This is a genomic window from Exiguobacterium undae DSM 14481, assembly GCF_000620805.1.
Lineage (GTDB): Bacteria > Bacillota > Bacilli > Exiguobacteriales > Exiguobacteriaceae > Exiguobacterium_A > Exiguobacterium_A undae.
On record NZ_KK211187.1, the window covers coordinates 110,565 to 168,235 of the forward strand.

The window sequence follows — 57,671 nt, forward strand, 5'->3', positions numbered from 1 at the left end:
AGATAATAAGAAGTTAGGTGATTGGTTTTCGTTATTTGGATTAATATTAATTTCTTATATAATTTCGGTTGTCATAGTATACATAGCAACTATATTTTTACTTACAGGGGTGAATATAAATGATTGATTATAAGGAATTATTTACTATAGTAGCAATTGTCATAAGTATGGTGTCAGGAATGATGGCAGCAGTGCTTTCAGTTCAAAGTACCAGAAAAAAAAGGCAAGAGGCTAAAATGCAATATGATAATTTACTTAAAAAAATTGAATTAGAACAAATGAGACAAGAATTAGAGAATAAAATTTATGATATAAATTATAAACTTTCAGAAGATAATATTAGATGGAATAAAATAAATCATTTAGTTTACGATGCACAAAAAATGAATTTTGAAAAAGACTCATTCATGAAAAATAAGTATTTCGATATAAAGACTTTTATAGAAAATATGGGAATTGATGAAAATACTTTAGAATTTAATTCAGAGTTAGTTTTCATGGTGACTCCATTTCAAGATTTAGAATGGGAAACTTTTGTTACGGTAAGGGAAGTGTGTTTAGATTTATCTTTAAAATGTATAAGAGGTGATGAAAAGCACATTAAGGGTGAGATATTGCCAAGTATAATTAAATCTATTTTAGAAGCAAGGATAATAGTGGTTAATTTGAATGGTAGAAATCCAAATGTCTTTTATGAATTAGGAATAGCACATGCTTTAGGCAAAAAGACAATTTTAATATCAAAATTTGGTGAAGAATTACCTTTTGATGTTAAATCTAAAAATGTGATTTTATACAAGGAAAATTCGGAGTTGAAAATAAAGATTAAAGAGGCTTTATTTAAAGCAGTGTTATAGAAATTTGTGAAATCCTAACATTTGAAATGATGAAGTATTAAATGAATTGAAATTAGAGGGAGATAACTTGTCACCGGACGAGTTTTCTCCCTCTTTTTCTGTTTTAATTGCAATTTAAATCAAAGGAGAAATAATATGGAATATTCATATGAGAGATTTTCAAAAAGGCATTAAAAGTTTTACGGGGGAATCGATATTAATAGCTGACATCGGTTATAAAACGATAGAACTTTATAAATAAGGGGTAGATGAGCATTATTTTACAGAAGAAGAGTACAATGTTTTACCGAATGTTTGTATGGTCACAGCTATTAATTACTTTAATGAAAGAGGTGATGATTATTTAATGATGGATGTATATGACAAGTTATATCAACGGCATGTTAAAACTATTCGGGTTATTAACGGTGAAGTACGTGGCATTGATGTTTAGAAGCTGGTGAGTAAATGAATCCAAAATCATCTATTAAAGAATATTTGTCAGGATACGCAAAATTTACATACGTTTTACTACATCTTATAAATAGGTAAGAATAGGAGCAGATATATAGAATGTGAAGGTTGATGTTAAAATTTTTCTAAAACCCTCACTTAGAGATATTACGGTGAGCGGTATCATAAGTAAACGTATAAATATTATTCTGAAGCGTCAAAGCACATCCTAAATGTCTTTGACGCTTTTTTCTGTAAGTCCATGTTTAAATTAATAAAAAAGACATGAAAATCGCGGAGGTGGATAATAGATGGGAGCTTGGGGAGTAGCAATATTGTCTGATGATATAGCAGAAGATATTAGTTTTAGATATAAGGATTTATTAGGCAATAACTTTACGAATGCAGAAGCAACGAAAGTTGTTGTTGAAGAATACCTAGATGAGATAGACGATGAAGAGATTACAGCTTTTTGGTTATCTTTTGCCTTAATACAATGGAAATTAGGAAGACTTCAAGATGAAGTGAAACGTGAGGCATTGCGTATCATTGATAGTGGTGTTGACCTTGATCGTTGGGAAGAAGATCCTACATTGAAAAAGAAACGAGAAGTCATCCTTTATAAACTGAAGGAGAAACTTAACTCTCCGCAGCCACAAGCTAAAAAAGTACCAAAGAGATTTATAGCTGAAACAAATTTAAAGACCGGTGATGCGATTAGTTACCAATTACCATCAGGTGATTTCATGATTCTTAAGGTCATCGAAATCATTGAACAATGGACGAAGGATCGATATCCTCTTTTTGAAATATGTGATTGGATAGGAAAAGAGATTCCTTCAAAAGATCAAATCGATCTATTAGATTTGAGGAAAGAAACGCAAGCAGATGGAGAGTTATTATTTGATAAAATAGCTGTTTATCCTGCAGGAAAAAGATACAATCCAGCTAAACGTATAAAAGTGATAGCAGAAAATATCTCTATAAAATTAGAGGCGGGAACTCCATATACTCTATTAACGTGGAAAGACTTAGAGGAATATTTAACGTGGAATCGTTACATAGAATAAACATTAGAAATGAGTGAAGGACATAGTGATTATTCAGGTCATTGAAGAGGAAACACGTAGTCAGGTCAAAGCCTTTTTTAATGAGCACTGGGGCAGTTCACAAATGGTAACGTCGACAGGTGTTCATGATTGTAGTCTGTTAGAAGGTTTTTATGTCACGAACGATGATCATGAAATCATTGGACTTGTCACCTATCATATCTCTTCGCAGACGTTCGAAATCATTTCACTGGATAGTCTTGAAGAAGGTAAAGGAATTGGTTCACGATTGATGCAAGTGGTAGAGGAAGAGGCAACACAGCAACAATGCAACTTGCTGACACTCGTTACGACGAATGATAATGAGCATGCGATACGTTTTTATCAACATCGGGGATATACAGTATCAAAAGTGATTCCGAATGCCGTGGACCTTGCACGCAAAATAAAACCGGAAATCCCGTTATACAATGAAAAGGGAGTTCCGATTAAAGATGAGATCGTCTTGATAAAACATCTATAATTTACTTATTCGTTGTTGATATTAGAACTTCTAAATAATCCTTCTCACTCTTGAATTGATCATTCACAATCAAATCCGGTGAAATCAAATAGGTTCCGGCATATTTAATGTGTGTAATTTTAAAGTAGCATGTCTTAGGTGCGAGTAGACTTTTCGATTGATGAATCTGCTCTCGTGATAGTGGCGTCCAACCTGATTGATTTTGTGAATTAGCGAAAGAGACAACAATCGATTGATCAGCTTGAATCAATAGTACAAGATTGTTGTCTTGTAAACGTGATGGATTGATGTGGGCGAGGATCGGGTCGGCAGATTTAGCGATAAACCCACCAATAGTAGCGTGTGCCTGCTGTTCATTCGTGAATTGTTGAATCATAGCTATCCTCCTGACTGAACAAAATTTACTCTGACTTTTCTTTCGTGATGATACCGACACCACAACCAAACAGCATGATGATGCCCGTAACGAGTAACGCAGGCACGTGACTCTCTAATGCCATGTAGAGACCTGCACCACTTAAAATGACGCCGGTTGGAATCAAAACGTTTCGCAGGAGCTATTCCTCCCTAAAAGGATAATGACGTTGTTCTCACTATACCGGATAGAACGTCAGATAAAAACGCATGCTTTAGTAAATAATGATAATCTGATTCTGAATACGCGAGAATGAAGAAGACGCTGCCCATTGATTGGGCAGCGTCTGTTTTATTATGTTCGTTCCAGTACATTGACGAGCATCTGATGGATGACGTCATGATCCCGGACGTCATGGACAGGATAACTACCGGGGTAACGTATAGACGTCTATCGCCCCGATATAAGTAATCTTCAGTTCTAACGTTCCGTCCTCCTGACAGGTCGTTCGGAGTTCCAGTTCACCGCTGATGACACCATGTGTAGCGGTAAAAGTAGAGGTTTTCTCGTTTCCATCGAATCGACTCTTTTTTAGTATGTACATATGTTCAACATCGTCTGTAGGGCTGTTTTTTCACTCGACTGTAAGCTGAGGTTCCAGCGGCTCTTCGTATTAATCCAAATCTTCGAGTAAGCACAGCTCGCACCTGCCCGTGTCGGCTTCCATGTCGATGAATCCTGGTTCCCTTTTGAACGGTTCGAGCTTGCAAAAACGGCAATCAATTTTGGACCGTTGAAGTCGTTTGCCAATGGAACGCTTGATGGGTTGTCATTATCCAGCTGCCTCGGCTTACAAAGTAGTCTTAATACGTGTTTTAGGATTCTGAGATATATTCCTATTACAGCGTAAAATTCAAATATTATTGAGATAGGCGAATTGGTATTCAAGAAAGCACGTTGATATGGAGTTTTAAATAACGAGGATTATCGGATGCTGCTACGTAACATGCAGTAGTTTTAAAGAGGATGATTTGTTTCCAAAGTGTTCGTTCGTATAAGATTAAAAATATTACAGATAAATCACTATTAGTATTAAATAATAAAAATCATTGTAAATTTAAGGAATGAAACCGATAATTATTGTGAAATGCTATCTTTTATTAGTATAGAAATTAACTTAAGAATCGGGGGAAATAACGTGTTACCTATTTCTATTTCAGAGTTAGACCGTATTAAAGCAGAGTGTAATGCAATGGTGAATAAAAGAGCATCGGCTTCAGCCGCAGCAGCGGTTGTCCCCATTCCCGGAGCAGATGTAGGAGCAGATGTCGTCATCATGATGGAGCTTCTTCCCGCAATTAATCGAAAGTTTGGATTATCCCCTGAGCAGATTGAACAGCTCGATTCTGAAATAAAAGGAAGACTCGCGATTATTATTTCTTCAGTCGGTAGCGAACTAGTAGGTAAGTACATTACAAAAACAGTAGTGGCACAGTTACTGAAAAAAATGGGTGCTAAAATGGCAATTAAACAGGTCACAAAGTACGTTCCTTTTGTAGGTCAGGCCGTCTCGGCCGGAATTAGTTTTGGTGCGATGAAATATTTAGGAAATGCACACATCGAAGAATGTTATGCAGTATGTAAAAGATCCATTGAATCCAAGCAGTATCAAGAAGTATGAATTGGAGAGATGATGTGATTTATAGCGATCACACCATAACTCAAGTTTAGGTATGTTCTCTATGCTAGAGATTTAATGATACATAGTTAAGGAGATTGTAAAGATGAAAAAAATAGTTATAAATATATTTGCGCTTTTGGTGATTCTCGGAGTAATCGGTGCGGGAGCTGTTTTCTATTTCAAGCCTTCTTTCATTTCAACAACTCAAAGCTCTGATACCGCTTTAGTAAAAGAACGGTTGGTAGAATTATCTGAATGGACTACTTTGAAATATGAGTACAGCAAGGTAATAATCAGTCGAAGCAGTAAAAATGTACCTTTGATTGATCTTAAATTAGCTGAAGCAATCAAGTTAATTGAATACGATGGTTATTTGAAAGCAGGTACAGATTTATCTAAGCTACAACTGTCTTATAACGAGACAACAAAGCAATTATTAGTTAAGGTACCGAATTCAAAGATACTTGATAACGTAGCAGATACAGACACAGCAAAGGTAACGGATGTTAAAGGTGATCTATTTTCAGATTATCAATCGCAACAAATTTTTGATGATATCAACAAAGAAAAAAATAAAATTGAAAAGAAAAAAATCGAGCAAGGATTTTTAGAAGAGGCAGATGAAAGAATTCAAAAATTATTAACGTCTTTCCTTAAGACAAATGGATATAGTAAAGTAACAATCGAATTTTATTAAATGAATTATGCAAGACGATCATGTGTTAGATGATCGTCTTTTTTAAACGATGAATAGAAATAACGCAACAAGAGAAATCTCTTATTCATAATCAATAAGGTTAGTAGAAAATTTCTCATCCTTGGAGAAAATCCTTCGATGGTACAATCAGTCCTCCAGTATATTTTTGCTTAAAAAGAAGCATCTAGTAACATTCCTTGAGCGAGAAAAATTGTTCAACTGCAACATAATCTATCTGCTTCAAAAGGAGAATTACCAATGAATATCTCGAATGAGCTCCACAAATTGTAGAGAGAAGAATTAGATAATTCGAAACTACCGGGTAATAAAAGGAGTAGTTTTCTCAGCAAAAAACTATTAAAAACAAAACAAACACTGTACTGGAGGTCGCTCATGAACTGGAATGAACTAAAAGAGGAATCAGAAATTAGGGAATTACTTGAGGACTTTGGTTATTTTCATGACGGGTGTTTGAAGGAAATGCATATGTGGACCGAAACGTATATTGATGAGAATCTGACGATGGCTGCTCCAAGCGGATTAGATACAAACGTCAAACTGTTATTTCAACGTCAGTTCAAAAACCCGTCTGCGATTGAATTATGGTTTGAAGGTGTAACAGGAATTCATATCCTTCCGACACCAGAAAATTTCCCCTCGATACTTTTTGAGGCTGTCATTTTAAAACAGCATGATACTTATTACTGGTCAGATGATGTTGATTTTGATCCGAGCACTATTGAACAGAACGTAAGTTGGATATCAGCTAAAAAACTTAGATGGAGAGAAAGAAATGATTGGATGGGAAAACAGCATCGATATGGGAGTAAGGGATAAAAATGAAGTACCTTTTGTTTTAGGGTTTCATCAATTACATTTAGGTCATATTCAAAATCAATACTAAATAAAAAGTCCACTTGAAAAAATAACCGGTGAGGTGAGAAGACATCATGTCATGGAAACACCAGATGTATTTACATATTTATGCTCAGCATACCAATCATCAGGAGTCCTTTATTGTTGGCAATAAACAAGCATTATTGAAATTAAGAGATCTGATCGATGAAGCGCTGGTTGAAACTACAGCTGCTGAAGGCGGCTTTTTCTCATCAGATGATGAAGGGTACGAAGTTTACATTGGTCTGGTCAAAAATGAGGAAGTGTTTCAGTCATTGGAAATGCCCTATACGGAGCAGTTTGGGGATTGGAATGATCAAAGACATTTTATCAACTTGAAAAATGATCCTAATGCACCTTATGATCCGATCATTCTTTTCAAAGAAACGAAGCAAGCAGAAGAATGACACGTATTCTTCTGCTTTTTTCTTAACTAAAATGGACTTAACAGGCACAAATCATCAAATGATTGCCGTCGAGATCTTTAAAATTGAACCAGTGACCGTGTTCAATTTCTGTCGTCAATTCGATGCCTTTGTTTTTCATATATGTATAAGATTGTTCGATATTATTTGTATTAAAATGAAAAAGTGGTGTACTGAGAATGTTGTCTTTTGAAAAAATTTTACTGTCTAATACGATGTCTACACCATTCATCGGAATGACGTACAGGTGACCAAACAAAATCTCACCGTCGGATGGTAAGCCGAGCAGATCACAGTACCAATCCCGGGATTTTTCGACGTTGCTGACGGGAATGAAGATGGTCCCGACCTGATTTGAAATCGGATTCATAAAGAACCTCCTTATTTTGAAAGCACTATACCATCTAAATAGTTCCGCTCATTTGAAAAATATTCGTTTGCAATCAAGTCACTCGAAACTAAATATGTTCCGTATAGTTCGCCCCGCTTGATGCCAAAGTAACATGTGTTCGGAGCTAACAGACTGGTTTGTTTCTTGAGGTTTTCCGGTGAGAGTTCAATCCAGTTCAATTCGTTTTCTGCAAGAGGAATGCGCGCCGCAAAAATGGAATGATCTTTGTGAATGGAGACAATCGGGTCTTTGGTCTTTAATAAGCCAGGATTGACATGGGCTAAAATTGGGTCAGCACACGTTGCAATAAATTCACCAATCGTAGTAGATTCAGATGCCCGCATTAATTCATAAATCATGGCGTTGCCTCCTTCTACATAATGGTCATTCTACCTTCTTCTTTTTCGTTAACATGGCTACAACTGCACCCAAAGTCACTGTAATCATACCGATAAAACCTTGTGGGATGTGTCCGTACAACAACATGAAAATACCGGCACTGCTTAACACTACACCTGATCCAATCAAAACTTCTCTCATTGGAAACTTCTTTCGAAATCAAAATGTATATTTCCTTCACTATAATGAATATTTTTATCAAACAGCAATGAGCCGATTTATAAAGATAAGTCATGAAAAATACAGAAATGAGTGTCCACCTACATCAAAATTTCTCCTTATGTATGTTAAAAATCAAAAACACATGTCGAATGGACAGTGGAGTCAGTTCAACATGTGTTTTTGTGGAAATTTCAATTCTTGTTATGTCCGTTCTAGCACCGTCGCGAGCATCCGATGCACGACTTCGTGATCGCGGACATCATGCAGCTGATAATCCTTGCCGGGTAATGTGTAAACGTCGGTTGAGCCGACGTAGGAGATGGCGAGTTCGAGTGTGCCGTCTTCCTGACAGGTCGTTCGTAATTCCAGTTCGCCGCTGATGACGCCGACTTCATTCGTCATCACACCGTGCGTGGCGGTAAACGTAGAGGTTTTCGTTTCCATCGAATCGACTCCTTCTTAGTATGTACAGGTGTTCAACATCGTTTGCAGTGCTGTTTTTTCAGAGGATTGGAGACTTAAGCCCCAACGACTTTTCGTGTTGATCCACATCTTCGAGTAAGCACAGCTTGCGCCGGCACGGGTTGGTTTCCATGTCGATGGATCCTGGTCACCCTTTGAACGGTTCGAGCTTGCGGAGACGGCAATCAATTGCGGACCGTTGAGGTCGTTTGCGAATGCCTGACGTGTCGTTGTCGTCCAGCTGCTTGCACCTGAACGCCATGCTTCCGCGAGCGGCACGACATGATCGATGTCGAGATCGGACGGGTTCGTGAATGTCAGTCCATCATAATAACTGTACCATGAGCCGGACGTGACCGGACAGTTGCCGACGTAAGAATCCGCATCGCGTTTCAAGACGACTTGACGGGTATCACAGCCGCTTCCTTGGCTGCTCCAATGGGGGAAGAGATCACGGGAGTAACCGGTCATCGTACTTTCGGTCTTGACTGTCAGTGCGTTGAGCTCAGATTGAGCCGTCGCTTTTGACGGAATGCCGGACGGTAGTGCGGAAACGGGTGAGAGGTCGAACTGAAACGCAGTGAGAAACAAAACAAACGATACGGCGAGTAGCTTGATTTTCTGGAACATGAACTGCCTCCTCTTATGTAAGTGTGATGAGAGAATCCTCTCAACTCACTCAGTATGCCATCGAATATTTTGGATAGGGTTAAAATAATGTAAACATTACAAAAGTTGAATATTTTTTACCGGAAATATTTTTTGGGAATTAAGCCTAAAGTAACAGAGAAATAAATTACTTAAAAATTAAAATCAATATCGGATAAAAACGAAGTGAATGATTTAAAATTACAGAGATTTTTAACATAAAAAAAAGCATCCGATCATAGGATGCTTTGGTTACAGACTTTTATCGTGTGCTGATCGTTTTTTGAAAAAATGGACGACTAAAAAAACTAGAACAATATTTGATAAAAATCCAAACGAATCAAAGAAAGCATCTAAGAGCGGCATTTTTTCCAGTGAAATGCGTATAAAAAACAAAGCAATCGAGCTTACGAACACTACCAGAAGGATGGCAAGAAGAGAACGATTGGTAAAAATCAAGCCGAGAACCAGGAAGACTGACACGAGACCGATGATTTGAGTCACCATGAGACACCTGCTTTCTGTTACATGATCTGTATGTATGATTTTTTCCTTAGTTGAACTTTTCTTAAACAAATTTCCAACGAATCTGTATCATCCAAGAAGGATAATGGGGAAATCTGGAACTTTACATAAGAAAAAACGTATGAATAAAGGAAGGAGCTGAGGGGATGAAAAAAGGATTACATACGTCCATTACACCAAGTTTTATTTTAGCAGGACTGCTCGTCTTGATGATCATGACACTTGTTTTTGTTCAACGTCATCTCAATACGGTTCAGATTGAATCCATTGTTGAGCAGGCAGACGAACGAGGTTTTGGCTACGAATTGGTGATCCATGAACCAATCACGAACTCCTACAGTTTTAGAGCATTCGAACAGGAGTAACAAGAACCAAATCGAAAGGAGAAATCCGTTGAAAGCCATCAGTCTATTTTTACTGTTTTATGCCGTCACGGTGATGATTATTTATATCGTGTCGATTTTTCTGCCGGTCGCGCTAAATTTCATCGTCTACTTTTCCATCGCGTTGCTGATTGTTCTTGTCGGTTATCTGATCAAACATTATTTATTCAGTTCACGGGCGAAGAATTGAACTCTGTCAGCGAAGCTGATTCAAATCTTGTATAGTAAAGGGGTACCTCTGTTCGATTTGGACAGGAGGCACTCCTTTTTTAGGAGCCACGAGGAATTCAAACGTCAAGGAGCTGAGACCGTACCATGAACAAACAAGACATAAGTGATATCCGTCGCCATTTTAAGGTCGACTCGGAACTACTTAAAATCAACGAAATTTATAATGTATATATCCGCAAGGAAACGAGTGAAATCTTCTATGAGGAAAGCCGGCCGTTCGCCTTTCTTGAACTCGAGCAACAGGAATTGTTCCTCGCGAACTTCAAGAAAGTCCTGACCGGGAAACTCGACATCAAGCTGTTTGAGGTCAAGTTCCAGCAGCCTGAAGAAGGCGCGACCGGACATACGCAACAACTGTTGTACGAAGGCCTGTACACGGAAGAGACGGAAGACTGGACGGAACAGATGCAACAGATTGCGCTGAAGATGGTCCAAGACGTGCAGTACGAAAACGATATCGTCGTCACGTTCATCCGGGGACAGTATTACAAGACGACGAAACGGCAGGCGGACGAGACGGAAGTGGATAAGAACGATGAAGTCTATACGACCCCGTTTATTCTGAGCAGTCTCAACCAGACGGAACTGCCGAAACAGTCGCTTGTCTTTGACTATGTCGATCTCGAGTTCAAGTCGAACCTGCTGATCAATCCGGTCATCAAACTGGCGTCACCAATTGGCGGCTTTTTATTTCCGTGCTTCACGGATAATGCGGCGGACGTCAACCGTGTCCTTTACACAGCAAGCAAACCGAATAAACCGGACCTGCTGTTCATTGAAAACGTCCTGAACGGTGATCAAATCGTGACGGCGGAAGAAGACAAAGCGGTATTTGAAGAGATTGTCAAACTGGTCATCGGCGAATCAGTCGATTCAAAAACGCTCGCGGGTGTCTATGAGGAAGTCAATCACCTGCTCGTCGTTGAGGACGAAAAGGAAGACGAGCCGGAAGATATTCCGATGCTGGACGTCAAAGAAGTCGAACGGGTCTTAAAAGCGAGCGGCATCGAAGACGTCAGTACGGAACAGGTCGAACGGGCCTTCAAGACAGTCATCGATGATACGACGTACGAAATGAAGGCGAGTAACATCGTCCCGAACTATGAAGCGAAATCAATTAAAATCAATACGAAAGTCGCAAATATCTCCGTCAGTGCCCAAGACTTGAAGTACATTAAGCAGGTCAATTACAACGGCAAACAATGTCTGTTGATTGAAGTCGAGGAAGACACGGTCATCGACGGGTTCACGCTCGTTTCAGAAGAAAATATCTTAAGCTAATTCAAAAAAGCCACTCGTTTCACGTCATTCCGACAAGGAAAACACGTGAAAGACAAGTGGCTTTTTTTGAATCATCCAGAATGATTGATTAATCGGATAAAGATGCGTATGATTGGTTTTGTAAGCGGTCTCTTTTAAAAACAAAGGACACCCAAAATTTTTTTAACGATTTACGAAAGCGGTTTCGATACTTATTTTTACAAATGAATGATCTCTTATAAGTGCGTAAAGAATTCGGTTAAAGGAGGCAGATTCATGGGACAGGATTATCAGCAATTGGTCGATCGGTTAGCAGAAAAAACGACTGGTGAACTGCAAGATGGTGTTGAAGTCGTCATCAAATCGGTACCGGACCGGAGGGAAAGCGGCGTACTTGATCCGCGCGTTTTGGAAGTCAAGATGCAGCAACAACATGACAGTTCGCCGGCAGCACCGTTTTCGCTCGAAGCGGCGCGGGCCGGGATGGGTTGGGTCAATACCGATCTGACGACGACACCGATTACGACAGAAGCGATTGAGATTCCGAGTCCTGAGCAACCGATTCCGGCACGGATTTACCGTCCACGATCGACGGAACCGTTACCGGCAGTGGTCTACTTTCACGGCGGCGGCTTTTTCGGCGGGACACTTGATCCGGTCGAGTATCCTTGCCGGTTGCTGGCAGAACGGGCCAATGTCGTCGTCATTTCGATTGATTACCGGCTCGCACCGGAACATCCATTTCCGGCCGGTCTGAACGATTGTTTCGCGGCTGTCACATGGATCTATGAACAAGCGGAAGCACTCGGCATTAACCACGCACAACTGGCTGTCGCCGGCGACAGTGCCGGCGGAAACTTAGCGACCGTTTGTGCCCTGCTTGACCGCGAACAACAGACAAAGATGATCCAGTACCAAGTCCTGCTCTATCCGGTCGTCAATCTTGCCGCTTTGCCGACGGATGATTTCAAGTGGCGTCTTGACGCCTACGAAATGAACGAGAATCGGGAGTTGCTTGAAGGGATCGTTACGGCTCTTGCAGACACAGATGGCTTGTTGAACCGGTTATACCTGCAAGGAACGACGGATGTGCAGGATCCACATGTTTCGCCACTCTTCAGCGACAAGCTGGCAGGACTGCCGGAGGCGCTGATCATCACGGCGGAATATGATTATCTTCGTCTCGAAGGCGAAGCGTACGGGCGGAAACTCGCGCGGGTCGGCGTCAAAACTAAACGGATTCAGTATAACGGCATGGATCATGCCTTCATCGAAAAACTTGGACAGTATCCGCAAGCGGAAGATTGCATCACAGAAATTGCGAACGGTCTTCAGAATCGGTTTGCGGCAATGAAATCTGATACGAACACTATAGGGGGATAAGCAGATGACGACTTATACATTAGATTGGAACGCTTATACGGCACTGGCCCGGAAGACGGTCGCAGAAGGGGCAGTCCTGTTGAAAAATGACAAGCAGACGTTGCCGCTTTCAGCAGGGACGACAATCTCAGTTTTCGGACGCAATCAGTTTAACTATTATAAAAGCGGAACGGGATCGGGTGGGATGGTCAACGTATCGCACGTGACAAGTCCACTCGAAGCTCTGCAACAACATCCGGATCTGACCGTGAACCAGTCGTTGCTCGATGTTTACGAAGCCTGGCTGCAGGATCATCCGTTTGATAAAGGCGAAGGCTGGGCGGCGGAACCCTGGTCGCAGGAAGAAATGCCGGTCACGGACGAAGTCGTCGCTCAAGCGGCGGGGCAGTCGGATGTCGCGATCGTTATGATCGGTCGGACGGCCGGTGAAGACCGTGATAATACGGCAGACCCGGGCAGTTACCTGCTGACGGACGTCGAATTAACCTTGATCGAAAAAGTCTCACAGGCGTTCCCGAAGACCGTTGTCTTGTTAAACGTCGGCAATGTCATCGACATGCAGTGGGCGCTTGATTTTGATCCGAGTGCGATTTTGTATGCGTGGCAAGGCGGGATGGAAGGCGGAAATGCCTTGATTGATCTCTTGACGGGAGCAATCACACCATCCGGAAAACTGCCGGATACGATTGCCCGTTCACTCGACGCGTATCCGTCGACGCCGTACTTCGGTCACGAAGACCGGGCGATTTACAAGGAAGACATCTACGTCGGGTACCGCTACTTCGAGACGTTTGCGAAAGACGACGTCCTGTATCCGTTTGGGTTTGGTTTATCCTATACGACGTTTGATGTCGCGACGGAAACGATCGACATGACGGAGCAACAGGTCACATTGACCGTCACCGTCACGAATACAGGGACACGCAGCGGGAAAGAAGTTGTCCAGGTGTATCTCGAGAAACCACAGGGACAACTCGGCAATCCGGCACGCGGACTCGTGACGTTCGCGAAGACACAACAGCTGGAACCGGGTCAACAGGAGACGGTAACGTTGACGGTACCGCTGACGGAATACGCGAGCTACGATGATGCCGGTGTGACGGGGCATAAATCGTCTTACGTCATCGAAGCGGGAGCGTATCATCTGTACGTCGGCACGGACGTCCGGACCGCGGCGCACGTGGCGACACAAACGATCGACACGTTACGTGTCACCGAGACGTTAAGCGAAAACATGGCACCGGTCACGGCGTTTGACCGTCTGAAGCCACACAAGACGGAAACCGGTTATGACGTCACGTACGAAGCGACACCGCTGCGGACGATCGATCCGGAAGCCCGCCGCCTCGCCGAACGTCCTGCCGCGCGACTGTCTTCGGAAGATCAAGGTCTGACACTGAAGGATGTCTACGAAGGCAACACGTCCCTCGACGTGTTCCTCGATCAATTGACGGATGAGGATCTGGCAGCGATCGTTCGCGGCGAGGGGATGAACTCACCGCGCGTCACACCGGGAACAGCAGCTGCCTTTGGCGGCGTGACCGACCGGCTGACAGCATTCGGCATTCCGGCGGCCTGCTGTGCTGACGGTCCGTCCGGGATTCGGATGGACATCGGAACCAAAGCCTTTTCGCTTCCGAACGGGACGCTTGTCGCGTCAACGTTCAACGTCGAGTTGGTGGCTGACTTATTTGAGATGACAGGGCTCGAACTCCGGAAAAACGGCATCGATACGTTGCTTGGACCGGGGATGAACATCCATCGTCATCCGCTCAACGGACGAAACTTTGAGTACTTCTCGGAAGATCCTCATCTGACCGGGATGATGGCCGTCGCCCAGCTCGACGGGATGCACCGGGTCGGTGTGACGGGAACGCTCAAACACTTAAGTGCCAACAATCAGGAATTCCATCGTCATGATCTCGATTCGATTGTCTCGGAACGGGCCTTGCGGGAAATTTATCTAAAAGGATTTGAGCACGCCGTCAAACGGGGACAGGCGTATGCGATCATGACGACATACGGTGCCGTCAACGGGCTCTGGACGGCTGGATTGTACGATCAAAACACCCGGATTCTCCGTGACGAGTGGGGCTTTGACGGTGTCGTCATGACCGACTGGTGGGCAAAAATCAATGCCGAAGGAACGGAAGCCAACCGGCAACAGACAGCGACGATGGTTCGTTCGCAAAATGACCTGTACATGGTCGTTGGAGAACCGGGGGCGAATCCGTTTGAGGATGATACGCTGTCATCGCTTGCGGACGGTACGTTGACACGGGCAGAGTTGTTGCGGAGTGCGGCGAACATCTGTCAGTTCATCCTGCGGTCACCGGTCATGGAGCGGACGCTTGGTCAGGGAGCGACAGTCGATGTCACCGGATTACCGGAAGAGGCAGATGATCTGAACGAACAGGCCGTGACGCATCAGCAACTTCAAAGCGGTGTCCCGATCGTGTTTGATGAACTCGACACGTCGACCGGAAGCAGTCATGTCTTTGCCGTGACGGCGGAAGAAACCGGGATGTATCACGTCACGTTTGAAGCACGGTCGTATGCCGGTGAACTGGCACAGATGCCGGTGACATTGTTTGCGAACAATATGCCGGTCGCGACGTTTACGTTCAACGGGACAAACGGCGAATGGGTGACACAGACAAAAGACGTCTTCGTCTTTAATCCACACAACTACTTCAAGCTGTACTTTGCGCTCGGAGGGCTTGAACTCAAGAACATCACCTTTACGTTAACGGAATCGTTCCATATGAAAAACGGATAATCACATCATAGAAAATTTAAAAAAGTGTATGAAAAAAGAGAGAAGCGATGTTCAAGCCGCTTCTCTCTTTTGGTGTCTCTATTTTTTCTTAAATCGAAAACGAATTGACGGCATGAATGCCTTCTTGTTCGACGAACTCATCGAGGAGCGCCCGAACATCATCCGTTGAATTCGTGTCCATCAAACGGGCACGCAATTCGCTGGCACCGCGGAAACCACGGACATAAATCTTGAAGAACCGGCGGAGCGGCTTGAAGAGGCGGGGTTCGAATTCCGCTGAATATTGATCGTGCAGGTCGAGTTGCAGACGCAACAGACCCAACAATTCTTCGCTCGAGTGCTCTTTCTTTTCGACTTCAAAGGCAAACGGGTTATGGAAAATGCCGCGGCCGATCATGACGCCGTCGACACCGTACTGCTCGACGAGTTCAAGCCCGTGTTGTCGGTCGTTGATGTCGCCGTTGATCGTCAAGAGGGTTTGCGGTGCGACTTCATCCCGAAGTTTCTTGATTTCCGGAATCAGTTCGAAGTGAGCCGGGACCGCACTCATTTCTTTACGCGTCCGCAGGTGAATCGAGAGGTTGGCGATATCCTGTTCGAGAATGTGGCGTAACCAGTCGTGCCACTCCTCGACTTTTGAATAGCCGAGACGTGTCTTGACGCTGACCGGCAGACCGCCGGCTTTTGCTGCCTGAATCAGTTCAGCGGCGACATCGGGACGGTTGATCAGTCCTGATCCTTTTCCGTTGACGGCAACGTTTTGCACCGGACAGCCCATGTTGATATCGATGCCTTTAAAGCCCATTTCCGCCATCCCGATACTCATCTCACGGAAATATTCCGGCTTGTCGCCCCAAATGTGGGCGACCATCGGCTGTTCATCTTCGGTGAACTCGAGTCGTCCGCGGACACTCTGTTTACCTTTCGGATGACAGTAACTTTCCGTATTCGTAAATTCAGTAAAGAAGACATCCGGTCGCGCTGCTTTCGCAACGACGTGACGGAAGACGACATCGGTGACATCTTCCATTGGTGCAAGTACAAAAAATGGTCGTGGCAGGTCCTGCCAAAAGTTGTTTTTCATCGTATATAAAACCCTTTCCTTAAGGTAATTCGTTTTGCTCAATTAAAATTTCATCAACTATATACTTTAAGCGTATTGAACAAAAAGTGCAAGGAGACAAGCTTTGCAGGCGGGAATATTGAAGCCGTTTGTCGAAACCAGATAAAGGAAGTCAGGGATGAATCTTTTAGTCCGTTCATATCGTAATAGGTGTAACACAGTCGCCAGGAAAGGATGAGATCTCCATGCATACACTGTACATGAAACAAAAAGCACTCAGTTTACGAGGTCGTTTTTCGATTAAGAATGAACAGGAGCAGGATCGGTATCTCGTCGAAGGCAGCTTCATGAAAATTCCGAAGTCGTTTTCGATTACGACGACGGACGGAGAAGAAATTGCGACGATCACGAAAAAAACATTCAGTTTAAGACCGAAGTTTTTTGTTGAGGTCGAGGGACAAACGATGACGATCGAAAAGGAATTTTCATTGTTCAAAGCCCGTTATACGATTGACGCAGCCGGAATCGAGATTGACGGAAACTGGTGGGACATGGATTTCCAAGTCAAGCGGCAAGGCGAAGTCGTCGGGCAGGTTGAGAAAAAGTGGTTGTCGTTTGGCGACAGCTACGAAATTCAGGTGATTGATGCCGCGATGGAGACGATTCTGATTGCACTCGTCGTTGCGATTGATTGTGTGAAGGCAGACGATGCGGCAAACGCATCGTCTTAACAGAACAGGAGAGAAGCATGAAATCACTTTTGATGAACCAGACGATGGATTTGAACCGACGTTTTACGATCCAAAACGAAGCCGGACACGTCACGCATGAAGTGACCGGACAGTTGTTGCAAATGCAGAAAAACTGGCAACTCGTACAGGAAGAAGCCGAGATCGGCCGCGTGACGAAACAGACGTTCAGCATGTTGCCGCATATCCTGGTGGAAGTGGACGGGCGTGTCGTTGCGACCATTCAAAAAACTGGATTCTTGATGTTTGCGGATTACCGGATTGACAGCCGGGATCTGCAAATCGATATCAACTGGGCGACGATGACGTTCAGTGTCACGTATCAAGGAAACAAAATCGGGCAAGGCAAAAGACGGTGGGTCCGTTTCGGAAAACAGTACGAACTGACACTGCTGGATGAAGCGTCGGAGACACTGTTTTTAAGTGTCGTGCTCGGACTCGATCGGGCGAAAGCAGACAAAACAGTCGCAACGCTCTTTTCGGATAATTGGTCAGGAGGGAAGAAGTAAATGGAACGATGGGATATCTATACGGCAGACCGCGAGAAAACAGGACGGACCTGGCCGCGTGGAACAGAATTAAAAGATGGCGATTATCGTTTGGCTGTGCACGTTTGTCTTTTTAACGAACAGGGACAGATGTTGATTCAGCAACGCCAGCCGTTCAAAGAGGGCTGGTCCAACATGTGGGATCTCAGCGTCGGTGGCAGTGCGACAACAGGCGATACGAGTCAAACGGCGGCGGAACGTGAATTGTTTGAAGAACTCGGATTGTCCCTGTCGTTCGCCGGACGGCGTCCGCAGTTGACAGTTCCGTTTGAAGACGGGTTTGACGACTATTACTTAACCGAAACAGACGTTGATCTGACGACCCTGACGTTACAGGAAGAAGAAGTCCAAGCCGTCAAGTGGGCGACGGAAGACGACATCATTGCTGGCATACGGGAAGGAACGTTCATTTCGTACCATGAACCGTTGATCCGGTTGCTGTTCATCTTACGGCATCAATATGGTGCCCATCAAAAATAAAACAACCCCCAGGTCGCGAGCGACTTGGGGGTTGTTTTTGGGATTAGGCTGTTTTTTTCGAAGCCGGCACCGTTTGTTTTGGTTTGGTCTCCGGTAAAAAGAAACTGAACAGGAGGTATGTCGAACAGCAAAGGAAAAAGACGACCATCGAAGCCATGTATCCCATCTGTCCGAGCGTATAGCTCCAAAGAATCGTAAAGATTGTCTGTGTGGCGTACGCAATTGCCCAAAAGAGACCAAATAAGACGGTAATCTTTTGCGGGGTCATGCCTTTCATCTCGTGTGCGAGATTCATGAAAATCGGATACTGAATGTACATCGCAAATCCGGAAACGAAGGCAAAGACATACGAAACGAGTGGCGAGATATTGCCGAACGCGACCGTGATGATAAAACTGCCGATCATGATCAGCCCGCTGGTCAGGAGAATCGGTTTTCGCGGTGTCCCGCGGCTGCCGATTTTCAGACCAACAAAGGTCCCGATGATCCCGGCACCGGATACAAGCAGATTGACGAGCGATCCGTTTAATTCGGTATAGGTGTCAAATACCGGTTTGAGTCCGACGAGCGACAGAATGTAGAGCGTTAAGAAACCGCCGAACGCCAACGCATATTTCCATAAGAAGCTGTCTTTGATCGCATCTTTGTAACCGTAAGCCGTGACGACTTCGTTTTGATCACTTGCCGTATTCAAGTCGAATTCTTCACTGAAGATCAACCAGGCGAGGAACAGGACGGCTGTCAAAGCAGCAAAAATCGTCAATGTCAGTTGCCAGTTGTTCGTGAATTGTGTCGCGAAAAATGTGAACAGCAAGGAAACGACGAACGCTCCGACATTGTAAGATACCGTATTGAGTGCATTGATCCGCAGTTTTTCCGTCGGATCACTGATGTAGCGGGTGACGACCGGATTCATGTAGACGATGACCATCGAGCCACCAAGACCCATGATCATCCGGGCTGCCGTATACGCCCAGTAGTTCGGCAGATAGATGGCGACGATCGACATCATCAGGAACAACAGGGCAAGCATCGGTGCTTTTTTGGGTCCAAGTTTCATCAGGATGAGTGCGGCCAAGATGTTCGCGAAGACACGTGCCGTCGTGATCGAATAGTTGACGAGTTGTGAAATCAACGGATCGACGGTCCGGTCACCGAAAAAATGGGCCGTGATTTGTGGTGTCAAGGAAGACCCGGCGACCCAGTTCATGGCGAACGTCGCATATGCGAACCAGAGAACGGCCATCATCAAGTACCCTTTACGTGCGTGATTAGATTGTGTAGACATAAGATACCCCTTCTTTTCCTAAGCCGAATCTCCCGGTAGACGGGGATTCGAACTACTTCACTTTGTTATCAATTCGTTAAATGTAGCGGAGTTCGAAGGGGAAGTAAAATAGATAATTCTTATGTTTTCCATAAGTTAAAAGAATAGATCGAAAGTAATCGTATGCGTTTGTCGAATACTTGAAAAAATGTCTGTCACCTGTTTACGTTTTGGTTTGATGAAGCGTCATCCGTTCACAGGTCATCCCGTCGGCAGTCTGAACGAGACGGTACACATCAGGGTTCTGCAATTGCTGCCAGTCATCAAAGCCAAAAGTCGAATCGATGGTGTGTAACAACAAAGCCATCGCGTTTCCGTGCGTGACAAGCACCGTATGACGGGCCGGATGCAACGATGCTTCTTTCAGGACAGACGTCATCCGCTCCATCACTTCACGACTCGATTCACCGCCGGGAAAGCGGAGATCGAAATCGACGAATGTTTCTTGTAAAGCGGAACGCCACTCGCTTAATGGCGAGGTGCTGAGGATTCGTTCTTGGAGCTGATCCTCGATTTCAACCGGACAATCATGGAGAGCGGCGACAGGTAAAATCGTTTCCTGTGCCCGGCGGAACGGACTGGATAAAATCCGGTCGACCGGGATGGTTTTGAAAAAACCGGCGAGTGCGTCTGCTTGTTTGTAACCTTGTTTCGTCAACGGAGCATCGGGTGCTTGTCCCGTTGCTTCACAATGGCGAATGACATAATATGTCTTCACGATCAGTTCCTCCTCCTGCGGTAGTCTTTGTAGGAGACTTCTGGAAACGGCATGCAAAGTCCTGTTTCACGTTATGAAAGAAGAAATGAAAAAATGAAATAAAACGGTTGACAAACGATCATAAGATTACTAGTATTAAAAACAATTCAGGTGATTATGTCACCTCAGCAACCGAATAAAAAAAGAAAGCTATGATTGTCATGGGTCACACTATGGCAGGAGCAGCTTCTGGAGAGACCGTGTATACGGCGCCGAAGGGTTCACAATCTCAGGCAAAAGGACAGAAGAGTACTGAATTTTTATTTTTTGTGTTGGCTTTGCCAAGCAAAGGATGATTATTTGCTATTCTGATGATTTTTTTGAGATTGGACACCCGTCCAGTCTCTTTTTTTGTTGGACTGACAGAACAGTCTGACCGGGGGAAACAGAGAGATCATCAAAGGAGGAGTTCAGGTTTGGAACAGCAAGGATTAAAACGGGATTTATCGAATCGTCACGTCCAATTGATTGCGATTGGTGGAACGATTGGAACAGGGTTGTTTTTAGGATCGGGGAAAGCGATTCAGCTGGCCGGTCCATCGATTGTGTTTGCCTACCTGCTTGTCGGGATTGCGATTTTCTTCGTCATGCGGGCACTGGGCGAATTGTTATTGTCAAAAGCCGGTTACCAGTCACTGACGGATATCGCGGAAGATTATCTCGGACCACGCGCGGCGTTCGTGACCGGTTGGACATATTGGTTCTGTTGGATCATGACGGCGATGGCCGATATCATTGCCGTTGGTGTCTACGTCAAATATTGGTTTGATATCCCGCAGTGGATTCCGGCCGTCATCGCCCTGTTGATTTTACTCGGCTTTAACCTCTTGACGGTCAAACTGTTCGGAGAACTCGAGTTTTGGTTCGCCTTGATCAAAGTCATCACGATTTTAGCGTTAATCGGGGTCGGGATCGTCTTGCTCGTCATCGGCTTCAAAACAGATGCCGGACCGGTCACAGTCAAGAATCTGTGGCAGCACGGCGGGATGTTCCCGAACGGCATCACCGGGTTCCTGTTGTCGTTCCAGATGGTCGTCTTCGCGTATGTCGGGGTTGAACTCGTGGGTGTCTCGGCAGCAGAAACAGCCGATCCGAAAAAGAACATTCCGTCAGCGATCAACAAGATTCCGTTACGGATTCTGTTCTTCTACGTCGGTGCCTTACTGGTCCTTCTGATGATCAATCCATGGACAGGACTGAATGCAACGGAAAGTCCGTTCGTCAAAACGTTTAGTCTGATCGGGATTCCGCTTGCTGCCGGAATCATCAACTTCGTGGTCCTGACGTCGGCCGCTTCCGCTTGTAACAGCGGAATGTTCTCGACGAGCCGGATTTTGTACAATCTCGGGAATCAAAAGCAGGCACCGAAATCTTTTTCGAAGCTGAATAAGAACCACGTGCCGGCAAATGCCTTGTTCATCTCGACATTGGTCGTCTCGGGTGGTGCCTTATTAAGTAAATTGATTCCAGGACAGGCGTTCAGCATCGTCACGACAATCAGTGCAATTTGTTTCATCTGGGTCTGGGGTGTCATTCTCGTCTGTCACTTGAAATACAAGAAGACGCAGCCGGAATTGCATGCCGCCTCAACGTTCAAAGCGCCGTGGACACCGTTCGTCAACTACCTCGTACTCGGTCTGTTCACACTGATCCTGGTCGTCATGCTCGTCGCGGACGAAACACGTCCGGCCTTGCTCCTGACACCGGTCTGGTTCATCGGATTGTTTGTCCTGTACCAGTTGCGGACGAAAAAACATCAAAAAGCAGAACGACACAGTGCGTGATGCATCAAGGAAAAAAACAAAGACCCGATTCCCTGCCGAACAAAACAGGGAGCCGGGTCTTTCTTGGTGTTGATGAAAACTCAGCGATGGAATTGTCCGTCCGCCAATTGCTTTTTCAACGCCGTCGCTTTTTTACGGATTGCCTGCTGATCCGCTTGGTCCCGCTTCGCCCACTGCCGGTACATCATCGACATCCGTTGGTTGCCGGAGAAACGTTCCTCGTGCCGGGCGATGAAGTCCCAATACAAGGCATTAAACGGACAGGCGTTGTCCCCAAGGGCATCTTTCTGATTAAAGGGACAGTTCCCGCAGTAGTCGCTCATCTTGTGGATGTAGTTCGCCGATGCGATGTACGGTTTCGTCGACAGGAGACCACCGTCGGCATGCAACGCCATCCCGAGTACATTCGGCAGAACAACCCAATCATAGGCATCGATATACATTTCATTAAACCAGTCCGCTGTCTGTTGCGGCGAAATCTCAAACAAGTTGGCAAAGTTTCCGAGCACCATCAGCCGCTGGATATGATGATTGTGCGCCGTTTCGATGACGGGACGGAGCGACTCGGCGACGCAGGTCATCGTCGTCTGACCGTCCCAGAAGAAGTCCGGCAAGTCACGGTCGTGTTTGAGGACATTGACCTGTTCATAACCGGGCATCTCACTCAGGTAGACGGCCCGCATGTACTCACGCCACCCGAGGATTTGGCGGATGAATCCTTCGACGGCATTGAGCGGCGCCTCCTGCTCTTCGAGCGCTGCGGCAGCGGCCTTGATGACTTCGTCCGGTGATAGCAAGCCGATATTGATCGATGAGGAGAGCAGGGAGTGCGATAACGTATCCTCTCCCGTCAGCATGGCATCCTGATAGGTTCCGAATGTCTCAAGCCGTTCCTCGATGAAACGGGCGAGTGCCCGCTGTGCTTCCTGTCGTGTGACCGGCCAGTGGAACGCATCGAGCTGTCCCGGATGATCGGCAAACGTCGTCTCGACTTTGTGGATGACGTCACGTGTGATCTGATCCGGTCGGAAGTGGATCGGTGCTTTAAAATCAACGCCGTCCTTCGCCGGTTTTCGATTGTCGGCGTCAAACGACCATTTTCCGCCGAGTGGTTTGTTTCCGTTCATCAACAGGCGGCGGTCTTTGCGAAGTTGCCGGTAAAAGCGGTCCATCTTCCACGGTTTGTCCCCGAGCAGGGCGACGGCTTCGTCCTGCGTCAATAAAAAGAGTGGAACATCGGAACAGACATCGACGGTGATCGTTTTCGGAAGGTTGTTTTGAAACCGCTCCATGGCGCGACGCATCGGGTGATCGGTGATCGCCGTATACAGCAGGTGCGTCGGTTTATATTGTTGCTGGTGCTGCTTCCAAGCGTCGTCAAACGAGTCCGCTTCCCGGTAATCGACCGTAAATCCTTTGTCCCGGAGTTCGTCTGCGAAATGACGCATTGCTGAAAAAATCAACACCAGTTTTTGTTTATGGTACGTTTTCCAGGTCGAGCGTGAGGTTGCTTCGACCATCAAGATGACATCGTGTTTCGGATCCGCTTCCTGCAGAAGCGGTAACGTGTGGTTCAGCTGATTGCCGAAAATCCAGCGTGTCGCCATGAATCGTTCCCCCTTTTTCTTCTATTAAGAGTATATAGCCGCTTTCCCTGAAAGTATGTCTCGGGATGTGCGCGTTCGATTCAGGGGAAATGGATTTATGTTTAGTGGAAAACACCGGATATTTTAATTTATGAATGACCTGTGATAGGGTTATACTGGAAAGGTAAGTTGTCGTCATACGAGCGGTTTTCAACTGGTATGACAGGTCCATAATATCAAACGGGGATAGGAAGGATATCATGAGCAGTATGCCTAAACAAACAGATGTTATTTTAATTGGTGCCGGAGTCATGAGCGCAACGTTAGGGGTCTTATTAAAAGAGCTTGCGCCGGACATGAAAATTAAGGTGTTCGAGAAGTTGGCAAGTGCGGGGGAAGAAAGTTCAAACGAATGGAACAATGCAGGGACGGGTCACGCTGCACTCTGCGAACTGAATTACACGACGGAAAATGCAGACGGAACGATCGACATCAGCAAGGCGGTCAAGGTCAACGAACAGTTCCAACTGTCGCGCCAATTTTGGTCGCACCTCGTCAAAGAACAAGTATTGCCGAACCCAAAAGAATTCATCATGCCGATTCCACATATGAGTATGGTCGAAGGGGCGGAAAACGTCACATTTCTGAAAAAACGATTGGAAGCGCTCTCAGCTAATCCGCTGTTCAAAGGAATGGAATTTTCGGAAGATCCGGAACAACTCAAACAATGGATTCCATTGATCATGGAAGGCCGGACATCACCGGAACCGATCGCAGCTACGAAAATCGATTCAGGGACAGACGTCAATTTCGGTGCGTTGACACGGATTCTGTTTGATCACTTAAAACAACTCGATGTCGAGATCAACTATGGTCATGGCGTTGAAGATTTGAAACGGGTCGACGGTGGCTGGGAAATCAAAGTCAAAAATGACCAAGACAACCGGATTGAACACCATACGGCGAAGTTCATCTTCATCGGCGGTGGCGGCGGCAGTCTGCCATTGCTTCAAAAAACAGGCATTCCGGAATCGAAACAGATCGGCGGTTTCCCGGTCAGCGGCTTATTCCTCGTCTGTAAAAATCCAGAAATCGCGGAACGTCACCATGCGAAAGTCTACGGGAAAGCCAAAGTCGGTGCGCCACCGATGTCTGTCCCGCATTTAGACACACGTTACATCGACGGTCAAAAATCACTCCTGTTCGGACCGTTCGCCGGTTTCTCGCCGAAGTTCCTCAAAACCGGATCGAATCTCGATTTGATCACATCCGTCAAACCAAACAATGTGTTGACGATGCTGGCGGCAGGAGCAAAAGAGATGGGACTGACAAAGTACTTGATCGAGCAGGTCTTACTGTCGACGGAGCAACGGATGAATGAACTGCGCGAATTCATTCCGAATGCCAAAACGGAAGACTGGGATGTCGTCGTCGCCGGACAACGTGTCCAAGTCATCAAAGATACACCACAAGGCAAGGGGACTCTCCAGTTCGGAACGGAAGTCGTCAGTGCGGCAGACGGTTCGGTCGCAGCGTTGCTTGGCGCGTCACCGGGTGCCTCAACAGCGGTGCCGGTCATGCTGGAAGTTCTCGGGAAATGTTTCCCGGATCAAATGCCGGAGTGGGAAGCGAAAATCAAAGAAATGATTCCGTCGTACGGGACGTCACTCGTCGCGAATCCGGAACTCTTTGATCAAATTCATGCCGAAACCACAAAAACGCTCGAATTGACGGAAGCCCAACCGATTCGTTAACAGTATTCATCCGACACAAAAAAGCCCCGTCCTCTTGAAGAGGACGGGGTTGTTTGTGTAAAATCATCCGCGTTGACGGAAGAAACGTGTTTTCTTCAAGGCAATCCCGACTGGAATTGCGACGAGAATGCCGACGACGTTTTGCGTAATGTTTCCTGGAATTGATAATGCCGGAGCTACCCAGTTGCTGTATAGAATACCTTCACAGATGTAATATACACCGAGCATGACAGGAACAGATGCAATCATTGCGAGCGCGTTGATGCTGACTTTTGTTCCCTTACGACCATACGTCCAGGCAATCCAACCGACGATGAACCCTTGTAATCCCCGTCCAACAAAAGAGAACGGCGCCCAAAGTGTCCAACCTGAAACGATATCGAACAAACCCATTCCGACAGCACCGGCAATCATTGCCGTCCGGGGTCCGAATAAAATCGCGATCAGGAACAACATGGCTGTTCCCATATGGACCAGTCCACCGTTCGCTGCGATGGGTAATTTGATATTGATGAAAAGTGTAGCGACAAAAACAAGTGCAATCGACATTGAAGTGATGACGAGTTGCCGGGTACGAGTGCTTGAATACGGTGCTGCTTTTTGCATGTGCCTGACCTTCTTTATGATAGATTTTGAATACTCTCAATCTATCAGATAACTGGTCTAGCTAAAAGTGTCAATTTCGAACAATTTATAGAGGTCAGTTTGAATCTAAATCTTTCATAATGAAAGCGTTGGCCTAAAAGATGATTTTCCGTGACTTCTACGGGGAAAAGCGCGTTTACGCGCTGTCAGAGGCAGGCGAGACCCGGCTTGAAGACCTGCTGGTCGCAAAAGCCGCGGCTTGCGCTTCGTCCGAGAAAAGCACGGGAAAAATCCTCTTTAGTTGACGGAGATTCTGTTTATGTTAGATTTTGTAATCAAAAAAACGCCTTGCCGAAGCAAAGCGTTTCGATAATCAGTTCCGAATCATGTAATCGAAGGCACCGAGTGCAGCGGTAGCACCTGATCCCATCGAGATGATGATCTGCTTGTAAGCACTGTCCGTACAGTCACCGGCTGCGAAAACACCCGGGATGTTCGTTGCGCCATGACGATCGACAAGGATTTCACCGAACTTGTTGCGTTCGATCGTTTCGCCGAGCCAGTCTGTGTTTGGCACAAGACCGATTTGGACGAAAACTCCTTCAAGCTCGACATGATGCTCAGCACCTGTTTCGCGTTCGACATACGTGATGCCGTTCACTTTATCCGTACCTGTGATTTCCTTCGTCTGAGCGTTGGCAACGACCGTAACGTTCGGAAGACTTGCCAGACGGTCTTGTAAGACCGCGTCTGCTTTCAGTTCCGGTGCAAATTCAAGCACCGTCACGTGTTTGACGAGACCGGCAAGATCGATGGCCGCTTCGACACCGGAATTCCCGCCGCCGATGACAGCGACACGTTTTCCTTCGAAGAGTGGACCGTCACAGTGGGGACAGTAAGCGACCCCTTTATTCTTGAACTCGAGTTCGCCCGGCACACCGATGTTGCGCCAGCGGGCTCCTGTTGAAAGGATCAAACTCTTCGTTTTCAAGACCGCACCGTTCTCAAGCTCCAGTTCAACAAGGTCTTTTTTCTCAAGACGCGTTGCCCGTTGGAGGTTCATGACATCGATGCCGTACTCTTTGACGTGTTCTTCAAGACTCGCCACGAGTTTCGGACCTTCCGTATACTTCATGCTGATGAAGTTCTCGATGCTCATCGTATCCATGACTTGACCGCCAAACCGTTCAGCGACGATTCCGGTCCGGATGCCTTTACGTGCGGCATAAATCGCAGCACTGGCACCGGCAGGACCTCCACCGACGACAAGAACGTCGTACGGGTCTTTATCGGCAAAGTCTGATGCGTCGACGCCTGTACCGAGTTTCGCAAGAATTTCTTCGAGCGACATCCGACCGTTTCCGAACGCTTCGCCGTTGACGAAGACCGTTGGGACAGCCATGATTTCTTTCGCTTCAACTTCTTCTTTGAACGCACCGCCGTCAATCATCGTGTGGCTGATGTTTGGGTTCAGGACACTCATGACGTTTAAGGCTTGGACGACATCCGGACAGTTGTGGCAACTGAGACTGATGTAAGACTCAAAATGATACGTTTCTTTGATCCCTTTGATCTGATCGATCAGTGAAGCATCGACTTTTGGTGCACGACCGCTGACTTGGAGTAACGCCAAGACGAGGGACGTGAACTCGTGACCGAGTGGAATCCCGGCAAACGTGATCCCGCTCTCTTCACCGACACGATTGACGCTGAAGCTTGGTGTCCGGGCTAGTGACGCCTGTTCGATGCTGATTCGTGGTGACATGCTCGCGATTTCTTCGACGAGCTCGCTCATCTCAAGAGAAACAGAGTCTGTCCCGGCGCTGACCGCGAGGACAAGATCTCCTTCCAATAACTCCAAGTATTGAGCGAGTTGTGCTTTAATATCTGCTGCTAAAGCCATCTCAAATCCGCTCCTTAAATTTTTCCGACGAGGTCGAGGCTCGGTGTGAGTGTTGCAGAACCTTCTTCCCATTTCGCTGGGCAAACTTCGCCTGGGTTGTTGCGTACGTATTGTGCTGCTTTGATTTTGTTAACGAGTGTGCTTGCGTCGCGACCGATTCCGCCTGCGTTGATCTCAACCGTTTGGATGACACCGTCTGGATCGATGATGAACGTTCCGCGGTCTGCAAGTCCGTCTTGTTCGTTCAAGACTTCGAAGTTGCGTGAGATGACGTGTGACGGGTCACCAATCATGACGTACTCGATTTTACCGATTGTTTCTGAAGTTTCGTGCCAAGCTTTATGTGTAAAGTGCGTATCTGTTGAAACCGAGTAAACTTCAACGTCAAGCGCTTTGAGTGCTGCGTATTGGTTTTGAAGATCTTCGAGCTCAGTCGGGCAAACGAATGTAAAGTCTGCTGGGTAGAAACAAACGACACTCCATTTTCCACGAAGGTTAGCATCTGTAAGATCGACGAACTCTCCGTTATGGAATGCTGATGCACTGAATGGTTTTACTTCACTTCCGATTAAAGACATGATAAAAATCCTCCTGTTGGGTTCTATTTAAGAATCTGTTCTAGTGCTAAGAAAAAACTGTATCTATCACACTAGAATAATTCTAATCTAATACTAATTTCATATAACCGCTTTGTTTTGTCAAGAGATAACCTGCAATTTCCTATCCTGATAAACAAAGTGTGAACAAAAAAAGAACTCCCATTTCCTTAAATGAAACAGGAAACAGGAGCTGTATAAGTTATTGCCACTCGGTGTGGAACGTGCCTTCGCGATCGGTCCGGGCATACGTATGTGCCCCGAAGTAATCGCGTTGTGCTTGCAGGATATTGGCATTGGAATCAGCCGTCCGGTAGCTGTCGTAGTACGTCAGCGAGGTGCTGAGACATGGAGCAGCGAGTCCTGCCAGAGAACCTTCTGCGACGACTTGGCGCAGTGACGTTTGATAGTCCTGAACCTTCTCGGCGAAGTACGGTGCGAGCATTAAGTTCGCAAGCGATTCGTCCTTCGCGAAAGCCTCACTGATGACGTTCAGGAACTCGGCCCGGATGATGCAGCCGCCGCGGAAAATCAACGCGATTTCTTCGAGGCGTAAGTTCCAGTCATACAATTCGGAAGACGTCCGGTACTGGGTGAAACCTTGCGCGTACGCCGCAATTTTTCCCATGTAGAGGGCTTGGCGGATCCGCTCGATCCAGACGTCTTTGTCGAGTGCCTCGCGGGCTTCCGGTCCAGTGAGGACGGTAGCTGCTGCGACACGTTCTTCTTTGACAGCCGAGAGATAACGGGCAAAGAGCGCTTCCGTAATGATCGAAGAAGCAATTCCGTTATCAATCGATTGCATGCTCGTCCATTTGCCGGTGCCTTTTTGACCGGCTTGGTCCAAGATGACATCGATCAATGGAAGACCGGTTTCGTCATCTTTTTTCCGAAGAATATCGGCTGTGATTTCAATCAGGTAACTTTTCAGTTCGCCTTCATTCCAAGACGAGAAGACATCAGCGATTTCTTCGACATCGAGTCCAAGACGGAACCGGAGGAAACTGTAAGCTTCCGCAATCAATTGCATGTCGGCATATTCGATGCCGTTGTGGACCATTTTGACAAAATGACCGGCTCCTTTTGGTCCGATGTAGACGCAACACGGCTCACCGTTCACTTTGGCGGCAATCTTCGTCAAAATTGGTGCAACCTGTGCGTAGGCTTCTTTTGTTCCGCCCGGCATGATGGCAGGACCGGTCCGGGCCCCGACTTCACCGCCGGAGACACCGACGCCGATGTATTCGATGCCGTGTTGCTGCAATTGATCAAACCGGCGTTCGGTATCGAGGAAGTGGGAATTCCCACCGTCCATGATGATGTCGCCCGTCTCGAGATGCGGGACGAGTGATTCGATGACTGAATCGATCGCACTGCCTGCCGTGACCATCACGAAAATCTTCCGTGGACGTTCAAGGGATTGGACAAAATCCGCGACATCATAATACGGATGGATCGATAACCCTTCGTTATGAGCCATCAGCTCATCCGTTAAATCACGTGTGTAGTTGTAAACAGCGACGTTTTCTTGATGACTTGCCATGTTCAGGGCGATGTTGCGCCCCATGACGCCAAGCCCGATGACTCCGATTGAATGTAGCATATAGACCGACTCCTTTTTTTAGACGACGAGACTGAGTAAGAGGACAAATCCAAGTCCGAAGACGGAAATGATTGTCTCGAGCAACGTCCACGTCGCGAACGTTTCTTTCATCGTTAACCCAAAGTATTCTTTAAACATCCAGAACCCGGCATCGTTGACATGCGAAGCGATCAGACTGCCGGCTCCAGTCGCCAAGACGACGAGTGCCAGATTGACGTCCGATTGACCGAGCAACGGAATGACGAGACCGGCTGTCGTCAGCGAAGCGACGGTTGCCGAACCAAGCGAAATCCGTAAGATGGCGGCGATGATCCAGGCGAGTAAAATCGGTGATAAGGTTGTTCCGTCAAAGATTTCAGCGACGTAATCACCGACACCCCCATCAATCAAGACCTGTTTGAAGGCACCGCCGCCACCGATGATCAACAGCATCATCCCGATTTGGGTGATGGCGGTCGTACAGGAATCCATGACCGTTTTGATCGGAATCTGACGGGCAAGTCCCATCGTATAGACCGCGACGAGCAAGGAAATCAGCATCGCCGTCGAGGCGTTTCCGATGAACTGGATGGCAGCTAAAACAGGTGTATTGTCCCAACCAAGTGTTTTTTGTAATAACGTGATGACGGTTGCGACCGACATCAAGAGAACCGGTAACATCGCCGTGAACACACTGATGCCGAATCCCGGTGTATCTTTTAAATCAAATTCCTTTTGTTCGCCGAGTGACGCAATGTTGCCGGTTTTCTTAAAGGATTCCGGAACAATCCGCTTGGCGACTTTTGTGAAGATCGGACCGGCGATGATGACCGTCGGCACGGCAACGATGAAGCCGTACAAGAGCACTTGTCCGAGATCCGCGCCGTACTCACCGGCGATGACCGTTGGACCCGGGTGAGGCGGCAGGAAACCGTGTGTGACCGACAAAGCGGCAACCATCGGAATCCCGAGGTAAAGAATCGAGACGCGTAACTGACGTGAGATCGCAAAGACGATTGGAATTAACAGTACCAATCCGACTTCAAAGAAGAGGGCGATCCCGATGATGAATGAGGCAACGACGACCGCCCATTGGATGTTCTTTTCCCCAAATTTCGCGACAAGCGTCATCGCGATCCGTTGCGCACCACCAGCATCCGCAATCAGTTTTCCAAGCATCGCACCGAGTCCGAAGATCAAGGCGAGGTGACCAAGCGTTCCGCCGAGTCCGGCTTCGATCGTCGTAACGATTTCATCAAGCGGCATTCCAAGCAGGAGCGCGACGACAAACGAGACGATGATCAGGGAGATAAACGTGTTTAACTTCAACCCCATGATTAAGACGAGTAACAAAACAATCCCGATGGCAACAATGACTAATGGCATGTGACTTCCCCCAAAAACGTTAAATTAAATTTCTTTTTGAATCAAACCCCGTTGATACGTAGCGATGCGCCGGTAATCGGTTTCCAGAACACGCGCCAAGCTGATGAAGATCGGCAACAACTGCCGGTATTCATGCATCGCCTCTTCGTTTGGCACGTGACGGTGCGTATCACCGATCATGTCTGCGGCCACCTCAAATGAATCGACTTCCCCCGTCGCATACAATCCGAGAATACAGGCTCCAAGACAGGAACTTTCAAAACTTTCCGGAATGACGACTTCTGATTCGAAGATATCCGCCATCATCTGACGCCACACTTCAGAACGGGCGAACCCCCCGGTTGCCTGAATCCGTGTGACCGGACCATCCATACATTCGATGAGCGCAAGGAAAACGGTGTACAAGTTGTAGATGACACCTTCCAGCGCTGCCCGAATCATGTGTTCTTTTTTATGCGATAACGTCAAGCCGAAGAACGAACCGCTGACATCCGGATTCCAGAGCGGTGCCCGTTCGCCCGACAGATACGGATGAAACAGTAAGCCGTCCGAACCCGGGCGGACCCGCTCGGCGATTTTCGTCAAGACAGCATACGGATCAATCCCGAGCCGTTTCGCCGTTTCGACTTCCGACGATGCGAGCTCATCCCGGATCCAGCGTAAGACCATGCCTCCGTTATTGACCGGACCACCGATGACCCAATGGTTTTCGGTTAAGGCATAACAGAAGATCCGACCTTTTTCGTCGGTTTGCGGCCGGTCGATGATCGTCCGGATGGCACCGCTCGTTCCGATCGTAATCGCGATTTCCCCTTTGCGGATCGCATTGACGCCGAGGTTCGACAGCACGCCGTCACTGGCTCCGATCAGGAATGGTGTAGAAGGATCCAATCCAATTTGTTTGGCGTATTCCGGTGCGAGATTCGTAAACGAAGTCGTCGTTGAAACCGGGCGCGACAGTTTGGATGCATCGATGCCGGCGACGTGCAGGGCTTCTGTATCCCAGTCGAGTTCATGAATGTTGAACAAGCCGGTCGCTGACGCCAGTGAATGATCGATGGCATACTCACCGAACAGACGTTGGAAAACAAATTCCTTGATGCCGATGTATTTTTTTGTTTGGGCGGCAATGTCGGGATGTTCTTCGACAAGCCAACAAATCTTGCTGAGCGGTGACATCGGATGAACCGGTGTTCCCGTCCGGTGATAGATCGAATAGCCGTATTGTTCCTTGATCCGATTCGACCAGACTTCACTCCGGCTGTCCGCCCATGTGATGCAGGCAGTCAGCGGCTGGTCGTGTTCGTCCATCGCAATCAAACTGTGCATCGCGCTGCTGAAGGCAACGAACTTCGGCTGCTGCGTTGGATGTTGTTTCGTCATCAACCGGATGCTTTCGAGGACGGCATGAAAAATCTCTTCCGGATCCTGTTCCGCCGTTGAACGGTTTGGTGTATGAAGCGGATAACCGATGTTCGTTTGTCCGACGACTTCCCCTGTCGTCGTGAAGAGCACCGCTTTTGTACTGGTCGTGCCGATATCAATCCCTAACATGTATTCAGTCATGTGGCTCGACTCCCTTCGTCATCAGTTGTTGTGACTTCCATAAATCCTCGACTTCCTGCACATCATCAAAGTTCTGATGCAGCGAGGCAATCATTCGTTTCCGGTCACCGGTTTCGATAGCTTCGATGTAGAGGGCGTGGTTCGCGAGGATCCGGTCGAAGTCCTCGATGTCCTCGTCGATACGTTGGCGCATCGACAATAAGATGAAACTTTCCATGACAGGTTTTAGATTTTGCCACATCATACTGACGTAACCATGGTCAATCGATCGGATGATCGTTTCGTGGAATAAGACGTCTTGATAGGAAAATTCGTCCGCATCCTTGTATTTAATGGCGATTTTCATCATCTCGAGCACCTTGCTCAGTTCACGGACCAGCTCTTGCCGCTCCATCCGCACGAGACGTTCGAAGACGAATGTCTCGATTAACAGCCGGACATCGTAGATTTCTTGGATGTCGCGCTTCGACAGTCCGACGACGACAGCTCCCATTCGTTCCAACCGGATGATCCGTTCTGATGCCAGGACTTTCAAGGCATCACGGACCGGAGAACGGCTGACGGAAAAGTCAGCGGCCAACTTATTTTCAGACAAAACTGTCCCGCTTTCGATTTTGCCGGAAATGATCCGCATCCGCAGTTCATAGGCAACACGATCACCGGCAGATGCTTTTGATAACCATTTAATCGGGTATAAAAGATCAGACATAAAATCACCTACTTTGTTTAATAAGTATACTTGTATACAAGTAGTATAAACGACGGAAACTAAAATGCAAGCGCTTTAATTAAATTGTCATCTTTGTCCAATTCGGTCTGATCTGTATGATAGGCTAGACAAAGAACAGCTACTAATGGAAGAAAAAATCAGAGACTCGGAGGTATGAAAATGAAAATTCTAGTTGTCGGAGCAGGGGCAGTCGGCGGTTATTTTGGAGGACGTTTGGCGGAAAAAGGGGAGGATGTCACGTTTTTAGTCCGTCCACGTCGTATGCAGGAGTTGGAACAATCCGGACTCCGGATCAGCAGTCCGCACGGTGATGTTGAGCTGTCGCCACGTTTGATCGAGGCCGGAACAGATGAGACGTTTGATCTGATTCTGCTTTCGACGAAAGCCTACCACCTGGATCAGGTCGTACAGGATATCGAACCGTTTGTCGCGGAACATACATACATTTTGCCGTTGTTAAATGGAATGGCACATCTGGAGCGGTTAACTGAAACATTTGGTGAACACCGTGTGCTCGGCGGACTATGCTTCATCGAATCGACACTGAATGAACAGGGACGGATTCTTCAAACCAGTCCTTCTCACCATCTGTTGTTTGGTCCATTGACGGGGGAACGGACGCAACGCCTGGAAGAACTGGAACGGCATCTGACCGGAACAAAAGCGCCGATCAAGTATTCGGAAACGATCATCCGTGACATGTGGAACAAGTATTTGTTCATCACGACGTTTTCAGGGGTAACGTCGCTTTTCCGTTCGGCGATTGGTCCGATTCGGGAGCAGGCACAGGGGATGGAGCTGATCCGGCAATTGACGGCTGAAGCCAAACAGGCGATGGAGCAACAGGGAGCTGTGTTCAGTGACGAAATCGAACAGGTTCAAGAACAACAGATCCGTCAGATGAGCGAGACGATGAAATCGTCACTTCAGCGCGATATGGAAAAAGGCAACGATGTCGAATCCACGCATCTTTTTCAGACACTGCTCTCTACGGAAGAGACAGCACAACCGCTCTTACGGATGATTCATACGAATCTCGAAATCTATCGGAATCAATTAAAACAGGTTTAAGTATTTGTTATATCGGGAAATCTAATGTGGATGTACAGATTAGAATCAAACGCAGTCAAGAATATGTTAAATTCAAGCAATTCGTTGACTTACTGAATTAAACTCATCTATCCTTAAATGGATTGGTTGAATAAAAAGTAAAATATATTTTTGTGAGCTAATTTTAATGGACAATGAAAACAGAAGTGAGAGGGGAATTACTTTACATGAAACGTATTATTATTCGCGCTGGTATGACACCGTTTGAACAGTTCGACGCAGAATATCTCATGAAACACAATTCAATCGGAGGAAACGTCGGAAACCTGATTTATCAATACAGCATCTTCCGCACATTGATGACAGAAGGCACGACGATTACACCGGATTATTACTACTATGAAGAAGAGCGTGCAGATGAGATCAACGCCAACTTCGACCTGTACGTCATTCCACTCGCAGACGCATTCCGTAAAGAATTCGTTCCGACACTTCGTAAATATACAAAATTGATTAAAAAGCTGAAGATTCCAGTCGTCGTCATCGGCGTTGGTCTACGCGCACCGTTTGAGCCGGACTTAAAAGAAGGTTTTTCATTCGATGAAGATGTAAAGGCATTTGTCAGTGCCGTCCTCGAACGTTCAAGCATGCTTGGACTTCGTGGTGAAATCACATCAAAATATTTGACGCGCCTTGGTTTCCGCGAAGGAATCGATCACAAAGTCATCGGTTGCCCATCGATGTATGCGTTTGGCCGTGATCTGAAAATCCGTGAAACGAACATCACGAAAGATTCGATGATCGGCGTCAACTCGTCACGTCTTGCGCCGCAGAACGTCCTGAACTTCATCACACGCGGAATGAAAGAGTACCCGAACCACTACTTCATCCCGCAATGGATGAAAGAGTTACGCTTGACGTACACAGGGACACATCCGATTGCTGACTTATCGGTCACGAACTATCCAGTCAAGATGTCGGATCCGGCATACATGAACGACCGTGTCCGCTTCTTCTTGAATGCACAGACATGGATCGACTTCTTAAAAGAAGCCGACTTCAGCTTTGGAGCACGTCTTCACGGAAACATCACGGCGACGCTTGCCGGCACGCCAAGTATCCTGATTCCGAAAGATGCACGGATGCGTGAATTGACGGATTACCACCAATTGACACACATCTGGGCAAATGACATCACAGACAGCACACGTTTGTCGGATGTAATCGAGTCTGCAGACTTCCAGAGCCCGGCTCGTGTACAGGCACGTAACTTCGATAACTTCGTCGAGTTCTTGAACACAAACGACTTAGAGCATATCTACAAAGAAACAAACTATCCGGAGAACGTTCCGTTTGATCGGGAAATGGCGAAAGCCGAACTGCTTCCAGTCGTCAAACCGATTACAGGAATCAGCATCGAAGAAGCCGTTTCACGTTTTGAATCGTACTTCCCGGAAGAAGAACAAAAAATCGTGGCAGCTCAAAAACGCGATAAAGCGAAGATTGCTGAGAAAGACAAAAAAATCAAATCGCTTCAAGGCAAGTTGAACAATCAAACAAAAGAAATGAAACATCAGCAGGGCACCCTGAACCGGAAAGCGGTTCGGATGGCATTGAAAACAGCTGACTTGTTTGCGAAGAAATAAGCAAAAGACGTCTTATACCGTTCTGGTGTAAGACGTTTTTTTTAATGATATATTCTGAATTGTGTTGACAATTCAGAACGTGGTTGGTACTGTTATGAAAAATTACATTCTTATCCAGAGAGGTGGAGGGACTGGCCCTTTGAAGCCTCAGCAACAGGTCGCAAGATACTGTGCTAATTCCTGCGGGTGTCGTACCCGATCGATAAGCTTCTTTTGATTGTCGACCGGCGCACCCATGTATGTGGGTGCGTTTTTTTATTGTAAGTGAGAGAAAGAGGAGTGTGGAAGAGCAGATGAAAGAGGAGACGTTTCGACGAAAAATGGAATCCCGGCATATCGTCATGCTGTCACTGGGTGGTGTCATCGGGACAGGATTGTTTTTAAGTACAGGTTATACACTCGAGCAGGCCGGTCGGATCGGAACGATTTTATCGTACTTGGTCGGGGCACTGGCAGTTTATCTCGTGATGCTGTGTTTGGGAGAGTTAGCAGTACATATGCCGGAAACCGGCGCCTTTCATAGTTATGCGACGAAGTACATCGGATCCGGAACCGGTTATACGGTGGCGTGGCTCTACTGGTTGACGTGGACGGTCGCCCTCGGGTCGGAATTCACGGCAGCCGGCTTGTTGATGCAACGCTGGTTCCCGGACGTTCCGGTCTGGATGTTCAGCGGCGTATTCGTCGTCATGATTTTAGGAATCAACGTCCTGACGGTCCGCTTGTTCGCGGAGGTCGAGTTTTGGTTTTCCGCCGTCAAAGTATTGACGATTTTAGTCTTCATCGTCTTGGGAACAGCAGCGATCGTCGGATTTTTACCGCTCGCGGACGGATCACAGGCGCCGTTGCTTGCTCCTTTGACAGAAGGCGGATTGTTTCCGAATGGTGCCTTCGCCATCTTGCTGACGATGCTTGCCGTCAACTTCGCTTACTCCGGGACGGAACTGATTGGAATCGCAGCAGGGGAAGCCGTCGATCCAAAACGAACAGTGCCGCTGGCAATTCGCACGACGATTTTCAGATTGGTCCTGTTTTTTGTCGGAACGATCATCGTTCTTGCGATTCTTTTACCGAATGATTCAAAAGGTGTCCTCGAAAGTCCGTTTGTGGCCGTGTTTGAGCGAATCGGTCTGCCGTTTGCCGCGGACATCATGAACTTCGTCATTTTGACAGCCATTCTGTCGGCTGCGAATTCCGGATTGTATGCCGCGTCGCGGATGCTCTGGTCCTTATCCGATCAACGGATGATTACACCGTTCTTTTCCAAGCTGAATGCGAGTGGTGTACCAACACGTGCTGTATGCTTCAGTATGCTCGGTGGTCTGCTCGCCTTGTTTTCCAGTGTTTACGCACCGGGTTCGGTCTACATTGCTCTGGTCTCGATTTCCGGTCTTGCCGTTGTCGTCGTCTGGATGAGTATCAGCGCGTCACAGTTCATGTTCCGAAGACGGTATCTGCAGGAGGGGAATGATCTCAGCGATTTAGTGTACCGGACGCCATGGTATCCGCTTGTCCCAATCGTCTCTTTTTTAATGTGTCTGGCCTCTTTGATCGGAATCGCCTTTGATCCGACACAACGGGTGGCGCTGTACTTTGGTGTGCCCTTCATCGCCTTATGTTACGTCGTCCATCATCTGACTAAAAAATCATGGAAACGGAGTGTGGAAGATGTCAAAGAAAAACAATCCAGTTGAACGGTTGCTACATGAAAAACCCTATATCTTATTAGACGGGGCGCTCGCGACCGAACTTGAACGTAACGGCAGTAATCTCGACGATCCGCTTTGGTCGGCGCGTGTATTGGTCGAAGAACCGGAGCAGATTCATCGTGTGCACGCCGACTATTTTAAAATCGGAGCGGACTGTGCCATCACGTCGAGTTATCAGGCGAGTATCGACGGCTTCAAGAGCCGGGGAATCGAAACGGACGAAGCGCTTGAATTGATGCAACAAACCGTCCATCTTGCACAACAAGCACGGCAAGAAACAGGAGGAAAAGCGCGTCACGCACTCATCGCGGGATCAATCGGACCGTACGGCGCTTCCCTGTCCGACGGATCGGAATACGTCGGTCATTACGGAGTCGACGATGCCCGGCTAGAAGCCTTCCACCGTCCGCGGCTCGAAGCTTTGATTGCGGCCGGCGCCGATCTGCTGGCGTTTGAGACGATTCCTTCCTTACAAGAAGCCAAAGTGCTGTTTCGTCTGCTCGAAGAATTTCCGGAACAATCGGCTTGGCTTGCCTTTTCCTTGCGTGACGCGACGCATATCAGTGAAGGAACGACGTTGGTCGAGTGCATCGAAGCTTTAGGTGGGCATCCGCAACTGGCAGCAATCGGTGCCAATTGTTTTCCAGCATCAATCGCGACGACGTTCATCACCGGCTTAAAACAACTGACCGATGTTCCGATCATCGTCTATCCGAATTCAGGGGAACATTATGATCCGGTCAGTAAAACATGGTCCGGTGAAACGGCCTGTACCGCGTTCGAAGACATTGCGCCGGAGTGGTACGCGGCAGGTGCCCGATTGATCGGCGGTTGTTGCCGCACGACACCGGAGCAGATCGAGCGTATTCAGCAGAACGTGACGATCATTTAACCGGAAGACGACGAAACATTCAGCTGAACAAAAACAGAGGGCGGATGTATAATCCGCCCTCTGTGCTGGGTTGCCCATTACTGTTTTTCAGGAATTCACCGTTCCCGCAACGCTTGGTTAAACTGTTTCAGCAACCGTCCAAAGGATTCCGTATCTTCAGCCGGCCAGTCCGTTACGAGCCGTTCGATGCTCGTCAAACGAGCGGTCCGGTAGATTTCCAACTCGCGTTGACCGTGCGGTGTGATCTTGTAGAAGAAGGCCCGGCCATCTGTCGGGTCTTTTATTTTTTCGACCAGATTTTTTTGATCGAGGGCAGCCGCTTGCCGACTGACAGTCGATACGTCGAGCTGCAATTCACGTGCGAGCGTCTTGACACCGACTTGACCGGAATCCGACAGTTGGCGCAACAGCAAGTAGGACGCGCGGTCCAAATTCCGGTTATCGGCCGTCGCCGTCGTCAAACGACGAATCAAAATCGCCAGTTCGAGTTCAATCGTTTCCAGGGATTGATTAGACATCTTATCACCTCTTCATATCAGCCTCTATTGCCCTCATCATTACGCACGAGACGACCGCTGTCAATACAAGAGCAGGGTTCTTGACACGGTTATAGTTGTATTATACAATCATAAATGTTATTTAATTGTATCGTGCAACTGAATGTTATGAACTTATTCCATTACAGCATCTGATAAAGGGGAATTCCGATGAAAGCTTATCAATCCATGAAAGAAACCGTCATTACTGTCAGTGAACAAGATACGATCCGGACGGTGGTTGAACGTTTTATTGCATCCGGAATCAGCGGTGTTCCGGTCGTGAACGAACAGCAGGAGGTCGTCGGTTACATCAGTGACGGGGACATCATGCGGGCGATCGGGAAACATAAAGACATCATCGTCGATACATTCGTCTACGTCGACGTCATCAAAGGCGATGACGAAAACTACGAAGAGCGTGTTCGGCATATCTTGAATCGACCGGTCATGGAGATGGCACGGCGAAAAGTCGTCACAGCGACGGTGGAGACCGAGATGGAAGAAATCGCGGCGACGCTAGGCGCGAAACGGATTAAAAAACTGCCGATTCTAAAAGACGGAAAGCTCGTCGGAATCATCAGTCGTGGTGACGTCATCCGTCACTCCTTTAAACAGTTTATTTAAGAAAGAAGGATTCATATGGCTCTTGCTGAAAAAACAACGACACTTGCGCCTGAAACAGTCTTGGCTGAAAGCAAACAAGGTTTGCTGCATCAGCCGATTGCGGTTTGGGCGGTATTTTTTGCCAGTATCACGGCATTCATGGGGATGGGGCTTGTCAATCCGGTCTTACCAACGATTGCCGACAATCTAGAAGCTTCCAAAAGTGAAGTCACATTGCTGTTTACGAGTTATAACGCCGTCATGGCGTTTGCGATGCTGATCACCGGTGCGATTTCGTCCCGGATCGGTCAAAAAGGAACATTGATGCTCGGGATCGCCGTCATTGCGGTTGTCGCCGGTTTCGCGTCACAAGCCGACAGCATCTGGACGCTCGTCGCTTTACGCGGCGGTTGGGGACTCGGGAACGCCTTGTTCGTTGCGACGGCCCTTGCCGCGATCGTTTCCCTGTCATCCGGCGGAACGGCGAAAGCGATCATCTTATATGAAGCAGCGGTCGGTCTCGGGATTTCAATCGGTCCATTGCTGGGCGGGACACTTGGTTCGATTACATGGCGTGCGCCGTTCATGGGTGTTGCGACGATCATGGTCATCGCGTTCCTCGTCTTGTTGTTCTTGATGCCAAAACCAGTTGCGACGGCGACACCACCGAAAAAGATTTCGTTGCTGGCACCGTTCCAGGCAATGAAACACCGGTCATTACTGACACTCGGAATCGTTGCTGCCCTGTATAACGTCGGATTCTTCACGATCATGGCGTATGCGCCGTTCGTCATGAAGCTGCCGGCACAAGGGCTCGGGTTTGTCTTCCTCGGTTGGGGGATGTTGCTCGCCTTGACGTCCGTCCTGACAGCACCAAAATTAAAACAATGGCTCGGGACGATCAAAGCGATGGTACTGATGCTTCTCTTATTCGCCGTCTTGTTACTGCTAATGGGGATCTTTACCGAAACACCAGCAGTCGTCATCGTCTGTGTCATTCTTGCCGGAGCTGTGCTCGGGAACAATAACACTTTGATTACGACAGCAGTCATGGATGCAGCGCCGGTCGAACGCTCGACAGCATCAGCAGCATACAGTTTCTTACGTTTTCTCGGGGCAGCCATCGCACCGTTCATGGCCGGTAAATTGGCTGAAATTTTTAATGCCAACCTGCCGTTTTACGTCGGGAGTGCATTTGTCTTATTGTCTGTCGTCATCATCGGGGTCAATCTCAAACACATTCGTCATATCGATACAACAGACAGCGGACATTAATGCCAACAGCAAACGTCCCTTCTTTCGCAAAACCAGCGAAGGGAGGGACGTTTTTTGAGCGTTCAAGACCGTGGATACGTCGTTTCCAGAAAAGCGACGGAGTGAACGATCAGCTCTCGTAAGACAAGCAGGTCGACATCTGCTAGTTTATTAATATAGACACAGCTTTTTCCGGTCTTGTGTTTGCCGAGACGCGCGAGGAATTGCTCACGCTCCGGACCTGTTGCGAAATAGAGGCTGATGTTCGCTTTGCGGGGCGAGAATCCGACAAGAAATGAGTCGCCTTCATGTCCGGAAGAATACCGATAGTGATAGTGACCGAATCCAATCATCGTGTCACCCCACATAACAGCCGGATAACCCGTCATCTCTTCAAAAATCTGCCGCAATTGTTCACAGTCCGTCCGTTTTGACACTGGCGTGATCGTACTCAAAAAGGCATCGACGCTTTGATCCGTCGGTAACGTCTTTTGCTGATCAGTCATAAGAAAACTCCTTTCGTGAGTGGGCGACGGTCATTTCGATTCGTTACAAAACCATTCCCTGTCTAACGGAGATTCATTCAAAAAGAGGTGATTTAGTTGAACCATGTGATTTCATTTACGGGATATGACGAGACGATTGACTGGCACATCGTCGAAGTGAATGAAGCGTTGGCTACATTACAAATCGACGTGTGGCATCAGGATAAAAGGATCCATCAGATGACGTTATCGTTTGAAGAATATGACCGATTTGCCCATGAATTTCGGATTGTTCATGAGCAGTTTCCGGGAATCGTTTCCTTTGAAAACGCTGGGTTTATATTTGAATTGATCTACAACCGGCTGGGGCATGTTCGAATCGACTGGCGTCACGTTGACGAATCAAACCATACATTACAGTCTGATCAAAGTTATGTTGGGCAAGCCCTTGGCTTGATCGGCGTGTACACTTAAAAATCCTCCATTCGTCGTGTAAGAGACGAATGGAGGATTTTTTTAGGTATATGAATGGAGCGCTAAACGCGTGCACAACTCGATCGTTTCTTCATATTCCGATAAAGGAATGGACTCATCGATTTGGTGCGCCAGCCGAAAATCGTGGAAAGAAGCAACGGCAATCGGGAAGCTTCGGGCGGCCTGACTGAACATGGCGCCGTCTGTTCCTCCAGGAATCGCGACGCGTCGTGTCGGCTGACGGCGAATGGATTCCATCGTTGTTGCGACGACATGCAAGAACAGGTCCTCGGAATCAGTTTCACAGGATGGAATCTCCTTGATGACAGTGACTTTCATCGAAAAGCTGTCGTCCTGTTCACGCAGACGTTGATTGATTTCTTCCAGTGCGGTTAAGACCTGTTCCCGTCCGAATCCGGGAATCGTCCGGATGTCCATATAAAATGCAGCTTGGCTCGGAATGACGTTTGGACCTTCACCGCCCGTAATGGACGTGATGGAAGCGACGACCGGACCGAGCTCCGGATGACTGTGAGTGGTGATCGTAAACCGGTCGGATTTGATTTCTCGAATCACACGATACAGATCATCGATGGCATTTTGACCGAGTTGGGGCGAAGAGCTGTGAGCGCTTTTACCCGTACACGATACTTCCACGCCGACGACTCCTTTTTGGGCGTAGCCAAGAAAACCGCTTGTCGGTTCCGTAATCAACAGAGCGTCCAAATCATCTGCGTCACCACGTTCTGTTAAATGACGGGCCCCGGTCATCCCGTTTTCTTCGTCGGATGTGATCAACAATTTCAGATGGTTTGGTAAGTCATCCCGTTGGTTCAATTCAAGCATCATGCTGACCATTGCCATGACACCGGATTTCATATCGGAGGCGCCACGTCCGTAGATGCGTCCTTGCTCGATTTCGCCGCCGAACGGATCCTTTGTCCACTCGCTGAGTTGAACAGGCACGGTATCCAGATGACCCGAGAAGCCAATCGTTTTCGGGTGAACGGCCGAAACGCCGGCTTGGATCGTTGCGACGAGACAAATCCGTTTAGGTGACACCTCGATCCATTCCGTCTCGATTCCGTGTGACGTCAGTAAATCATAGACGTACGCGGCGACGTTCTCTTCCCCGTCGAGTGGATTGGTGCTTTGAATTTGTAAACAGCGTTGTAAATAAGTAATCGATTCTGTAAGCATAGTTTCTCCCCCTTTATTTTACTTTTCCCGTTCAAAAGTAGTTCAGTGAGGTAAACTAATGCCCAAAACATTTAAGCGTCTCGAATTTCTTAGGGTCAAACCGTTCAAAAATGAACAAAAAAAGCACGGCTCCACAAGTAGGAACCGTGCTGAAAAAAACGTCGCTTATTCCGCGTCTGTTTTCCATTTATCATCGATTAACATTTCACCCGGCCACGTATAGGCCATGATGCCGCCGTCAGCCGTGATGTCTTCACCCGTAACGTATGAACTGTCATCTGAAGCGAGGAACAAGGCAACCGTTGCCATCTCACGCGGTTTACCGAGGCGACCGAGTGGTGTGATCCAAGCATTGGCATCACGGAACTGCTTCCCTTGCTCTTCTTCTTTTCCGCCGACGAGTGTATCGATGAGCGGCGTTTCGATTGTTCCCGGCGAAAGCGAGTTGACGCGGATGCCTTCCCGGGCATAGTCGATTGCCATCGCGCGTGTGAAGTTGGCGATGCCGCCTTTTGCCGCGTTATATCCGGAACGATTCAAGTCGGCCGCACGTCCCGACATCGATGACGTGTTGATGATCGATCCGCCGTTTTTCAGCATCAATGGAATGACAAACTTACTCGTCAAGAAAGTCCCCCGTAAATCGACGGCGATGATTTGGTCAAACAGTTCGATCGGATATTCATGGACTTTCCCGCCTTGCTGATCAATCCCGGCATTGTTGAACAGGACATCAACCGTCCCGTATGTAGACGCTAAATGGTCTGCGAGCTGTTTTACGCTATCGACTTGTGAGACGTCGACATGAACCGCTTCTGCTTTTCCGCCTGCCTGCTCAATCTGTTTGACCGTTGCTTGTGCTTTTTCCAGATCAACATCCGCACAGACGACGGTCGCTCCCTGTTCTGCAAAAACGAGTGCCGTTGCCTGGCCGATTCCTGTCGCCGATCCGGTAATGACTGCTACTTTATTCTCAAGTCGTTTCATAAAAAAATCTCCTCCTGAAAAGTAATGTCCGATTTTGTGCTTTACCTTATGAAACATTCCCTCCGCGAATCGAGCTAAACCCATCGAAGTGTCTAACGTTTTGGAGGAACGGGAACATCAAAAAACAGGAAAGCGCAAAACGAAAGGAATGAGAACGCTGACATCAGAGCAATGGGAATATGCAAAAAAATTATTAGAGGAAGCCGTGCAGCACCAAATCGAGTTGGCACGTGGACCGATGCGAAACGAATTGATTGAGGGAACGACACCCGTCTTATGGTTTGGTGACGTCTCGAAGAAAAGCTGGTTGACGGTCGCGACGAATCCGTCAGCCGGACAATTTTTGAATAAGGAAGGAACGATGCGTTTTGATTCGACGGGTCCGTTCTTTTTACTTGAGCCGGATATGTCTTTAGAGACCTATCTAACGGAGCAACACGTTGAACAAACGATCGACAAGTTTAATCACTATTTTCAACAACCTGATGTTTATAAGACATGGTTCGGAAAGGAACAGGGTGGAAAACTGGAAGGGTTCTTAAATGGATTTGGGGGGTCCTTTTATGATGACGCTCTTCTTCCGGTCATCCATACGGATTTTTTTCCGTTCCCGACCAGACGCTACATGGGGACGATTGCGATGCGGCAGGATCTCGAACAGACGGACTTTGGACAAACTTTTTTGAAAAAGCTGCTGCCGTTGTTTTCCCTGCATGGCATCATTTTGCTCGGACGCGAGCACACGGACCGTTTCCGGAAACTGGATCCAAGCATCACGTGGCAAGAACCCGTCGCGTTGACCGATTATCCGGATGCCGTCGTCGAATTTGGTTATTCCGCTGCATTCGGGATTCCGATCATCGGACTTCACTTTAAACCAAGCGAACAGTTCCTTGGTCTCGGCAGTCGTCCTGACGACAAGGGCCGGAGTCACGGAACATATGGTTCGACAAAAGGACTGCGTGATATCGGACGGCAGGTGCGGCAAAAACTGGAGGCACTCGATGAATTGGAGGATTGACAGTCGTTTTTGTATCCGTAATAATGGAAATGAATTAGCACTCTGTCTTATAGAGTGCTAAAAAATACATGGGGGTATCGAAAATGGAAACGAAACAATTTAAAGCAGAATCCAAGCGATTGCTCGAAATGATGATTCATTCCATCTACACACACAAGGAAATCTTTTTACGTGAGTTGATTTCGAACGCCAGTGACGCAATGGATAAGATTTACTACAAAGCGTTGACGGACGAGACGATTACGTTCGACAAGGATGCTTACAAAATTACGATTCAGCCGAACCCTAAAACCCGTCAACTGATTTTACGCGATACAGGAATCGGAATGACAAAAGAAGAGCTCGAAGAAAACCTCGGAACGATTGCCAAAAGCGGATCGCTCGCCTTTAAGGCAGAAAATGAATCGCAAGACGGTCATGATATCATCGGACAGTTCGGCGTCGGTTTTTATTCCGCCTTCATGGTCGCCGACACCGTGACGGTCGTCACGAAACCGTTTGGCAGTGACGTCGCTTATAAGTGGGAGTCACACGGGGTCGACGGACATACGATCGAAGAGGTCGAAAAAGAGACCGTCGGAACAGACATCACACTTCATATCAAAGCCAACGAAGACGAAGAGAACTACGATGAATATTTGGAACCACACCGTCTGCGGAGTATCGTCAAGAAATACTCGGACTTCATCCGTTATCCGATCGAGATGGAGGAAACGGAACAACGTCCGGTCGACGGATCAGATGAAACAGAGACGGTCACGGTCATGAAAACGGTCAACAGCATGGTCCCGATCTGGCGGAAAAACAAACGGGAGCTGACGGATGAGGACTACCGTAACTTCTATCAGGAAAAACGTTACGGATTTGATGCGCCGATCAAACACATTCACATCAGTGCCGATGGAGCCGTCCGTTATCAATCGATCTTGTTCATTCCAGAACAGCCTTCCTTTGATTATTATTCAAAAGAGTTCGAGAAGGGGCTGGAACTGTATGCGAACGGCGTCTTGATCATGGAAAAATGCAGTGATCTGCTGCCGGATCATTTTAGCTTCGTCAAAGGGATGGTCGATTCAGAAGACTTGTCGCTCAACATCTCGCGTGAAATGCTGCAACATGATCGCCAGTTGAAGTTGATCGCCAAAAACATTCAAAGCAAAATCAAGACACAACTTGAAGCGTTGCTTCGGGACGACCGGGAAAAATACGAGACGTTTTATCAAGCCTTTGGCCGTCAATTGAAGTTTGGTATCTACAATGATTACGGCATGCAAAAGGATACGGTCAAAGACCTCGTCCTGTTCCATTCGGCGAAAGAGAAAAAACTGGTAACGCTCGCAGAATACGTCGCCGCGATGCCGGAAGACCAGAAGTACATCTATTATGCGTCAGGGGAGAGCACGGACCGGTTGGATAAATTGCCGCAGTCGGAGCTCGTCAAGGACAAAGGATTCGATATCCTTTACTTCACGGAAGAGATTGATGAATTTGCGATTCAGATGCTGCTCAATTACGACGGGAAAGAATTCAAGTCCGTCACGAGCAGCGATCTCGGAATCGAGCAGACGGATCAAGCCGAAACGACGGAGACACAAGTCGAGATGTTTAACGCGATGCAGGACGTACTGGCGGGACAGGTGAAAGAGGTCAAAGCTTCAACACGCTTGAAGTCACATCCGGTCTGCTTCGCGACGGATGGTGCGGTTTCAATCGAAATGGAGAAAATCCTCAAATCGATGCCGAACAATCAAGATGTCGCAGCCGTGAAAATTCTCGAATTGAACACGTCGCACGATGTGTTCCAGGCGATTGAGACGGCCTATGCCGAGGATCGTCCGAAATTCGAACTGTATACTAAACTGATGTATCAACAAGCGTTATTGATTGAAGGATTGCCGATCGAAGACCCGGTTGCCTTTGCGAATGAAGTCTGCGCGTTGATGGTCTGAACAAAAAAGGCATAACAAAAAGCCGGATCCGATGTAATCATCGGTCCGGCTTTTTGAATAGAATGTTTGTTTCACAGACTTCCGTTATTCCGAACGAAGTTGCGACGGGACTTCACCGCGTCGTGAAAGAACGTTCAACATGACGAGGAAGATCAAGAAGGCGACAAGCGCACCGATGAATCCGAACACCGACGAACCGGTGACACCGAGTATAAGGTATCCGACTGCCGACGTTGCGGCACCAATCAACGCGTACGGCAATTGTGTCGTGACGTGATCGATATGGTGCGATCCGGCACCGGTCGAGCTGAGAATCGTCGTATCGGAAATCGGTGAACAGTGGTCACCGAAGACGGATCCGGCAAGGACTGCGGCAAGTGTTGGCAACAACAGACTCGGCTCAACCGCCATGATGAGGTCAGCACCGATCGGTAACATGATACCGAATGTGCCCCAACTTGTTCCGGTTGAGAATGCCATGATACTCGCGATTAAGAACAACAGGAACGGCAGATAAGAAGCGGGAATGGATTTGCTGACGAAACTGGCAAGGTAATCCCCCGTCTTCATGTCGCCGATGACAGCGATGATCGTCCAAGCGAACAATAGAATGACGACCGCCGGCCACATCGATTTCATTCCTGCCCAAATGCTGATGCGGTAATCACGTGCCGGAATCTTCCGACCGATCAACATCAAGAAGGCAACGATTAAACTGATGACGACACCTGCGACGAGAGAACGTGTCACGTCCGTCGATTCGAAGGCACCAATCAATGTAAAGGGACGATCGTCAGCGGCAAGCGCCTGAGCACCCGTCCAAAGAAGAGCTGTGACGGTCGCGATGACCAATACGATAATCGGGACGACCAAGTCACGGACTTTTCCATTATCGTGCTCTTTGACCTCTTCCGCCATTCCCATCGGAGTACCTTTGTTGGCGTCAAACAACTCACCTTGTAAAGCCCGCAATTCATGCGTCCGCATCGGTCCAACGGCAATTCCCGTATAGGCGATGTAGAGCGTCAGCAACAAAGCGAAGATGGCATAGAAGTTTAACGGCACAATCATCATGAAGGCACTGAACGCTGAGTAATCGGTGATCGAATGTGTCGTCAAGATCCCGGCGATGATCGAGATGATGAAGGCACCCCAGCTGGATAACGGACTGATGACACAGACCGGTGCAGCAGTTGAATCAATGATATACGCCAATTTGGCCCGTGAGACACCGCGACGGTCCGTTAACGGTCGACTGACGTTTCCGACGGCCAGACTGTTAAAGTAATCATCGATGAAGATTAAGATACCTAGGCCGAAAGCGGCGAGTCGGGCTCCACGCGCCGTCTTGACGTGTGTTGTTGCCCATTCGCCGAAGGCACGGGCACCACCTGATGTTTGAATCAGTGTCGACAAGACACCGAGCAACAGTAAGAAGACGAGTAATAAGACGTTCCATTCATTTAAAGCCCCGTCTGCCCAAAACAGACTGAAGATATTTTTCCCGAGATAAACAACGGTATCGATCGGATTGAAGCTGTGGAGCAATAACGCTCCGACTAAAATACCGACACCGAGTGAGATGACGACTTTTCGTGTAACGATCGCCAAGACGATGGCGATGACCGCCGGCGCAAGCGCGACGATGGAATCTGAATAGTTGACCATGGTTGTGGTTCCTCCTCCTTTTTTAGAAGATGAGACCCGTTGCACAGAAAAAAAGCAAGGGCACCGGCAACAAAGCCGACACCCTTGCTGGATGCGTCTTTCTTAGCCGAATTGGAGCGCTCCATACAACATACGTATGGCAATCGAACGGGTATTTCCCAATTCGACCAGCTTCGTCACGTCTGACACATGACGATACTTCGGCGGCATCACCTTTCGTTGATCGTCATTGTTGTCATCCTCAGATCAAGTACTCATTAAGACCGCGCCTCTACCTCATCGATAGAATAGTCATATTCTTTTCATAAGAAAACCTTATCATATTTCAGAAAATAGTTTCAAGTCTGTTTTTTTAGAAGTTAGCTAGTTTAAACGAAAAACTACATTAAATCCTGAAGTACGAAACGAGCTGCTTCATCAAATAATCCTTATTTTCTTCAAATTGCCGCTTCCGGTGTCCGTTCGCACCGGATGGATGGGGGAAGCCGAACAATACGGTGTGCTTCTTGATTCGTCCTTGGTGAAGCAACGTCCGGACCGTCGACTCGACGACCCGTCCGAACGGGACCAGGATGACCGGATGGGGTAACTGATTCAGTTCAGCGGCAAAATGTTCATACGCATAGTGTTGCAATAACGGGCTTCGGTCAATCTTTGGTTGATGTCCCGTATAGTTTTTATCGCGGTAAAAAACCGGATGTCTGAGGATGGAAGTCATGTGCAGCAGTTCCTGATGGGTATGGAATAAAGCAGCTGTTGAAGGGATTTCAAGCAACTGATTTAAACCCAGTTCATCCAGCATCACGGTCAGGTTGCGCCGCATCGGTCCAGCAAAACTGGCGCTGTATTTGACGATCTTTGAAGTCTCTTCGATGGTCGCGCCATGGTGAAACGCGTCGGCGGCTTCTTCATAGGCAATCCGCATCTGTTCAAATCCGGGGGTGATCCCGATGAAAACGATCTTCGCAGAACGATTGATGTATTCTCCGATCGGTGAGTAATAAACGGATAACTCGTGATCCTGTTGTAATAAGAAACTATCCACGCACAAGTCTTGGCGCGTCAAGGACCGATCAATCGGCAAGTCGCGAATGACCCGTTCAAAAATAGATAATGAATTCAGCATGATAAGTCCTCTCTCTTTCTGTATTGGACTTATGATAACAAATAATGGTATTACATACAATTTACACCCATATCAATATAGTAAGGGGTGTCTGAAGGATTAAAAAACCTTGCGACCAAAAGTGGAAGCAAGGCAGTTGTACAAATGGATCATCAAGAAATTCGTTCTTTGACAGAAGCGACTTCATACGTGATGATTTCACTTCCAAGCATCGGCGACTCTTCTTGTTTGCCGTCCGTCGGGGCAGGCCGTTTGTGTGACGCTTTGAAATCGTCACTGTTGCGCCACGCTTCAAAGTGTTTCATGTCTTCCCAGTACATGTTGACATTCATTTCATCATGTTCTTCGAGTCCTTGCGTCAACAACACTTCGACCCGAACAAATCCTTCCATCGAGTCGAGACCGCTTGGACGCGTGAAACGTGGGGCAAGTGCGGCCGCCATCCCTTTTTTGACCTTGATCCGGTTCGTCACAACGATCATACAAACATCCCCTTTTATCGAGTTACGTACTTCTTAAGTATAGTACGATGGACACAACAATGCTTGAAAGAAGGAATCTTAGATGAATGAAAAAGAGTACGAAGAACGATTGCGAATCGAGACGATTGATATCCAACACCTCTATAACGCATTTAGTCACTACAACCGCTATGAACCGACTCCTTATGCGGCGCTTGAGGAGCTGTGTGCCGTTTATTCGTTTGATCAGACCGATACGGTGGTCGATTTCGGATGCGGCAAAGGACGACTGAATTTTTATCTGCACGATCGGTTTGATTGCTCCGTCATCGGTGTCGAGATGAACGGTCAATATTATCAGGATGCGCTCACGAATCAGATGGCGTATACGAAAAAAATGAAGAAGCGGCGGGGAAGCATCCGTTTTGAGCAGACCTATGCAGAAGCGTACCCGATTCCCGATGATGTCACGAAATGTTATTTCTTTAATCCGTTTTCTGTGCAAATCTTCATGAAGGTCGTAGACAATATCTTAGCCTCGATCGAACGCCGTCCGAGACCGGTGGATCTAATTCTGTATTATCCGGCAGACGAGTACCGGTATTTTTTAGAGCATCAGACGGTATTCGAGCAAGTCGACGAAGTTCGGTTAAAAGAATTGTTCGACAAAAATCATGACGAACGGTTTGTCATTTATCGGACTGATTTGTCCCAAGAAGTGCCAAAACGGGTATAAGGTACTAACGACGATCTCCAAAAGAAGTGAGGCGATTGGGATGATTCACTTGGACCACGTGACGAAAGAATTTGCCCCGAAACGAGGATTGTTTGACGTCAGTTTTACGGTGGAACCGGGGATGGTGTTTGGTTTCATCGGACCGAACGGTGCCGGGAAATCAACCGCCATCCGGCAATTGATGGGATTGATTCAAGCAGATACGGGGCGTGCGACAATCGGCGGATTTGATTGTTGGAATCAATCGGAAGAGGTCAAACGTCTGGTCGGTTATTTACCGGGAGAAATCAATCTGCCGGGCGACTTCACCGGAGAACAGGTGTTGCAGTTGATGCAAAAACTGCATCACAGTTCGCCGCAGCGACAGCAGGAGTTGCTCAATCGGTTTCCGTTTGAGACGAAAACCAAGATTCGGAAGATGTCAAAAGGGATGAAACAAAAACTGGCTTTGGTCGGCTGTTTCATGAAGGATGCACCGGTCTACCTGCTCGACGAGCCGACGAGCGGGCTCGATCCGCTGATGCAGGAACATTTTTTAGACTTGATCGACATCGAACGGCAACGCGGAAAGGCGATTTTGATGAGTTCACACCATTTTCCGGAGATGGAAAAATCGTGTGACCGGGCCGCCTTGATCAAAGAAGGACGGATCATCGTGGAAGCGGACATTCATGAGCTGGTCCGTTCAAGTCGGAAACAATATACGATCGAATTTGGACTCGAGGCAGAGGCGGAACAATTTGCGCTGCAGATCGGCAGTCAACGACTTCAGAAGCAGGTCTCGTTTGTCACGGGTCACGAACTGACGTTAAATCAGATCATTCACCTGTTAACAGCGTACGATGTCCGGACGATTCAATCGTCAGCGGATGACTTGGAACATGTCTTCTTACATTATTACGGTGAGGAGGAATCATCATGATGACCATCATTTGGTCGTTGTTGAAACACAACGGAAAACCGATCACGGCGTATGCGATCGGCACCAGTCTGTATTTGTTGATGCTTGCGGCACTCTACCCCTCGATGATGAAGACCGGATTGCTCGAAGCGAAACTTCAAGCGTTGCCGCCGGAAGTCTTAAAAGCTTTTCAATACGACAAGGTGACCGGTTTTGATAATGTGCTTGATTTACTTGGCGGGAATTATTACGGACTGATCTTTCAAATCATCGCGTCTCTGTTCTTGTTATCGCTTGCCGCCCGTCTGTTGGCACGACCGATCGATAATGGCGAACTGATTTTATACTTGGCAGCACCGATTACCCGGCATCAATATACGACGGCCGCAATGATCGTGATGATGCTCGCCAGTACATGCCTGGTAGTATGCAATACGCTCGTCTTGCTGCTCGCGGACTGGTTTGTTTCCGGAGTGTCGATTGATGGGCTGACCTTGATTCGTTTTCAAGTGAACGCACTGTTGTTACTGTATGCCATTGGTGGATTCACGTTGTTTATTGCCACCTTGTTTGATGATGAGCGGCGTGCTTTTTCGATTGCTGGCAGTGTCCTTGTCCTGTCGATTGTCCTGACGATCGGATCCGGTCTCAGTGAAAAAGTGGAATGGATGCGTTACGGCTCGATTTTCAGTCTGTTCAATACCCAACAATTATTAGAAGGAACTGATCAGTTTTTGATCCACCTTCTGATCCTTGCGAGTATCAGCCTGATTTTCCATATCGGGGCATTTTTGAGTTTTCGAAAACGAAGTTTGTCGATTTGACACAACTGGACCGGAAAATAAGCCAAAGAAGACGCGGAAATTTACAGAAAGTGAACATTTAGGATTTGAACGTTGCGTAAGCGGCTGATTTTTACTAAGATAAAGGAATGTTATAGTTCTGGAAAAAGAAATGAGGTCTCACTAATGAATAAACCATCCATTTATGGATTAACACTTGAGCAGATGACGGAATGGTTATCGCATCAAGGTCACAAACCGTTCCGAGCAAAACAAGTTTGGGATTGGCTCTATCGTAAACGTGTCACTACTTTCGCAGAAATGACGAATGTCAACAAGGATTGCCTTGAGTTGTTAGATCAGAGTTTTGCGATTAATTCGATGACAGAAGCCGTGAAACAAGAATCAGCAGACGGAACAATCAAGTTCCTCTTCAAATTGTATGACGGTAGCTTGATTGAAACTGTTTTGATGCGTCACAAGTACGGACTTTCAGTTTGTGTCACGACGCAAGTCGGTTGTAACATCGGCTGTAGTTTCTGTGCGAGTGGTTTGATCAAGAAGAGCCGCGATCTCTCTGCTGGAGAAATTGTCGAGCAAATCATGAACGTTCAGCATCACCTCGATGCAGTCGGAAAAGAAGAACGTGTCAGCCACGTCGTCGTCATGGGTATCGGTGAGCCGTTTGATAACTTCGACAACATGGTCGATTTCTTGAACGTCATCAAGGATCACAACGGTCTTGCGATCGGTGCGCGTCACATTACAGTTTCGACAAGTGGACTCGCAGATAAAATCTACAAATTCGCAGATTTAAAACTTCAAGTCAACTTGGCGATTTCATTACACGCGCCAAACAACGAACTCCGCACACAAATCATGAAAATCAACCGTGCGATTCCGCTCGAGAAATTGATGCCTGCCATCGATTACTACGTCAAGACGACGAACCGGAAAATCACGATTGAGTACATTCTCTTACGTGGTGTCAACGACCAAAAGGCCCAAGCGATCGAGCTTGCGAAATTGTTCGAAGACAAACGCCACTTGACGTACGTCAACTTGATTCCATACAACCCGGTTGATGAGCACGGTCAATACCAACGGAGTACGTCGGAAGACATTTCCACGTTCTACGACACGTTGAAAAAGAACGGTCTCAACTGTGGTGTGCGTCTTGAGCACGGTACGGATATCGACGCGGCATGTGGTCAGCTCCGCAGTAAACAAATCAAAAAAGATACAATTTCAGCAAAATAAGCAAGTCGAGCTTCCCGCCAACAGGTGGGAAGCTCTTTTGACGTCCTGTCGAAAGTAGCGCATAATGAGAGGTCACGTCTGATTCACTAATCACACTAAAAAAAACTACAAAATAAATGAGGTATTCTTATGTCTAAAAAACCATTTACGGATTTTCAACTCAGTGCACCGATTCTAGAAGCGATTGAACAACTTGGTTACCATACGCCGACGGATGTCCAGCAAGCAGTCATTCCGGTCGCTTTGTCAGAAAAAGATATCATCGTCAAATCCCGCACCGGCAGCGGAAAGACGGCATCTTTCGGGATTCCGCTCTGTGAGCTCGTCGAGTGGGAAGAAAACAAACCGCAAGCCCTGATTTTGACGCCGACACGCGAACTTGCATTGCAAGTCACGGAAGACGTCATGAACATCGGACGCTACAAGCGGATCAAAGCGACAGCCGTCTTCGGAAAACAGCCATTCCGCGGACAAGTGGCGGAACTGAAACAAAAGACGCATATCGTTGTCGGGACACCGGGTCGTGTCCTCGATCACTTGGAGCGGGGCACGTTATCGCTTGAAAAGGTTAAGTACCTTGTCCTCGACGAGGCAGACGAGATGCTCAACATGGGCTTCCTTGATCAAGTCGATACGATTCTCAAACAGCTGCCCAAACAACGGACGACGATGTTGTTCTCAGCAACATTCCCGCAAGACATCCATCAGTTAAGTGACCGGTACATGCAGTCACCGAAAGAAGTTGAAATTACGACGAAGGCAACGGAAATCGCCGAAATCGAACACAGTTATATTACAGTAACCGACAAAACGAAGTTTGCGATTCTGAAAGACGTCACGGTCGTCGAAAATCCGGATCGCTGCATGATTTTCTGCCGGACAAAAGAACACGTCGATTTCGTCGCCCAAGGATTGGCCTCGATGGATTATCCGGTCGAAAAAATTCACGGCGGGATGGAGCAGGATGAACGCCTCGCCGTCATGAAAGCATTCCGGGCAGGCGAGTTCCGCTATCTCGTCGCGACGGATGTTGCAGCACGGGGAATTGATATTGAAAACATCACGCACGTCATCCAGTACGATATGCCGGTCGAAAAAGAGAGTTATGTCCACCGGACGGGTCGGACAGGGCGTGCCGGAGCACTTGGAAAAGCGATCAGCTTAGTAACCGAGTCTGACATGCGTCGTCTGCGTGAAGTCGAACAGTACCGCGGTGAGGCGATTGAAAAACGTCAGGCACCAACTGAGCGGGAATTGATTCGGACGGCGGATGCGTTTGAAGAGAAAATTACGACGGCAGACGTCCGGGCCTCGAAAACGGAGCAACTTAACGCGGATATCATGAAGCTGTATTTTAACGGCGGGAAGAAAAAGAAACTGCGTGCCGTTGATTTTGTCGGAACGATTGCGAAAATCGAAGGCATGACCGCTCAAGACATCGGGATCATCACGATCCAGGATACGGTCACGTACGTGGAAATCCTGAATGGAAAAGGTCCACTCGTCTTGCGGGCAATGAAGACGACAAAAGTCAAAGGCAAACAGCTGAAGGTGTATGAAGCGTTTAAAAAATAAAGTACCCTGGGCGTTCAACCAGCCGTCTCAAGAGAACTTATCTCTTAGGACGGCTGTTTTTTGTGTCAGGAGTTGTCCAAGATGGAGTCCGCTCGCAGCGGCTTGCGACAACGAATGCGTCACGCCGGAACAATCGCCGATGGCATACAGTCCCGGGATGTCCGTTTCAAAGGTGACGGACGTCGACAGCATCGGAGCATAAAATTTTCCGTCCATGCCGTACAGCAATGTGTCGTTTGAGAGCGGCGTATCGAGCAACTGCTCAAGTCGTTCGAGGAACTCCAACAAGACCGTGATGTCCGTGCCTGGGACTTCCTCGATCAGATTCCCCGCTGTCGCTGCAAGTGTCGGGCGCACTTTGTTTTCGGTGAGAGCACCTGACTGCGTCGAACGACCGGCCCGCAAATCCCCGAGTCGTTGCACGACAATCCGGTCCGTCCTTTGATTGATCTGTCCGATGACGGAAGCGGCATAATGATTCGCTTCTTCGAGTGTCGCAAAATAGCGGGGTAAAAACAGCGTGAAGTTTAAGTTGGTCGTGCCGGAATCCTGTTCGCGGAAGTTTTGCCCGTCCGGCATGACGAGACCTTCTTGATGTTTGCGGATGATCCGTCCTTTCGGATTCATGCAGTATGTAACGGCGGTCCCTGCTGCTGACGCATAGGCCAATTTCGTTTCAAACGTGTCCTGTAACAATGTCCGGAATGCCGTTTCTTCCATCTCGATCCGGATGCCGAGGTCGAGACGGGTTTTGCTTTGAGCCAGACCTAACGCCTGAAGTTGCTCCTGCATCCAGGCAGTACCGGAGCGTCCGGTCGCGAAGACGACGCGTTGACTCGAAAATGTTTCGTGTTCAGTCGTGAGCAGAAATCCGTCTGTTTGCCGTTTGATTGTCGCAACAGCCGTCTCAAAACGAAAGGTAACGTGTTCGTGAAGTGCGGCTTCGAGCCGTCTTAAAATCCGTTCCGATAGTGCGGTCCCTAAATGCCGGACCGTCGTTTCGATTGTCTCCAGACCGGCCACTTTGGCCCGATCAGCTAAAACGGGATTAGACGTGGAGTACGACTCGACTTCATCTGCTCCGTAGCGGCAAAGGAGCGCATCGACTTGGTGCATCAAGCGGAGCGTCGTCTCTGCTCCAAGCTTCTCGGCGAGTTCACCTCCGAATCCGGCAGAATAGTTGTATTTTCCTTCTGATTTACCAAGTCCGCCAAAGCCAAGGTAGGCTTCCTGTTTCGTCCGTTGCGCAAGTGGTTTTCCGGCATCGATCAACAGAACCGTCTGTCCCTGTTCCATCAGTTCATGGGCTAAAAAGATTCCGGCGATCCCGGCACCGATAATCGTGACATCATACATCATTTGACCAGCTCCTTTTGGTCAGTATACAAAAAAACCGGATTCCTGTTGAGGAATCCGGT

At 47.4% G+C, this 57,671-nt stretch carries 57 protein-coding genes, 1 pseudogene and 3 riboswitches (1 of these 61 only partly in view); of the genes and pseudogenes, 32 read left to right on the forward strand and 26 right to left on the reverse strand.

Annotated elements, in window-relative coordinates; genetic code table 11:
• The 4 genes from P397_RS0101250 to P397_RS0101265 form a co-directional block, all read left to right on the forward strand.
• Nucleotides 1-127, forward strand: partial view of a hypothetical protein gene (locus P397_RS0101250; protein ID WP_028105351.1) — the 3' portion only. The gene continues 305 nt to the left of window position 1, outside the view; the window shows 127 of its 432 coding nt (coding positions 306-432); its start codon lies beyond the left edge, outside the window; its stop codon occupies nt 125-127.
• Nucleotides 120-857: a hypothetical protein gene (locus tag P397_RS0101255; RefSeq protein WP_028105352.1), complete on the forward strand. Its 738-nt coding sequence runs from the start codon at nt 120-122 to the stop codon at nt 855-857. Before P397_RS0101250 ends, P397_RS0101255 begins: the two co-directional genes overlap by 8 nt.
• Nucleotides 858-1,600: 743 nt before the next feature.
• Nucleotides 1,601-2,359 carry a hypothetical protein gene (locus tag P397_RS0101260; protein ID WP_028105353.1) on the forward strand — a complete coding sequence of 253 codons (759 nt, stop codon included), beginning with the start codon at nt 1,601-1,603 and terminating at the stop codon, nt 2,357-2,359.
• A 25-nt stretch (nt 2,360-2,384) separates the two neighbouring features.
• Nucleotides 2,385-2,861: a GNAT family N-acetyltransferase gene (locus P397_RS0101265; RefSeq protein ID WP_028105354.1), complete on the forward strand. Its 477-nt coding sequence runs from the start codon at nt 2,385-2,387 to the stop codon at nt 2,859-2,861.
• Nucleotide 2,862: 1 nt separating this feature from the next.
• On the opposite strand, the gene P397_RS0101270 is transcribed toward P397_RS0101265, so the two are convergent.
• From P397_RS0101270 to P397_RS18165, 3 genes and pseudogenes are all read right to left on the reverse strand, one after another.
• Nucleotides 2,863-3,237 carry a hypothetical protein gene (locus P397_RS0101270; protein ID WP_028105355.1) on the reverse strand — a complete coding sequence of 125 codons (375 nt, stop codon included), beginning with the start codon at nt 3,235-3,237 and terminating at the stop codon, nt 2,863-2,865.
• 406 nt (nt 3,238-3,643) lie between these two features.
• Complete coding sequence (locus P397_RS17710) at nt 3,644-3,820, reverse strand: hypothetical protein (protein WP_235183940.1); 177 nt, start codon at nt 3,818-3,820, stop codon at nt 3,644-3,646.
• Nucleotides 3,808-4,023, reverse strand: a pseudogene (locus P397_RS18165) (hypothetical protein); the annotation flags it as partial. The gene P397_RS17710 and the pseudogene P397_RS18165, both read right to left, overlap by 13 nt.
• A gap of 391 nt (nt 4,024-4,414) precedes the next feature.
• Between P397_RS18165 and P397_RS0101280 the strand changes: the two are divergent.
• The 4 genes from P397_RS0101280 (at nt 4,415) to P397_RS17010 (ending at nt 6,898) form a co-directional block, all read left to right on the forward strand.
• Nucleotides 4,415-4,897, forward strand: a complete 483-nt coding sequence (locus tag P397_RS0101280; RefSeq protein WP_028105356.1) for a hypothetical protein — start codon at nt 4,415-4,417, stop codon at nt 4,895-4,897.
• 103 nt (nt 4,898-5,000) lie between these two features.
• Nucleotides 5,001-5,594 carry a DUF4230 domain-containing protein gene (locus P397_RS0101285; protein ID WP_028105357.1) on the forward strand — a complete coding sequence of 198 codons (594 nt, stop codon included), beginning with the start codon at nt 5,001-5,003 and terminating at the stop codon, nt 5,592-5,594.
• A gap of 393 nt (nt 5,595-5,987) precedes the next feature.
• A complete protein-coding gene (locus P397_RS0101290; RefSeq protein ID WP_028105358.1) occupies nt 5,988-6,431 on the forward strand; it encodes a hypothetical protein in 444 nt (147 codons plus the stop codon).
• Nucleotides 6,432-6,544: 113 nt separating this feature from the next.
• Nucleotides 6,545-6,898: a hypothetical protein gene (locus tag P397_RS17010; RefSeq protein WP_051523853.1), complete on the forward strand. Its 354-nt coding sequence runs from the start codon at nt 6,545-6,547 to the stop codon at nt 6,896-6,898.
• A 37-nt stretch (nt 6,899-6,935) separates the two neighbouring features.
• Here the strand turns inward: P397_RS17010 and P397_RS0101300 are convergent, their stop codons facing one another.
• The 4 genes from P397_RS0101300 to P397_RS0101320 form a co-directional block, all read right to left on the reverse strand.
• Entirely contained in the window at nt 6,936-7,286 is a 351-nt protein-coding gene (locus P397_RS0101300) for a VOC family protein (RefSeq protein ID WP_028105359.1), read from the reverse strand.
• An 11-nt stretch (nt 7,287-7,297) separates the two neighbouring features.
• The gene (locus P397_RS0101305) at nt 7,298-7,666 is read right to left on the reverse strand and encodes a hypothetical protein (RefSeq protein WP_028105360.1); all 369 of its coding nucleotides are present in this window, start codon (nt 7,664-7,666) and stop codon (nt 7,298-7,300) included.
• A gap of 403 nt (nt 7,667-8,069) precedes the next feature.
• Nucleotides 8,070-8,312: a hypothetical protein gene (locus P397_RS0101315; RefSeq protein ID WP_012371879.1), complete on the reverse strand. Its 243-nt coding sequence runs from the start codon at nt 8,310-8,312 to the stop codon at nt 8,070-8,072.
• Nucleotides 8,313-8,327: 15 nt separating this feature from the next.
• Nucleotides 8,328-8,960: an HNH endonuclease family protein gene (locus P397_RS0101320; protein WP_028105361.1), complete on the reverse strand. Its 633-nt coding sequence runs from the start codon at nt 8,958-8,960 to the stop codon at nt 8,328-8,330.
• Nucleotides 8,961-9,649: 689 nt separating this feature from the next.
• On the opposite strand from P397_RS0101320, the gene P397_RS0101330 reads away from it, so the two are divergent.
• The 5 genes from P397_RS0101330 to P397_RS0101350 all read left to right on the forward strand — a co-directional run bounded on the left by P397_RS0101330 (nt 9,650) and on the right by P397_RS0101350 (nt 15,539).
• Nucleotides 9,650-9,868, forward strand: coding sequence for a hypothetical protein (locus P397_RS0101330; protein ID WP_028105363.1), 219 nt, complete (start codon nt 9,650-9,652; stop codon nt 9,866-9,868).
• Between the two features lie 28 nt (nt 9,869-9,896).
• The gene (locus P397_RS0101335; protein ID WP_028105364.1) at nt 9,897-10,076 is read left to right on the forward strand and encodes a hypothetical protein; all 180 of its coding nucleotides are present in this window, start codon (nt 9,897-9,899) and stop codon (nt 10,074-10,076) included.
• 125 nt (nt 10,077-10,201) lie between these two features.
• A complete protein-coding gene (locus P397_RS0101340) occupies nt 10,202-11,398 on the forward strand; it encodes a DUF4317 domain-containing protein (protein WP_026827054.1) in 1,197 nt (398 codons plus the stop codon).
• A gap of 255 nt (nt 11,399-11,653) precedes the next feature.
• Entirely contained in the window at nt 11,654-12,760 is a 1,107-nt protein-coding gene (locus P397_RS0101345) for an alpha/beta hydrolase (RefSeq protein WP_028105365.1), read from the forward strand.
• A 4-nt stretch (nt 12,761-12,764) separates the two neighbouring features.
• Entirely contained in the window at nt 12,765-15,539 is a 2,775-nt protein-coding gene (locus P397_RS0101350; RefSeq protein WP_028105366.1) for a glycoside hydrolase family 3 protein, read from the forward strand.
• Nucleotides 15,540-15,627: 88 nt separating this feature from the next.
• Here the strand turns inward: P397_RS0101350 and P397_RS0101355 are convergent, their stop codons facing one another.
• The gene (locus tag P397_RS0101355; protein WP_028105367.1) at nt 15,628-16,623 is read right to left on the reverse strand and encodes a tRNA dihydrouridine synthase; all 996 of its coding nucleotides are present in this window, start codon (nt 16,621-16,623) and stop codon (nt 15,628-15,630) included.
• Nucleotides 16,624-16,847: 224 nt separating this feature from the next.
• Between P397_RS0101355 and P397_RS0101360 the strand changes: the two genes are divergently transcribed.
• The 3 genes from P397_RS0101360 to P397_RS0101370 are packed head-to-tail and all read left to right on the forward strand — an operon-like array spanning nt 16,848 to nt 18,379.
• On the forward strand, nt 16,848-17,333 hold the full coding sequence (locus P397_RS0101360) for an LURP-one-related/scramblase family protein (RefSeq protein WP_028105368.1): 486 nt from the start codon (nt 16,848-16,850) through the stop codon (nt 17,331-17,333).
• Nucleotides 17,334-17,350: 17 nt separating this feature from the next.
• Nucleotides 17,351-17,860, forward strand: a complete 510-nt coding sequence (locus P397_RS0101365) for an LURP-one-related/scramblase family protein (RefSeq protein ID WP_028105369.1) — start codon at nt 17,351-17,353, stop codon at nt 17,858-17,860.
• A complete protein-coding gene (locus tag P397_RS0101370) occupies nt 17,861-18,379 on the forward strand; it encodes an NUDIX hydrolase (protein WP_028105370.1) in 519 nt (172 codons plus the stop codon).
• A gap of 43 nt (nt 18,380-18,422) precedes the next feature.
• On the opposite strand, the gene P397_RS0101375 is transcribed toward P397_RS0101370, so the two are convergent.
• Together P397_RS0101375 and P397_RS0101380 are read right to left on the reverse strand one after the other, a co-directional pair.
• Complete coding sequence (locus tag P397_RS0101375) at nt 18,423-19,667, reverse strand: MFS transporter (protein WP_028105371.1); 1,245 nt, start codon at nt 19,665-19,667, stop codon at nt 18,423-18,425.
• Between the two features lie 202 nt (nt 19,668-19,869).
• Nucleotides 19,870-20,424, reverse strand: coding sequence for a histidine phosphatase family protein (locus P397_RS0101380; protein ID WP_028105372.1), 555 nt, complete (start codon nt 20,422-20,424; stop codon nt 19,870-19,872).
• A 218-nt stretch (nt 20,425-20,642) separates the two neighbouring features.
• A riboswitch (glycine riboswitch) is annotated at nt 20,643-20,718 on the forward strand.
• Nucleotides 20,719-20,879: 161 nt separating this feature from the next.
• Between P397_RS0101380 and P397_RS0101385 the strand changes: the two genes are divergently transcribed.
• Nucleotides 20,880-22,247: an amino acid permease gene (locus P397_RS0101385; RefSeq protein WP_028105373.1), complete on the forward strand. Its 1,368-nt coding sequence runs from the start codon at nt 20,880-20,882 to the stop codon at nt 22,245-22,247.
• 80 nt (nt 22,248-22,327) lie between these two features.
• Here the strand turns inward: P397_RS0101385 and P397_RS0101390 are convergent, their stop codons facing one another.
• Nucleotides 22,328-23,854, reverse strand: coding sequence for a cryptochrome/photolyase family protein (locus tag P397_RS0101390; RefSeq protein ID WP_028105374.1), 1,527 nt, complete (start codon nt 23,852-23,854; stop codon nt 22,328-22,330).
• A 239-nt stretch (nt 23,855-24,093) separates the two neighbouring features.
• Between P397_RS0101390 and P397_RS0101395 the strand changes: the two genes are divergently transcribed.
• Nucleotides 24,094-25,587 (forward strand): malate:quinone oxidoreductase, encoded by a 1,494-nt coding sequence (locus tag P397_RS0101395; RefSeq protein WP_028105375.1) that lies wholly within the window; start codon nt 24,094-24,096, stop codon nt 25,585-25,587.
• Between the two features lie 63 nt (nt 25,588-25,650).
• On the opposite strand, the gene P397_RS0101400 is transcribed toward P397_RS0101395, so the two are convergent.
• The 7 genes from P397_RS0101400 to P397_RS0101430 form a co-directional block, all read right to left on the reverse strand.
• Entirely contained in the window at nt 25,651-26,193 is a 543-nt protein-coding gene (locus tag P397_RS0101400; protein ID WP_028105376.1) for an ECF transporter S component, read from the reverse strand.
• 352 nt (nt 26,194-26,545) lie between these two features.
• Nucleotides 26,546-28,075 (reverse strand): alkyl hydroperoxide reductase subunit F, encoded by a 1,530-nt coding sequence (ahpF, locus tag P397_RS0101405; protein ID WP_026831627.1) that lies wholly within the window; start codon nt 28,073-28,075, stop codon nt 26,546-26,548.
• Between the two features lie 14 nt (nt 28,076-28,089).
• On the reverse strand, nt 28,090-28,653 hold the full coding sequence (gene ahpC / locus P397_RS0101410; protein WP_028105377.1) for an alkyl hydroperoxide reductase subunit C: 564 nt from the start codon (nt 28,651-28,653) through the stop codon (nt 28,090-28,092).
• 220 nt (nt 28,654-28,873) lie between these two features.
• Entirely contained in the window at nt 28,874-30,274 is a 1,401-nt protein-coding gene (gene gnd / locus P397_RS0101415; protein ID WP_028105378.1) for a decarboxylating NADP(+)-dependent phosphogluconate dehydrogenase, read from the reverse strand.
• A gap of 18 nt (nt 30,275-30,292) precedes the next feature.
• A complete protein-coding gene (locus tag P397_RS0101420) occupies nt 30,293-31,639 on the reverse strand; it encodes a GntP family permease (protein WP_028105379.1) in 1,347 nt (448 codons plus the stop codon).
• Nucleotides 31,640-31,663: 24 nt separating this feature from the next.
• The gene (gene gntK, locus P397_RS0101425; RefSeq protein ID WP_028105380.1) at nt 31,664-33,205 is read right to left on the reverse strand and encodes a gluconokinase; all 1,542 of its coding nucleotides are present in this window, start codon (nt 33,203-33,205) and stop codon (nt 31,664-31,666) included.
• Nucleotides 33,198-33,914 (reverse strand): GntR family transcriptional regulator, encoded by a 717-nt coding sequence (locus P397_RS0101430; protein WP_026831631.1) that lies wholly within the window; start codon nt 33,912-33,914, stop codon nt 33,198-33,200. The genes gntK and P397_RS0101430 overlap by 8 nt, the downstream gene beginning before the upstream one ends.
• 180 nt (nt 33,915-34,094) lie before the next feature.
• Between P397_RS0101430 and P397_RS0101435 the strand changes: the two genes are divergently transcribed.
• From P397_RS0101435 to mmuM, 4 genes are all read left to right on the forward strand, one after another.
• The gene (locus P397_RS0101435) at nt 34,095-35,006 is read left to right on the forward strand and encodes a ketopantoate reductase family protein (RefSeq protein ID WP_028105381.1); all 912 of its coding nucleotides are present in this window, start codon (nt 34,095-34,097) and stop codon (nt 35,004-35,006) included.
• Between the two features lie 206 nt (nt 35,007-35,212).
• Entirely contained in the window at nt 35,213-36,631 is a 1,419-nt protein-coding gene (locus tag P397_RS0101440) for a polysaccharide pyruvyl transferase family protein (protein ID WP_028105382.1), read from the forward strand.
• 107 nt (nt 36,632-36,738) lie between these two features.
• Nucleotides 36,739-36,840, forward strand: a riboswitch (SAM riboswitch).
• Nucleotides 36,841-36,924: 84 nt separating this feature from the next.
• Nucleotides 36,925-38,325 (forward strand): amino acid permease, encoded by a 1,401-nt coding sequence (locus P397_RS0101445; protein WP_028105383.1) that lies wholly within the window; start codon nt 36,925-36,927, stop codon nt 38,323-38,325.
• On the forward strand, nt 38,300-39,232 hold the full coding sequence (mmuM, locus tag P397_RS0101450) for a homocysteine S-methyltransferase (protein WP_028105384.1): 933 nt from the start codon (nt 38,300-38,302) through the stop codon (nt 39,230-39,232). The genes P397_RS0101445 and mmuM overlap by 26 nt, the downstream gene beginning before the upstream one ends.
• A gap of 95 nt (nt 39,233-39,327) precedes the next feature.
• Here mmuM and P397_RS0101455 read toward each other — a convergent pair whose 3' ends face one another.
• Nucleotides 39,328-39,750: a MarR family winged helix-turn-helix transcriptional regulator gene (locus tag P397_RS0101455; protein WP_028105385.1), complete on the reverse strand. Its 423-nt coding sequence runs from the start codon at nt 39,748-39,750 to the stop codon at nt 39,328-39,330.
• 189 nt (nt 39,751-39,939) lie between these two features.
• Between P397_RS0101455 and P397_RS0101460 the strand changes: the two genes are divergently transcribed.
• Together P397_RS0101460 and P397_RS0101465 are read left to right on the forward strand one after the other, a co-directional pair.
• Nucleotides 39,940-40,395 carry a CBS domain-containing protein gene (locus tag P397_RS0101460; RefSeq protein WP_028105386.1) on the forward strand — a complete coding sequence of 152 codons (456 nt, stop codon included), beginning with the start codon at nt 39,940-39,942 and terminating at the stop codon, nt 40,393-40,395.
• A 15-nt stretch (nt 40,396-40,410) separates the two neighbouring features.
• Nucleotides 40,411-41,649 (forward strand): MFS transporter, encoded by a 1,239-nt coding sequence (locus tag P397_RS0101465; RefSeq protein ID WP_026831638.1) that lies wholly within the window; start codon nt 40,411-40,413, stop codon nt 41,647-41,649.
• Between the two features lie 62 nt (nt 41,650-41,711).
• Here P397_RS0101465 and P397_RS0101470 read toward each other — a convergent pair whose 3' ends face one another.
• Nucleotides 41,712-42,134, reverse strand: a complete 423-nt coding sequence (locus tag P397_RS0101470; protein ID WP_026831639.1) for a DUF1801 domain-containing protein — start codon at nt 42,132-42,134, stop codon at nt 41,712-41,714.
• A gap of 105 nt (nt 42,135-42,239) precedes the next feature.
• On the opposite strand from P397_RS0101470, the gene P397_RS0101475 reads away from it, so the two are divergent.
• A complete protein-coding gene (locus tag P397_RS0101475) occupies nt 42,240-42,587 on the forward strand; it encodes a hypothetical protein (RefSeq protein WP_235184016.1) in 348 nt (115 codons plus the stop codon).
• Nucleotides 42,588-42,629: 42 nt separating this feature from the next.
• Here the strand turns inward: P397_RS0101475 and P397_RS0101480 are convergent, their stop codons facing one another.
• The gene (locus P397_RS0101480) at nt 42,630-43,787 is read right to left on the reverse strand and encodes an ArgE/DapE family deacylase (RefSeq protein WP_028105388.1); all 1,158 of its coding nucleotides are present in this window, start codon (nt 43,785-43,787) and stop codon (nt 42,630-42,632) included.
• Between the two features lie 165 nt (nt 43,788-43,952).
• Entirely contained in the window at nt 43,953-44,774 is an 822-nt protein-coding gene (locus tag P397_RS0101485; RefSeq protein WP_028105389.1) for an SDR family oxidoreductase, read from the reverse strand.
• A gap of 148 nt (nt 44,775-44,922) precedes the next feature.
• Between P397_RS0101485 and P397_RS0101490 the strand changes: the two genes are divergently transcribed.
• Nucleotides 44,923-45,795, forward strand: a complete 873-nt coding sequence (locus P397_RS0101490) for a hypothetical protein (protein ID WP_028105390.1) — start codon at nt 44,923-44,925, stop codon at nt 45,793-45,795.
• A gap of 83 nt (nt 45,796-45,878) precedes the next feature.
• Complete coding sequence (gene htpG, locus P397_RS0101495) at nt 45,879-47,744, forward strand: molecular chaperone HtpG (RefSeq protein WP_028105391.1); 1,866 nt, start codon at nt 45,879-45,881, stop codon at nt 47,742-47,744.
• Between the two features lie 84 nt (nt 47,745-47,828).
• On the opposite strand, the gene P397_RS0101500 is transcribed toward htpG, so the two are convergent.
• From P397_RS0101500 to P397_RS0101510, 3 genes are all read right to left on the reverse strand, one after another.
• The gene (locus P397_RS0101500) at nt 47,829-49,412 is read right to left on the reverse strand and encodes a Na+/H+ antiporter NhaC family protein (protein ID WP_028105392.1); all 1,584 of its coding nucleotides are present in this window, start codon (nt 49,410-49,412) and stop codon (nt 47,829-47,831) included.
• A 106-nt stretch (nt 49,413-49,518) separates the two neighbouring features.
• A riboswitch (Lysine riboswitch) is annotated at nt 49,519-49,694 on the reverse strand.
• Nucleotides 49,695-49,797: 103 nt separating this feature from the next.
• Nucleotides 49,798-50,538, reverse strand: coding sequence for a uracil-DNA glycosylase family protein (locus tag P397_RS0101505; RefSeq protein WP_051523854.1), 741 nt, complete (start codon nt 50,536-50,538; stop codon nt 49,798-49,800).
• Between the two features lie 152 nt (nt 50,539-50,690).
• Nucleotides 50,691-51,020, reverse strand: a complete 330-nt coding sequence (locus P397_RS0101510) for a heme oxygenase (RefSeq protein WP_026831652.1) — start codon at nt 51,018-51,020, stop codon at nt 50,691-50,693.
• An 82-nt stretch (nt 51,021-51,102) separates the two neighbouring features.
• On the opposite strand from P397_RS0101510, the gene P397_RS0101515 reads away from it, so the two are divergent.
• The 5 genes from P397_RS0101515 to P397_RS0101535 all read left to right on the forward strand — a co-directional run bounded on the left by P397_RS0101515 (nt 51,103) and on the right by P397_RS0101535 (nt 56,253).
• A complete protein-coding gene (locus tag P397_RS0101515) occupies nt 51,103-51,735 on the forward strand; it encodes a methyltransferase (RefSeq protein WP_028105394.1) in 633 nt (210 codons plus the stop codon).
• A 40-nt stretch (nt 51,736-51,775) separates the two neighbouring features.
• The gene (locus P397_RS0101520; protein WP_028105395.1) at nt 51,776-52,657 is read left to right on the forward strand and encodes an ABC transporter ATP-binding protein; all 882 of its coding nucleotides are present in this window, start codon (nt 51,776-51,778) and stop codon (nt 52,655-52,657) included.
• Entirely contained in the window at nt 52,654-53,460 is an 807-nt protein-coding gene (locus tag P397_RS0101525) for an ABC transporter permease subunit (protein ID WP_028105396.1), read from the forward strand. Before P397_RS0101520 ends, P397_RS0101525 begins: the two co-directional genes overlap by 4 nt.
• A gap of 144 nt (nt 53,461-53,604) precedes the next feature.
• Nucleotides 53,605-54,678, forward strand: a complete 1,074-nt coding sequence (gene rlmN / locus P397_RS0101530) for a 23S rRNA (adenine(2503)-C(2))-methyltransferase RlmN (protein ID WP_028105397.1) — start codon at nt 53,605-53,607, stop codon at nt 54,676-54,678.
• Between the two features lie 129 nt (nt 54,679-54,807).
• Nucleotides 54,808-56,253: a DEAD/DEAH box helicase gene (locus tag P397_RS0101535; RefSeq protein WP_028105398.1), complete on the forward strand. Its 1,446-nt coding sequence runs from the start codon at nt 54,808-54,810 to the stop codon at nt 56,251-56,253.
• 27 nt (nt 56,254-56,280) lie between these two features.
• Here the strand turns inward: P397_RS0101535 and P397_RS0101540 are convergent, their stop codons facing one another.
• A complete protein-coding gene (locus P397_RS0101540) occupies nt 56,281-57,609 on the reverse strand; it encodes an NAD(P)/FAD-dependent oxidoreductase (RefSeq protein ID WP_028105399.1) in 1,329 nt (442 codons plus the stop codon).
• Nucleotides 57,610-57,671 lie beyond the last annotated feature (62 nt).

Bases quoted from the DNA above. Each gene is read 5' to 3' on its own strand.
- P397_RS0101255 (WP_028105352.1), top strand. From the start codon at position 120: ATGATTGATTATAAGGAATTATTTACTATAGTAGCAATTGTCATAAGT.
- P397_RS0101260 (WP_028105353.1), top strand. From the start codon at position 1,601: ATGGGAGCTTGGGGAGTAGCAATATTGTCTGATGATATAGCAGAAGAT.
- P397_RS0101270 (WP_028105355.1), bottom strand. From the start codon at position 3,237: ATGATTCAACAATTCACGAATGAACAGCAGGCACACGCTACTATTGGT.
- P397_RS17710 (WP_235183940.1), bottom strand. From the start codon at position 3,820: ATGTACATACTAAAAAAGAGTCGATTCGATGGAAACGAGAAAACCTCT.
- P397_RS0101285 (WP_028105357.1), top strand. From the start codon at position 5,001: ATGAAAAAAATAGTTATAAATATATTTGCGCTTTTGGTGATTCTCGGA.
- P397_RS0101290 (WP_028105358.1), top strand. From the start codon at position 5,988: ATGAACTGGAATGAACTAAAAGAGGAATCAGAAATTAGGGAATTACTT.
- P397_RS17010 (WP_051523853.1), top strand. From the start codon at position 6,545: ATGTCATGGAAACACCAGATGTATTTACATATTTATGCTCAGCATACC.
- P397_RS0101300 (WP_028105359.1), bottom strand. From the start codon at position 7,286: ATGAATCCGATTTCAAATCAGGTCGGGACCATCTTCATTCCCGTCAGC.
- P397_RS0101305 (WP_028105360.1), bottom strand. From the start codon at position 7,666: ATGATTTATGAATTAATGCGGGCATCTGAATCTACTACGATTGGTGAA.
- P397_RS0101315 (WP_012371879.1), bottom strand. From the start codon at position 8,312: ATGGAAACGAAAACCTCTACGTTTACCGCCACGCACGGTGTGATGACG.
- P397_RS0101320 (WP_028105361.1), bottom strand. From the start codon at position 8,960: ATGTTCCAGAAAATCAAGCTACTCGCCGTATCGTTTGTTTTGTTTCTC.
- P397_RS0101330 (WP_028105363.1), top strand. From the start codon at position 9,650: ATGAAAAAAGGATTACATACGTCCATTACACCAAGTTTTATTTTAGCA.
- P397_RS0101340 (WP_026827054.1), top strand. From the start codon at position 10,202: ATGAACAAACAAGACATAAGTGATATCCGTCGCCATTTTAAGGTCGAC.
- P397_RS0101345 (WP_028105365.1), top strand. From the start codon at position 11,654: ATGGGACAGGATTATCAGCAATTGGTCGATCGGTTAGCAGAAAAAACG.
- P397_RS0101350 (WP_028105366.1), top strand. From the start codon at position 12,765: ATGACGACTTATACATTAGATTGGAACGCTTATACGGCACTGGCCCGG.
- P397_RS0101355 (WP_028105367.1), bottom strand. From the start codon at position 16,623: ATGAAAAACAACTTTTGGCAGGACCTGCCACGACCATTTTTTGTACTT.
- P397_RS0101360 (WP_028105368.1), top strand. From the start codon at position 16,848: ATGCATACACTGTACATGAAACAAAAAGCACTCAGTTTACGAGGTCGT.
- P397_RS0101365 (WP_028105369.1), top strand. From the start codon at position 17,351: ATGAAATCACTTTTGATGAACCAGACGATGGATTTGAACCGACGTTTT.
- P397_RS0101370 (WP_028105370.1), top strand. From the start codon at position 17,861: ATGGAACGATGGGATATCTATACGGCAGACCGCGAGAAAACAGGACGG.
- P397_RS0101375 (WP_028105371.1), bottom strand. From the start codon at position 19,667: ATGTCTACACAATCTAATCACGCACGTAAAGGGTACTTGATGATGGCC.
- P397_RS0101390 (WP_028105374.1), bottom strand. From the start codon at position 23,854: ATGGCGACACGCTGGATTTTCGGCAATCAGCTGAACCACACGTTACCG.
- P397_RS0101395 (WP_028105375.1), top strand. From the start codon at position 24,094: ATGAGCAGTATGCCTAAACAAACAGATGTTATTTTAATTGGTGCCGGA.
- P397_RS0101400 (WP_028105376.1), bottom strand. From the start codon at position 26,193: ATGCAAAAAGCAGCACCGTATTCAAGCACTCGTACCCGGCAACTCGTC.
- ahpF (WP_026831627.1), bottom strand. From the start codon at position 28,075: ATGGCTTTAGCAGCAGATATTAAAGCACAACTCGCTCAATACTTGGAG.
- ahpC (WP_028105377.1), bottom strand. From the start codon at position 28,653: ATGTCTTTAATCGGAAGTGAAGTAAAACCATTCAGTGCATCAGCATTC.
- gnd (WP_028105378.1), bottom strand. From the start codon at position 30,274: ATGCTACATTCAATCGGAGTCATCGGGCTTGGCGTCATGGGGCGCAAC.
- P397_RS0101420 (WP_028105379.1), bottom strand. From the start codon at position 31,639: ATGCCATTAGTCATTGTTGCCATCGGGATTGTTTTGTTACTCGTCTTA.
- gntK (WP_028105380.1), bottom strand. From the start codon at position 33,205: ATGACTGAATACATGTTAGGGATTGATATCGGCACGACCAGTACAAAA.
- P397_RS0101430 (WP_026831631.1), bottom strand. From the start codon at position 33,914: ATGTCTGATCTTTTATACCCGATTAAATGGTTATCAAAAGCATCTGCC.
- P397_RS0101435 (WP_028105381.1), top strand. From the start codon at position 34,095: ATGAAAATTCTAGTTGTCGGAGCAGGGGCAGTCGGCGGTTATTTTGGA.
- P397_RS0101440 (WP_028105382.1), top strand. From the start codon at position 35,213: ATGAAACGTATTATTATTCGCGCTGGTATGACACCGTTTGAACAGTTC.
- P397_RS0101445 (WP_028105383.1), top strand. From the start codon at position 36,925: ATGAAAGAGGAGACGTTTCGACGAAAAATGGAATCCCGGCATATCGTC.
- mmuM (WP_028105384.1), top strand. From the start codon at position 38,300: ATGTCAAAGAAAAACAATCCAGTTGAACGGTTGCTACATGAAAAACCC.
- P397_RS0101455 (WP_028105385.1), bottom strand. From the start codon at position 39,750: ATGTCTAATCAATCCCTGGAAACGATTGAACTCGAACTGGCGATTTTG.
- P397_RS0101460 (WP_028105386.1), top strand. From the start codon at position 39,940: ATGAAAGCTTATCAATCCATGAAAGAAACCGTCATTACTGTCAGTGAA.
- P397_RS0101465 (WP_026831638.1), top strand. From the start codon at position 40,411: ATGGCTCTTGCTGAAAAAACAACGACACTTGCGCCTGAAACAGTCTTG.
- P397_RS0101470 (WP_026831639.1), bottom strand. From the start codon at position 42,134: ATGACTGATCAGCAAAAGACGTTACCGACGGATCAAAGCGTCGATGCC.
- P397_RS0101480 (WP_028105388.1), bottom strand. From the start codon at position 43,787: ATGCTTACAGAATCGATTACTTATTTACAACGCTGTTTACAAATTCAA.
- P397_RS0101485 (WP_028105389.1), bottom strand. From the start codon at position 44,774: ATGAAACGACTTGAGAATAAAGTAGCAGTCATTACCGGATCGGCGACA.
- P397_RS0101490 (WP_028105390.1), top strand. From the start codon at position 44,923: ATGAGAACGCTGACATCAGAGCAATGGGAATATGCAAAAAAATTATTA.
- htpG (WP_028105391.1), top strand. From the start codon at position 45,879: ATGGAAACGAAACAATTTAAAGCAGAATCCAAGCGATTGCTCGAAATG.
- P397_RS0101500 (WP_028105392.1), bottom strand. From the start codon at position 49,412: ATGGTCAACTATTCAGATTCCATCGTCGCGCTTGCGCCGGCGGTCATC.
- P397_RS0101505 (WP_051523854.1), bottom strand. From the start codon at position 50,538: ATGCTGAATTCATTATCTATTTTTGAACGGGTCATTCGCGACTTGCCG.
- P397_RS0101510 (WP_026831652.1), bottom strand. From the start codon at position 51,020: ATGATCGTTGTGACGAACCGGATCAAGGTCAAAAAAGGGATGGCGGCC.
- P397_RS0101515 (WP_028105394.1), top strand. From the start codon at position 51,103: ATGAATGAAAAAGAGTACGAAGAACGATTGCGAATCGAGACGATTGAT.
- P397_RS0101520 (WP_028105395.1), top strand. From the start codon at position 51,776: ATGATTCACTTGGACCACGTGACGAAAGAATTTGCCCCGAAACGAGGA.
- P397_RS0101525 (WP_028105396.1), top strand. From the start codon at position 52,654: ATGATGACCATCATTTGGTCGTTGTTGAAACACAACGGAAAACCGATC.
- rlmN (WP_028105397.1), top strand. From the start codon at position 53,605: ATGAATAAACCATCCATTTATGGATTAACACTTGAGCAGATGACGGAA.
- P397_RS0101535 (WP_028105398.1), top strand. From the start codon at position 54,808: ATGTCTAAAAAACCATTTACGGATTTTCAACTCAGTGCACCGATTCTA.
- P397_RS0101540 (WP_028105399.1), bottom strand. From the start codon at position 57,609: ATGTATGATGTCACGATTATCGGTGCCGGGATCGCCGGAATCTTTTTA.